Origin of the sequence: Mycobacterium sp. 852002-51152_SCH6134967, from assembly GCF_001667105.1 — a bacterium.
In the GTDB taxonomy this organism is placed as follows: Bacteria; Actinomycetota; Actinomycetes; order Mycobacteriales; family Mycobacteriaceae; genus Mycobacterium; species Mycobacterium neumannii_A.
Map to the genome: position 1 here is coordinate 115,344 of NZ_LZIK01000016.1, position 56,706 is coordinate 172,049.

A 56,706-nucleotide genomic window follows, 5' to 3' on the forward strand; every position below is an offset into this window, starting at 1 on the left:
CATGATGGACGACAACTTCTTTCGCGGCGAGTTGATCTACGTTTTCGACGGCGATGCCGCGGGCCGCGCGGCGGCGATCAAGGCGTTCGAGGGTGAGCAGAACCTGGCCGGGCAGTCGTTCGTGGCGGTGGCTTCAGAAGACAAGTTGGCTGGGATGGATCCGTGCGACATCCGCCTTCATTTCGGCGACGGCGCGCTACGCGACCTGGTAGCCCGTCGAACACCGTTGTTCGAGTTCGCAATTCGCACCGCGCTGGCCGAACACGACCTCGACAGCGCCGAGGGACGGGTCTCCGCGCTGCGCAGGTGCGTGCCGATGGTGGCCCGCATCAAGGAACCGATGCTGCGCGACGAGTACGCGCGGCGGCTGACGGGCTGGGTGGGCTGGGCCGACGAGGCGCAGGTACTGGCCCGGGTGCGCGAGGAAGCGCAGAAGCGGGGGATGCCCGAACGCGGCGCTCGCAGGCGCGCCGCGAGCGAGCAGGCGCAGCCACGCAGGTCGCGTACCCCTGACCCGGGCTCGCGACCCGACCCGGCGGATCCGACGCTGTGGCCGCAGCGCGAGGCGCTAAAGGCCGCGCTGCAGTATCCGGCGCTGGCGGGGCCGGTGTTCGATTCGCTGACGGTCGAAAGTTTCACGCACCCGGGTTACGCCGCGGTCCGCTCGGCCATCGACGCGGCCGGTGGCACGTCCACCGGCCAGTCCGGCGCGGAGTGGATCGAGACAATTCGAACGCACACCGCGACACCCGCCGCGGCAAGCCTGGTCAACGAACTCGGGGTGGAAGCCATCAACGTCGACGACGACGAGCGGTTACCTCGCTACATCGGTGGAGTGTTGGCCCGGTTGCAGGAAGTCTGGGTTGGTCGCCAGATCGCCGAAGTCAAGTCCAAGCTTCAGCGCATGTCACCGGTCGAGCAGGGTGACGAGTACCACGCATTGTTCGGGGACTTGGTCGCGATGGAGGCGTATCGGCGCAGCCTGCTCGAGCAGGCCAGCGGAGACGACATCTCTGCGTAGCCCCCGGTAACGCGATATGGTGGGCGCGCTATACAACCGTGGGAACGGTCAGGAAGGCGTGCACGTGACATCGACCAACAACCGGACGCGACGGTTCGTCGCCGCAGGCGCGATTGCGATGGCCGCTGTCGCTGCGCCGCTCGCAGCCTCCGCACTATCTGAATCCAATGCGGATCCGCAGCCGCTCAGCCAGTGCCTGGCGTGGTTCGGGAACAAGGAGGATGGTCGCTGCCTGAGCGTCTCCAACGGCAACGGCATCAACGTCGGCACTCCCGACTTCGGGCTCAACCAGAGTCAGACCGGCGTCAACACGGGTCCGCTGGTCCCGGGCCAGACGATCACCGACCCGTACCGCTAACGGACCCTTCTCGCCTGCGCGGTCTCGGGGCCGATGATCTCGGTTCCGTTGTCGATCTCGGTCAACTTGATCATCGGTGGATCCGGTGACACCCGGTCGGCGATCTTGCGTCGCCCGGCGTCGAGCACGGCTTTCGCCGCGGGGCTCTCGGTGACCGCTTTGTAGGTGCCGGCGATCTGCTCATATCGGCGGCGGCCGGCCTTCGAGCCGAGTACATAGCCGACACCCAATACGACGAAATACCCGATCACAGGGTCCCTTCCAGACGACGGTGCGTTACGTTCCATCCTGCCTCACGTACCTGAGAGCGCGAGCGGTGGCGGCGTATTGGCGGCGCCGCCGACACGTAAGCTAGAGTCAACCCCCGTCCCGCACACAGCGCGATGGCGGGAGAGCAGTCCCCTGTAGCTCAATTGGCAGAGCATTCGGCTGTTAACCGAAGGGTTGCTGGTTCGAGTCCAGCCGGGGGAGCAACACCACCACTTTCGGCTTCGCAACCGTGTCGGGCCAACCCATCTCACCCCGCGCAGCGCATGATGGGCGGATGGCTGATGCAGGCATCTGGGTCGCGTGGGGTATTCCCACCCGCGGACGCGAAGTGCAAGCACTCGAACTTTTCCGGGAGTCCCTCGAGGGTTACGGCGCCCAGCTTCTGCGCGACGGGGCGATCGAGCGCTATGACGTCGCCGTGCTGCGCCCACAGAGCATGCAGCTCGGCGGGTTCGTGTTGATCCAAGGCTCGCAGGAGCAGATCGACACGCTGCGTCGAGACGAGGACTTTCAGCGGTTCGTGACTCAGGTCCAGCTGGTGGCCGACAGCGTCGGAATGGTCGACGCGTGGGTCAACGACGGCCTCGGTGACGCGTTCGATCTGTATGAGAAGGCGCTACGCAAGGGCGGCCTTCTGGCCCCATAGGCGATAGCTGCTCCATGAGCCCGTAACGCAAAACCCCTACACGGCGATGACTGCACTGACAGTTGTTGCGAATGGGACATCTGCCGATTTTGCTGTACACCCCCCGTAACTGCTATTACATTGCTTCGACGGGGCGGGGGATTCTTTTCGGAGGGCAAACATGGGCGCAGCAAGGTACGTCGGTCGTGTCGGGGGGCTGGCCGTCGCGATGGGAGTGGGTACCGCGATCGCCGTGGGACACGGCTACGCAGTGGCCGACACCACCGACTCGCAATCGGACAAGTCCTCTAAATCGGAGTCCGCGAGCAGCGCGACCGGCGTCAGCGGCGGCACGGGGACCGCGACCGGGTCCGCGACGTCAGGCAACGGTGCGACCGCCTCCACGACGGGGTCGACGTCCACGACGGGGTCGACTTCGACGTCGACCTCGACCTCGGCTGGAACCGACAAGGACGACAACGACGACGACGACGACAAAGACGACGGGGCGTCCGACTCGACGACGCGGACCCGCACGGTCACCGGCGGGGTGACGGTCAGCGCCCAGACCAATACGGGGTCGTCGCGCAAGACCGCCGACGTCGCCGACGAAGAGCAAAAAAAGGAGGAAGAAGGCTCGACTGCGACCGCGGAAGCACCGAAGGCCACGTCGACGCCGACCGCCGAGCCCACGGCAACACCGAGCCCCGAGCCGACGGCCACCCCGACGGCCGAACCCACCCCGACAGCCGAGCCCACAGCGACGCCGACCGCCGAGCCGTCCGCGACTCCCTCCGCCGAGCCGAAGCCGACCGCCGAGCCGGGTAAGGACTCCGATACCCGCGAGGCTGACCCGTCTTCACAACCGAAGCCCGACGGAACCTCGAACACTTCCACCCAACAAGCCCGCACCACGACCGACACGGCTGAAACGCAGTCGCTTTCCGACCCCGCCTCGACACTCCAGGAACCGACGAAGTACGTGGTGTTCGCCGACGCACGGTCTTTGGCGACGACGACGATGAACAACGCCTCGCCGTTGATGCTCGCTTACCAGCCGACGACCGTGACGCCGGCGGCTCCTGCGAACCTGTTCACCGCCGTGACGAATCTGGTCACCAACACGATCAACTGGATCCTCAACCCGCTGGCAGGCACGGTGCCGTCGTCACCGGCGCAGCCGCCGCTGATCTGGGGCCTGCTGGCGTTCGCGCGTCGGGAGTTCGAGAACTTCTTCGCGGCGCTGTCGGGACGGCCCTCCACCACGCCGACGGTGATGACCCCGACGTTGATGGTCGAAGACGCCCCGATGGCCAGGATGGCGCTGACGGCCGCCGAACCCTTCACTCCGCTGTACTCACCGTTCCCCAACCCGCAGGTGAGCCCGTCGACGCAGTTCGTCTCCTGGGTCACGGGTCCTTGGTCGTACCCCGGCAATCCGCTGATGGCCAACACCGTCGACCGGTTCTCGGTCGGTGGCACCGACCTCGGCATCATGTGGGACAACGGAATTGAGGACGACCCCACCACTCCGGAAAACGAACATCAGGTCCTGATCGCGTTCGGCGACACGTTCTTCGACGGCAACATGTCGCAGGACTGGCGGTCCAACACCATCATGCGGACCTCTGACTGGTACCTCGCCAACGGGATGGAGATCCCCGACGGGGAGTGGTACAACGGCAACATGTTCGGCGGCGCGCCGCTGGGCCCCGACGGATTCCCCACCCGAGCCAGGCAGGTCATCTTCCCCGAAGGTCTGCCCGCCGGGATAACCCTGATACCCACAGCGGGAATCTCGGTGCCCGTGGAAGGCTCCAAATACGGCGCGATCCAATACGTGAGTTTCATGTCGGTGACGCAGTGGGGCGCACCCGGTACCTGGACGACGAACTACTCGGCGATCGCCTGGTCCGACGACAACGGCGAAACCTTCCATGTCGCACCGGAAACCGTTCGCTACAACCAGCCGTGGACCGGCAACCAGAACTTCCAGCAGATGGCGTTCGTTCGGCCCGGCGACGGATATGTCTACGCATATGGCACCCCCAACGGCCGTCAGGGCGCGGCTTACCTGGCACGGGTGCCCGAGCAAGACATTCTGGACCTGAGCAAGTACGAGTACTGGAACGGCAGCAGTGCCTGGGGCGGAGCCCCGGCCGGTTGGGTGAAGAACAACCCAGCCGCGGCTACGGTCGTCTTCGGGGTCGAGCAGGGTGCTTGTGGTGCCGCCGCCGAAGGAAACCAGGTCAGCGAGATGTCTGTGCAGTACAACAAGCAGCTGAACAAGTACGTCGCCATGCACGGTGACCAGTTCAACAACATCGTGATGCGGACGTCCGACACCCCGCAGGGCACCTGGTCGAAACCGAAGGTGCTGATGAAGCAACAGCCGGGTGGGATCTATGCCCCGATGATGCATCCCTGGTCGCCGTCGACCCAGGGGACCGGTACGGATTTGTATTGGAACCTGTCGGAGTGGAACTCCTACAACGTGATGATGATGAAGACCGACCTGAGCAAGGTGTGACGTGTTGAGAGCGGGACTCGTCGGCTTGCTGGTCGCACTGATCAGTGCGCCGGTCGCATGCGCAGACCCCGGTCAACCGCCAGGCCCGCCGCCGCAGACCGGTCAGTGCACCGCCGATCTCGAGGGCGCCATGACGCAGTTGCCGGGCACAGACACCCTGTCGGTGTGCCGGGGCAGCGCGTGGCAGGACGTGACCGGTCCCCAGCCGCCCGCCGACCGCTGGGTGGGCCAGGCGTCTCCGCTGACACTGCACGGACAGGGCATGCGCAATCCGGACATGGCCGCAGGCAGATGGGTTGGCACACCGCGGGATTCGAGCACGGCCTGCCGGGCACAGCAGCAGGTCGTCGTCAGCCCCGGCGAGCTCAGCACGCCGACCGCCGTCGAAGGCAACCCGGGCCAACCATTGCAGTTCGACGTACCCCCGAGGATGTTCTTGATCGAACTGAGCGGCGACTGCGTGTGGACGCGGAGCTGAGCCCGGTCAGTGCCCGCAGTAGATGGGCATCCCGGTGAACAGGTCCCTACCGCAGATCGCACCGGGCGCCGGCGGGGGCGCCGGATGAAGGCGACCGCTCTCGTCGATGAGGTCGTTGCCCTGATACCGATACTGGTGGCAGACATTCCAATCCCAGTCAAGCGGGCGGTTCGATGCCGCCGACGGGGGAGTCTGACCGGGACACCAGCTGAACCAGTAGTAGTCGGCCCCGGCGGCGCTTGCCAAACCCAGCCCGGCGAGCGCCATGCCGCTGGAAACCGCTGCCGTGGCGGCGAATCGCGAAAAGGCCTTCATGATCGCATCCTTTGCCTCACGGCACCGCCGCGTCGGCGGTGCCTATGCGATCAAGTACACGGCCGTCCCGCTGCTACCGATCCCAAGAACCCCGCTACTTCGGCTCGATCGTGCCCGAGCTGATCGCATTCTGCTCGGTGTGCTCGTCGGCGTCGGGAATGCGCTCGGGATGCAGCATCTCCGCATAACGCAACTGTTCGGGTATGCCGAAGCCGTCGACGAGCAGTTCGGCGTAGGGGCGTAGCGTCCGGCAGCGTTCGTTGATGCCCCGGGTGACGGCCTTCGCGCGTTCGGTCGAGATGAACCTGTGCTCGATGAACCACGCCCGGTCCTTTTCGATCACCGACAGCGCGTACAGATCGCACACCATGTTCAGGATCTTGCGGGCCTCCTCGTCCTCGCAGGCATCGATGCCGGCGACGAACGCTTCGAGGATCACCCGGTCGATGTGGGCCTGGGCGCAGTGCAGCACATGGTCCTGCACTGCGTTGAACGCGTCGAACTCGCTCATCTCCTTCGACTTGCCCTGCAACCGGCGCGCCACCGTGGAGAGCATGTATTCCTCGCGGTCCTCGAACATCTGGACCTGGGTGCCGCGGTTGAACAGGCTGCCCTCCTCCTCGTTGTCCTGCCGAGTGTCGAGGATGGTCTGCATGATCGTCTCGGCCGCAGTGCGTTTGAGCACCCGTTCACCGGCGAAGTTCGCGGCGAAGCGCACCCATTCGACCGGGCTCATGCTCTTGACGTCGTCGGCGTAGGCGGTGAGCAGTTGCTTGGCCACCAATTGCGTCAGGACGTGGTTGTCGCCTTCGAACGTGGTGAACACGTCGGTGTCGGCCTTCAGCGCGATCAACCGGTTCTCGGCCATGTAACCCGCGCCGCCGCAGGCCTCGCGCGCCTCCTGGATCGCGCGGGTGGCGTGCCAGGTGTTGGCGGCCTTGAGCCCGGCTGCGCGGCCCTCGAGCTCACGCTGTTCTTCCGGGTCGGGATCTTCGGCGCTCTGCAGGTCATGGCACTTGGCGACGAGTTCGTTCTGCGCGAACTGCAGCGCATACGATTCGGCGATCAGCGGCAGCAGCCGCCGCTGGTGCACCAGGTAGTCCATGATGACTACTTCGTGGTCCTCGCCCGGTGCCTCGAACTGCCTGCGCAGCAACCCATATCGCGTCGCGATGTCGAGGGCGACGCGGGCTGCGGCCGCGGCGCTGCCGCCCACCGTGACCCGGCCCCGAACCAGGGTGCCGAGCATCGTGAAGAACCGGCGGCCGGGGCTCTCGATCGGTGAGGTGTAGGTACCGTCCGCTGCCACGTCGCCGTATTTGTTGAGCAGGTTCTCCCGCGGGACGCGGACCTTGTCGAACTGGATCCGGCCGTTGTCGACGCCGGGCAGTCCGCCCTTGTAGTGACAGTCCGACGTCGTCACCCCGGGCAGGTCGTTGCCATCCTCGTCGCGGATCGGCACCAGCACGCAGTGCACACCGTGCCCTTCGCCGTCGGGGGTGATCAGCTGGGCGAAAACAGCGGCGATGCGGGCGGTCTCGGCGGCCCCGCCGATGTAGTCCTTGCGCGCGGTCGGTGTTGGGGAGTCGATGACGAACTCCTCGGTGGCCGGATCGTAGGTGGCGGTGGTCTCCAACGCCTGCACATTGCTGCCGTGACCGGTCTCGGTCATCGCGTAGCAGCCCAGGAGCTCGCAGTCGATGATCGGCTTGACGTACTTCTCGTGGTGTCGCTCGGTGCCGAGGTTCTCGATGGCCCCGCCGAACAGCCCCCACTGCACACCGGCTTTCACCATCAGCGACAAATCGCTCATCGCCAGCATCTCGATCTGGGTGACGGCCGCACCGACGTCGCCGTTGCCGCCGTGCTCCTTCTTGAAGCCGTCCTCGGCGGCCCCCATGGCCGCCATGATCTTGAGCTGTTCCGCCACTTTCGTACGGGCGATGACGGTGTTGGGGGTGTAGTGCGGTCGGAAGACCTCGCTGGAGAGCTCCTCGCGCATCCGGTTCTTCACGTCGCGCCAACGTCCGTCGAGCGCATTGCGCAGATGTTCGGCAGTGGTGGTCATGACTCGACCGTAGCCGTCCGCGGGTTCGCGCAAACTGTGATGTGGTAAACCCAGGCAATCCTCACTGGACCAGGCGAAATCCGTGGCGTTGAATCGTCGGTATGACCGCCCCGACCGGAGTGCCGCACACCTCGACGCACCGGCACGCCGACGTCACCGGCGGCTGGCTGCGCGCCGCGACCTTCGGCGCCATGGACGGCCTCGTCAGCAACACCGCCCTCATCGCCGGTGTCGCGGCAGCGGCCGACGCGGACACCGTTGTCATCAGCGGCGTTGCCGGGCTGTTGGCCGGTGCGTTTTCGATGGCGCTGGGGGAGTACACCTCGGTGACCACCGCCAACGAACAAATCGAATCCGAGGTCCTGGTCGAGCGGAGGGCTTTCCGCAAGCACCCACAGGCCGAGAAGGCGGAGCTGGTGGCGATGTTGATGGACATGGGCATGACCCGTGAAACCGCGGTCAAGGCCACCGATGAGGTGCATCGCGACGAGGACCGGGCCCTGAACTTCCACCTCGTCCAGGAGTTGGGCGTCGACCCCCGGGAGAAGCCGTCGCCGTCGGTCGCGGCCGGGTCGTCATTCCTGATGTTCACGCTTGGCGCGATCATCCCGCTGATCCCGTATCTGCTCGGCTTCCATTCGCTGTGGGCAGGGCTGGCGTGTGGTGGCGTGGGCCTGCTCGTCGCGGGCGGTGTGGCCGCGCGGTTCACCGGGCGACCCATCTGGTTCGCCTCTCTACGTCAGTTGGCATTCGGGAGTGTGGCCATCGCGGCGACCTACGTCGTCGGACTGCTGGTCGGCACGTCCGTCACGTGAGCGAAGCGGTTCGCACCGCTACTCGTCTCGCAGAATCGGCGCGAGCGTCGCAAGGCCCTTGATCCTCCCAGACGTTTCAACCGGTGTCCGCGACCGCTGTCCTCGTTGACTGACCGGGCGGTCCAGGATCTGCATCCGCTGTGAGTGAAGCAGCTGATGAACCCCTCGGGGATCACACCCGCCGGCCGAATGGCCCGCTGCCAGGCGACCCAAGTGCTGCTGAACATGTTCGGAGACTGCGATATTCGCAGATGCGGCAGTCGCGGGTCACCGCTTGAGTTCAAACCGCGAGATTGTATTCCGGCGGGCTCCCACTCGTCGAACTTCTGCTGCTCGAATGCGGCTTCGCGACGAAGCAGGCATCAGCTGTCGCCGACGGTGACCTCTCCTTTGGTGGTCACTTGGCGACGGTGTTGGACGTCGACGCCTCGTCCAGCAGCCGTCGCAATACGCGCACCGCGTCGGTGAGCGTCTTCCGGTCGGCGCCGCCGAGCCGTTCGAGGTACGGATCGATCACCGCGCCGCGGATCACGCGCACCTGCCGCAGCGTGTCCACCCCTTTGGGAGTGATGCGGATCAGCACCGCGCGTGCGTCCTCGGGGTCGACGGTTCGCGACACCATGCCGGCCTCCTCGAGACGGCGGACCTGGGTCGTCATCGTCGGCTGTGAGCAGTGGTCGAGTGCGGCCAGATCGGAGATGCGGGCCTCGCCCTGGTCCTCGATCGTGGACAGCAGTCGCGCCTGGGCATACCCGAGGGGCAGGCGGGCCCGCTGCGTGGCCAGTCGGTTGATCCGGGCGACCACGGACAACAGATCGGCTCCGAGCGTCTGGGTCATGCCGCCAGATTAGGTGTTCCAGACGCCGAATCCGCCCCGATCGATCCCAGCGCGGTGTGGCCGCCCCGATCGCGACTGGCAGAATCGTGCAATGACCGCGACCGGGGCCCGAACTCGACATACCGGTCGTTTGCGTCCCGTCGAACTCGCGCAGGCCTCCGTCATGGCGGCGCTGTGCGCGGCCACCGCGATCATCTCCGTGGTCGTCCCGTTCGCGGCGGGGCTTTCTCTGCTGGGCACGGTGCCGATGGGGCTGCTGGCCTACCGCTACCGGTTGCGGGTGCTGCTCACCGCAACCATCGCCGGCGGCATCATCGCGTTCCTGATCGCGGGCATGGGCGGGTTCATGACCGTCGTCAACTGCGCCTATATCGGCGGACTGACCGGCATCGTCAAGCGCCGCGGGCGCGGCACCCCGACCGTGCTGTTCGCGGCGCTGATCGCCGGAGCGGTGTTCGGGACGGCGGTGGTGGTGGCGCTGTCGATCCTGTCGCGGCTGCGTCACCTCATCTTCGAGTCCGTCACCGCCAACATCAACGGCCTCGCCGCGGTGATCGCCCGCATCCCCGATATGGAGGGCGCGGCCGAGCGCCTCAAGCGCGACTTCGCCACGGCGCTCGATTACTGGCCGCTGTTGTTCTTCAGCGCCGGCGTGATATCGATCACCTTCGTCAGCCTCGTCGGGTGGTGGGCTTTGTCGCGGGTGATGGAGCGGCTCTCGGGCATCCCCGACGTCCACAAACTGGAGTCGTCCAAAGACGTCGGCGCTATCGCCCCGGTGCCCGCGCGGCTGCGCGACGTCCGGTTCCGCTACCCAACCGCCGACCACGACGCGCTCGGGCCGGTCTCGCTGCGCGTGGAGCCAGGTGAACACCTCGCGGTGACGGGTGCCAACGGCTCGGGCAAGACGACGCTGATGCTGATGCTGGCCGGGCGGGAGCCGACTGCGGGCGCCATCGAACGGCCGGGCGCCGTCGGGCTGGGCCGCATCGGCGGCACGGCGGTCGTCATGCAGCACCCGGAGAGCCAGGTGCTCGGCACCCGCGTCGCCGACGACGTGGTGTGGGGGCTGCCGCCCGGCAAGGCCACCGACGTCGGCCAGCTGCTCGCCGAGGTGGGCCTCGACGGGTTGGCCGAACGCAACACCGGCGGGTTGTCGGGTGGCGAACTGCAGCGGCTCGCCGTCGCGGCGGCGCTGGCGCGCGAACCGTCGCTGTTGATCGCCGACGAGGTCACCAGCATGGTCGACCAGGAGGGCCGTGAGGGGCTGATGTCGGTGCTGTCCGGGCTGACGCGGCGCCACCAGATGTCGCTGGTGCACATCACCCACTACAACGACGAGGCCGACGCGGCCGATCGCACGGTCGACCTATCCGGTAACGGCGGCGCAGCCGACAACGCCGACATGGTGGAATCCGCCGATGCTCCGGCCGGGACCGTCGCTGCCGGCGTCGATGCCGCTCCCGTGCTGGAACTCGTGGAGGTCAGCCACGAGTACGGCAGCGGCACACCGTGGGCCGCCACGGCGCTGCGCGACATCACCTTCACGGTCCATGAGGGCGACGGCCTGTTGATCCACGGCCTCAACGGGTCGGGCAAGTCGACGCTGGCCTGGATCATGGCCGGTCTCACCGAGCCGACCGCGGGCGAATGCCTGCTCGACGGGAAGCCGGCATCAGAACAGGTTGGCGCCGTGGCGATCTCGTTCCAGGCGGCGCGGTTGCAGCTGATGCGCAGCCGGGTCGACCTCGAGATCGCGTCCGCCGCCGGGTTCTCTCCGCGTGACCGCGGTCGGGTCAACCAGGCGCTGTCGACCGTCGGCCTCGATTCCACGTTGGCCGACCGGCGCATCGACCAGCTCAGCGGGGGACAGATGCGTCGCGTCGTCCTCGCCGGGCTGCTCGCCCGCTCGCCGCGGGCCCTCATCCTCGACGAACCGCTTGCCGGCCTGGACGGCGCGAGTCAGCGGGGCCTGCTTCGGCTGCTGGTCGACCTGCGCCGCCGCGTCGGGCTCACCGTCGTCGTGATCTCCCACGACTTCGCCGGGCTGGAGGAATTGTGCCCGCGCACTTTGCATCTGGAAGGTGGCGTGCTGGTGCCCGCACCGACGACGGCGGGGGGACTGTCATGACGGCGCCGACGAAGCGTCGGCAGCGCAGGGGCGTCGTGTTGCTGCGGCCCGTGCCCGGCAACAGCGTGGTTCATCAACTCTGGGCCGGTACAAAGCTTCTGCTGGTCGCGGCCATCGGTGTGTTGATGACGTTCTATCCGGGCTGGGTGCCGATCGGTGCCGTCGCGGTGATCGTGCTGATCTCGGCGCGGCTGGCCAACATCCCGCGCGGCGTGCTCCCGTCGATCCCTGGGTGGCTGTGGTTCCTGCTCTTTCTCGGCGGCTTGACGGCGACCTTCGCCGGCGGCAGCCCGATCATCTCCATGGGTTCGGTCGACATCGGGCTGGGTGGCCTGCTGAACTTCCTGCGCATCACCGCGCTGTCGATCGTGCTGCTCGGTCTGGGGGCGATGGTGTCGTGGACGACGAACGTCGCCGAAATCGCGCCCGCGGTCGCGAAGCTGGGCCGACCGCTGCGGCTGTTCCGGATACCGGTCGACGAGTGGGCGGTCGCGCTGGCGCTGGCGCTGCGTGCGTTCCCGATGCTGATCGACGAGTTTCGCGTGCTCTACGCCGCACGCAATCTGCGCCCGAAGCAGGTGCACCCGAGCCGTCGCGGACGGTGGCGTCGTTGGTGGCTCGAGGCGATCGATCTGTTGGCCGCTGCCATCACCGTCGCGCTGCGCCGCGCCGACGAGATGGGCGATGCGATCACCGCACGCGGTGGTGCCGGACAGATCTCGGCCGCACCGTCGGGTCCGAAAGCCATTGACTGGTGGGCGTTCCTCATCGTCGCCGCAGTGTGCGGGACGGCGTTGGCGCTGGAGTTGACGGTGGCGGGCACCAGCGCCGTCACCCGATGATCCTCACCGCGAGTGCTAGCGCTGCGCCGAGGCTGCTGTTTATGACGGAATATCATCGAATCTCGTCAGAAACCGCAGTCTCGGTGAGTGCTAACGCTGCGCGGCGGCGTTCGCGGCTTTCTGAGCCTCGGCCAGCGTCGTCGCCACGTCGCGCCGGCCGAGGAACATCTCGTCGAAATAGGGCTTGAGCGCGTCGAATCCCGCGGCGAAACCGGCGCCCCCGGGTGCCTCGATGCGGGGGCCGTCGAGCACATCGAAGAACGGGCTGACGTCGACGCCACGGGAACGCCAGTACTCGTGGTAGACGGGCTGCGCGTCGAGCACCGCGGGGATCGCCGCGCCGCCGGCGCCGAGATACGCGTTACCGCGGACACTGCCCATCCAGGCCAACACTTCGCGCACCGCCTCGGGGTGCGCGGTGGCCGAATTGCCGGCGGCGGCAATCCCGTTCGTCACGCTGATGCGGCCGGCGGATCCTTCGGGCAGCATCGCGACGCCCCAGCGGAACGGGGCGGCGTCGGCGATGGCTGCCAGGTTGTACGTCCCGGACTGGAACAGCGCGATGTTGCCTTGGAGGAACTGGTTGCGGGAGAAGTCGCCGTTGTCGTTGGTGGCCGATGCGGGCGGGGCGACGTGATCGGTGTTGATCAGCGCCACCAGATACCTGAACGCCTGGGCGGCCTGCGGGTTGTCGAACGCGAACCGGTCGCCGACGGCGAACACCCCGCCCGCCGAACCGATGTAGTTGAGGTAGATGCCCTGAAGGTCGTTGGCGGCGTTGTACCCCCACTGCCGGACCCGCTGCGCGTCGAAGTTCGCTGCGTCGGCCGTGCGGCCCTGGTGGTCGAGCGTGAGTCGGGCCAACAGTGGTCGCATCGTGTCGACGGCCGGATCGAGTGCCCAGCGCAGCGTGGCCAACTCGCTCGGCTCGACTCCTGCCGCCGAGAGCAGGTCGGCGTTGTAGTACAGCCCGATCCCGGCGTCGGTGAGTTGCGGTACACCCCACAGCGTTCCGTCGCGGGTGAACTGGTTGACCACCGACGGCTCCCACGCCCGCGAGGCCGCCATCTCAATGTCCATCAGACGGCCGCTGTCGGCGTATTCGGCGAAGTAGGCGTTGCTGATCCAGAAGATGTCGTCGGCGCCACCGCCCGCGACGTCGGTGCGCAGGCTGTCGAAATACGTCGAGTAGGCGACGACGTTCACGCGCACCTCGATGCCGGGATGCGCACTTTCGAACTCGGAGAACGACGCGCGGTAGGCCGTGGCCACCTGCTCATCCCACAACCGCACGGTCACGACCGTCCGGCCGCCCGCGTCATTCGGTTGCCCGAGCAGCATGGCCACGACCAGCAGCAGCACACCCGTCATCGCCACACCTGTCGCGAAGAGCGTGGAAAACCTCGGCCGCGCGCTCATTTCACCCCCGTCACCACGATCGAGCGCACGATGTGGCGACCCAGCGCGACGAACAACACCAGCAGGGGCACGATCGCGACCGTCGTCGCCGCCATCACCAGCGGCCACTGCGCGTTGTAGCGTGACTGCAGGTCCGCCGTCGCGACCGTCAGCACCTGCCACTTGCCGCCACTGGTGATCACCAGCGGCCACATGAAGCTGTTCCACTGCGAGACAACGGTGATCAGCGCCAGCGTCGCCAGGATCGGTCTGCTCGCGGGCAACACCACATGCACGATCACGTCCAACGTGTTGGCACCGTCGATGCGGGCCGCATTGACCAGATCGCCGGGGATGGTGCGAAAGTACTCGCGCAACAGGAAGATCGCGTACGGCGAACCGAACATGAACGGCAGCACCAACGCCCAGAAGGAGTTACGCAGCCCCGCCTCAGCCATCATCAGGTACAGCGGGACGACGGTGACCGTCGCCGGTACCATCAGCGTCGCGACATACACCCAGAACAGCGCGTCCCGGCCGGGAAACTGCAGACGTGCGAACGCATACGCCGCCAGCACGGAGAACGCCAGCTGGCCGAGCAGAATCACCGCCGTCATCAGCGCGGTCACGACGACGGCCCGGCCGAAGCCGGCGTCGGCCAGGTTCGCGTAGTTCTGCAGGGTCGGCGGCAGAGGCAAGGACAGCGGTGACTCGGTGTCGAAGGTGCGCGGATCCCGCAGTGAGGCCAGGACGCCGAGGATGAACGGCGCCAACGTGATCAGCGCGCCCGCCAGCAGCATGGGGTAGATGACGGCGGCGGACGTGACGCGGCTAGGTGAGGTCATAGCTGATCCGTCGACGGAAGTACAACTGCTGGACGATGGTCACGCCGACCAACAGGACGAACAACACCACCGCCATCACCGCGGCCCGACCCACCGCCGCGGCGCCGAATGCCTCGGCGTAGATGCGGTGCGCCACCAGGTCGGTCCGGTTCTGCGGACCGCCACCGGTCAACGCGTACACGGTATCGAAAACCTGGGCGGCGCTGATGATTCCGGTTACCAGTACGAAGAACAACGTCGGTCGCAACATCGGAAGGGTGATGTGCCGGAACCGTTGCCACGTCGTCGCGCCGTCGGTGCGGGCCGCATTGTGGATGTCCTCGGGAATGTTGAGGATGCCGGCCAGGAAGAACAGCGTCACGTATCCCACGTTGGTCCACACGACCACCGCCGACACCACCGGCAGGGCCAGCGTTGGATCCGTGAGCCATTCGATCTGGCGGCCGAGGACGGTGCTTACCGCTCCGTCGGTGGGTGCCAGGATCCAGCGCCACAGCACCGCGATCGCCAGCGGCGCGCAGATCCACGGCAGCACATACAACGTCCGGAAAAACCCGCTGCCGGGCAGCCCGCGTGCCAGCAGTGAGGCCGCGATCAATCCGAGGAGGGTCTGCGCGGGCACGACCAGCACGACGAACAGCAGGGTGACGACCAGCGAGGTGCCGAACGTCGGGTCGGTCAGCACCGACTGCCAATTGCGCAGGCCCACATACTCCATCGGGCTCAGCAGGTCCCACCGGTGCAACGACAGCCACACCACCACGAGCATCGGCAGCAGCATGAACGCGACGACTCCGAACAGGCTCGGCGCCAGGAGTGCGTACGCGGTCGCGGTCGTGCGGCGGCGTTGTGCCATCCGAGTCATTAAAGCGGCCCGGCGGCGCCACCACTACGGTGGTGTCGTGGCAGCTACTCCAGGCGTGGACGCCGACTTCCTCGACCTGCCGAGGAGCGAGTTGGCTGAGGCGGCGACCTCGGCGGCCGTGGCCGCAGGCGCCAGCTACGCCGACCTTCGCATCCAGGCGGTCACTTCGGAGTTCGTGCAGTTGCGCGACGGTGTGCTGCAGACCGCGGTGGTCGACCGGGAGATCGGCTTGGCGGTCCGGGTGATCGTCGACGGGACGTGGGGCTTCGCGTCGCATGCCGAACTCAGTGCGGACGTCGCGGCCCAGACCGCGCGCCGCGCCGTGGGGGTGGCCAGGACGCTGGCGGCGCTCAACGCCGAGCGCATCGAGTTGGCCTCGGAGCCCGTGTACTCCGAGGCCACTTGGGTTTCGGACTACGACGTCGACCCGTTCACCGTCGCAACCACCGACAAGCTCGGTGTGCTCGGCGAATACTCGGGACGGCTGTTGGCCGCAGACGGCGTGGATCATGTCTCGGCGGGACTGCAGACCGCCAAGGAGCAGACGTTCTATGCCGACACGTTCGGTTCGACGATCACCCAGCAGCGGGTGCGGGTGCAACCGTCGCTGGAGGCGGTCGCCGTCGATGCCGGGGCGGGGACGTTCGAGACCATGCGAACGCTGGCCCCGCCGACCGCGCGGGGCTGGGAGTATGTCGACGGCGACGAGGTGTGGAACTGGACCGAGGAGCTGGCCATGCTGCCGACGTGGCTGGCCGAGAAGGTCAAGGCGCCCAGCGTCACGGCGGGGCCGACGGATCTCGTCATCGATCCGTCGAATCTGTGGCTCACGATCCACGAGTCGGTCGGCCATGCCACCGAATACGACCGGGCGATCGGATACGAGGCCGCGTACGCGGGGACCTCGTTCGCCACGCCCGACAAGCTGGGCACGATGCGCTACGGCTCACCGGCCATGAACGTGACCGCCGACCGGACCGTCGAATACGGTTTGGCGACGGTGGGTTTCGATGACGAAGGAGTGCAGGCGCAGAAGTGGGACCTGGTGCGTGAGGGTATCTTCGTCGGCTACCAACTGGACCGGGTGTTCGCACCGCGCCTCGGGGAGGAGCGCTCCAACGGGTGCGCCTACGCCGATTCGCCGCACCACGTGCCGATCCAGCGGATGGCCAACGTGTCGCTGGAGCCGAGCGCCGACGAGGTGAGCACAGAGGATTTGATCGCCCGCGTCGACGACGGTATCTACATCGTCGGAGACAAGAGCTGGTCAATCGACATGCAGCGCTACAACTTCCAGTTCACCGGGCAACGCTTTTTCCGCATCCGCGACGGCCGGCTCGACGGCCAGCTGCGCGACGTGGCGTACCAGGCGACCACGACCGACTTCTGGGGCTCGCTGGAGGCCGTAGGTGGTCCGTCGACGTGGCGGCTCGGCGGTGCATTCAACTGTGGCAAGGCGCAGCCGGGCCAGGTGGCCGCGGTGAGCCATGGTTGTCCGTCGGCGTTGTTCCGCGGGGTGAACGTGCTCAACACCCGCGCCGAGGGCGGTCGGTAAGCGATGATCGGCGCACAGCAGGTGTTGGAGATCGCGCTGGCGGAGGCGGCCCGGTTGGGTGGGGCCGACGACACGGTCGTGTTGGTGACCGACCAGGCCGACGCGTCGTTGCGGTGGGCGGGCAACTCGATGACCACGAACGGCGAGTCGAGGAGGCGCTACACGACGGTGATTTCGGTGGTGCGCAAGGGAAGCGCAGCGCATGTCGGTTCGGTGCGATCCAGCGAGGTGGACCCATCGACGGTCGGGAGTCTGGTGGCGGCGTCGCAGGAGGCGGCGCGCTCGGCGCCCGAGGCTCGCGACAGCGCACCGCTGCTGGCCGGTGGCGACGCACCGCCGGACTGGGATGCTCCGGTGCCGAGCACAGGAGCGGAGGTGTTCCTGCCGATCGCTGACGGCCTCGCCCGCGCTTTTCGCGGCAGCGACCGGTTGTACGGGTATGCCCGGCACATCCTGGAGACGACGTTCGTCGCGACGTCGGGCGGGCTGCGGCGGCGCTACACGCAGCCGACGGGCTCGGTGGAGATCAATGGCAAACGTGACGGCGCAAGCGCGTGGGTCGGCGTCAATGCCGCCGACTTCGGCGGTGTGCCAATTGATTCCATGCTCGAGGAGTTGTCGATGCGCCTGGGGTGGGCCCGGCGCACGGTGGAGTTGCCCGCCGGCCGTTACGAGACCATCCTGCCGCCGTCGGCGGTGGCCGACCTGATGATCTTCCTGACGTGGGCGATGGACGGCCGAGGTGCGCAGGAGGGTCGTACGGCGTTCTCCGCGCCGGGCGGCGGCACGCGGGTGGGGGAGCGGCTCACCGATCTGCCGTTGACGCTGTACTCCGATCCGTTCGCCGAGGGGCTGGCGTGCACGCCGTTCGTTGTGACGTCGACGTCCTCGGAGCGGATTTCGGTGTTCGACAACGGGATGGACATCGAGCGGGTGGACTGGATCCGCGACGGCGCGATCAACGCGCTGGCGTATTCGCGGGCCGCCGCCGCGGAATTCGACACGGCGCCGGCGGTGCCGGCAGGCAACCTGCTGATGACCGGTGGGGAGTCTGACCTGAGGGACATGATCGCGGCGACCGAGTGTGGTCTGCTGCTGAGCACACTGTGGTACCTGCGGGCGGTCGACCCGTCGGTGCTGCTGCTGACCGGACTGACCCGTGACGGCGTGTATCTGATCGAGGACGGCGAGGTGACGGCGGCGGTCAACAACTTCCGGTTCAACGAAAGCCCGTTGGACCTGCTGCGCCGCGCGACGGAAGCGGGGGTCAGCGAGTTCACGTTGCCGCGCGAGTGGGGTGATTGGGCGACGCGGGCGGCGATGCCGTCGTTGCGGATTCCGGACTTTCACATGTCCTCCGTCAGTCAGGCGCAATAATCGGGGCGTGGGCGCTGATGAGGTTGCCGATCGGATCGCCGGTTTAGTGGCGATGTCGTCGGGTGACAGCCAACGGGACACGCTGATCCGGTTGACGTGCGGCAGGTCGCTGTCGTTGCCGCCGCTGGCGGTGCAAGTCGACCTGCTCGACGAGTCCACCGAAGCGGACCGGGTGGTGGCGGCGTTCGCCGAGCAGTTCGCGACCGACGTGTCGGGTATCGGTGACAACCAGCGTAAGCGGCTATCGGAGACTCTGGGCGACAACGTATTTCGGACTGTCGTCGCGACCTTCATTGCGGACTTCGTGCCGCGGGTGTGGGCGGGCTGTGAAGCGCTGGGGTTAGGGAGACCCGGTTACGTCAGCGTCGTGGAATGGGATCCGGAGTCCGATCCCGTCGACGCGTTGCTCAACGGGTTCGCGCCGGCGGTGGCGCGGTTGCGGGCGCTCGATCCGGTGACCACAGAGATCGTCCGGTTGCGTGGCGCGATGCAGCACAACTGCAGGTTGTGCAAGTCGTTGCGCGACGGCGACGCGTTGGACTCCGGCGGCTCGGAGGAGATGTATGGGCAGATCGAGGATTATGAATCCGCCGAGAGCCTGACCGAGGCGCAGAAGGCGGCGCTGCGGTACGTCGACGCGCTGATCTGGTCGCCGGCGCGCATCGACGCCGAGGTGGCGGCGGAGGTGCGGCGGAATTTCTCGGAGAAGCAGTCGTTGGAGCTGACGCTGGATGTCATGCGCAACGCGTGCAACAAGATCGCGGTATCGCTGGGCGCCGACGCGCCGCGGGTGGCTTCGGGCACCGAGCGGTACTCGATCGGTGACGACGGGCAACCGGTGTACGCCGATATCGCCTGACGGCTCCCGGCCAGTGCTGTAGATACCCACCTCTGAGGGCCAGTGCTGTAGATGCCCACCTCTGAGCGGCCATTGCTGTAGGTGCCCACCTCGCAGCGAAAAATTCGCTGGGAGCGAATTAGTCGCTGCAAGGTGGGCACATCGCGATATGGGACGATGGTGCCGCGCAACGCGCCGGGGCGGTAGCTCAGTCGGTTAGAGCCGCGGACTCATAATCCGTTGGTCGCGGGTTCGAGCCCCGCCCGCCCCACTTCAGAGGGTGTATTAGGTCGGCTGATGCTGGACATATCTGTTTCGGGTGATTCCTGACAGTGTTTCGGCTGATGGTTGACAGTTGCTTCGGCTGATCCTTGACACTCATCTAAGAGCCGGGCGGCCGCTGGGTCCGCCGATCGGTGGACCGCGGTTCCTCCTCCGAACCCTCCAGTCTGCGGACTGTTCGAGCTGTCGTTTGGGGCGATAGTTGGTTCACCGAACGGGCTTCGACCAGTGGGGCCCGGGGAACAGGAAGGTAGCAACATGAACAAGAAGACCACCACGGAGAAGGTCACCGTCGGCAGGCTCACCATCACCAGCCCCGCAGGCCGAGCCGGTCCCGCCTATTGCTCGTGCATTGTGCCCGGCAACTGTGATCCGTCCGGGAGACGGTGATCCGCCGTGGCGCTTGAAGGTCGACTTCAAGAGGCGTTGGCGTTCGAAGCGCCCTACGTGATCGATCGACTTGTCAGGGACCGGGTCGTCGCGACCCGGGCGTCCGCAGAACAGCTCTTCAACGAGGCAAAGAAGTACCTCGTGCTGTCCGCGGCAACCCCTGACAAGTCGTTCGACATGTCTTCGGCGATGGTGGACGAAGCGTGGCACGCGTTCGTGCTCTTCACCGCCGAGTACACCGACTTCAGCCAGCGATACTTTGGAAGCTACGTCCACCACGCGCCCGCCGGCGAGCGCGGCGGGCCCGAAACGACGATCTTGGACGGCGGCTCCCAAGAGATGGCTTCCTTCGACGACTTCTGCCGGCGATATGAGGTGCTGTTCGGGCAGCCGCTCCCAAGAATCTGGTACGACAGCGACAACGTCACCCCGTCAACCCGGGTCATCAACGATATGGCACAGACGTTGACGATCGCCGCCGAAGATCACACCGTCCACGTTGTGGACGGCACCGGGAACACCGTGCTCTCTGTTGATGAGATGGCAATCGAGGCAGTGGAATTCATCGTCAACATGCACGCGTTCTATGTCCGCGAGCTCCCAGGAGACCTCACCGCGGCCGAGAAGGTCGGCTTGATCCAGCCTCTCATCCGCTTGGGTGTGTTGCGTCTGGCGCCCTAGCCAGCCTCAGTGCTCGACATCGACGACCATGCGCGGTGTAAACGCGGGTGGCCGGCTCGTGCGTCGAGGCGGGCTGACGTCGACGTGTTACCACCATGCTCTACCTTTGGGCTTGCGAGAGACGAACGGCCACATCGATTTTCGGTGATCACCGACCGGCACGGGTCTTGGGTATCGGCTAGACTTCGGCAAATCGCGGCGTATCGCTGCATCTCTCAAGCAGTTCGGAGTGCGTTACGTAGTGCCACTCGATGCTCAGGTGACTGCCTATCTAGACGGACCTTCCGACTCCCTGGATCTAGGGTGAGGATTGCGCAGTCGCGGGTCCGCCTTGTCGCTTCACCGAATATTGGTGACCGGTTCCACACCGGGAGCAGCTGCTCGCGGACCTTCGTCGGAACGGCGTCAATTGGCAAGCGGTGGCCATGGGGACCTGGCCGCCTCCGCCTCGAGTCGCAGCTTGGCCGCGCGCTCTCGAGCCTCGGTCGCTCGGGCGTGGGCTTCGGCGGCCTTCGATTCCGCCCACACCTCCGCGGCGCGAGCTTGGGCTTCGGTGGCTTCGGCTTGTTTCCGAGCTGCTGCGGCGCGGGTCTCGGTTTCGGCGGCCTCTCCCCGCGCCCGTGCCCAAGCCTGGGCTTCGGCGGCGCGGGCTTGGGCTTCGGCAGCTTCCGCCTGTGCCCACGCTTCTGCGGCGCGGGCTTGGGCTTCGGTGGCTTCAGCCTGTTTTCTCGCTTCTGCGGCGCGGGCACGGGCTTCTGCGGCTTGCGCCTGAGCCCATACTTCGGCGGCACGGGCCTGGGTTTCGGCGGCTTCCGCTTGCTTCCTTGCCTCGGCGGCACGGGATTCGCTTTGGGCGGCTTCTGCGCGTGCCCGCGCCCAAGCGCGGGCTTCGGCTGCACGGGCCCGAGCCTCGGCGGCTTCCGCCTCTGCTTGCGCCTCGGCTGCCAGCGCTTCGGGTTCCGCGGCCAACGCTTGGGCTTCGGTGGCCTTGGCTTGGGCTCGGGCCTCGGTGGCCAGCGCTTCGGCTTCGGCCGCCAGCGCTTCGGCTTCAGCGGCAAGGGCCTGTGCCTCCGCGGCCTCCGCCCGCGCCCTCGTCTCGGCGGCCTGCGCTTGGGCCTCTGCGGCTTCCGCCCGCGCGCGCGCTTCTAACTCGACATGCGGCAAATTCCGGTTGCGCGGTATCTCTGCTTGCTGGTCTCGCCGCCGGCGGGTCCACTTCCTGCCGGCCGCGAGCCGCGCATCATGTTTACCCCGTTCTTGCTGCTGCAGTGCGTAGTACTCGATCACGACCAAAGTCACGCCAGCCAGTATCAGCAGCGGCACGAACAAGAGTGGAAGCATGATCACACTGACCAAGCAGATCATTGTCAGAGGCACCGCGATCACCCCAGCGGCCCACGGATACCGCTCGTTGAATCCGATGATGGTCGCCCGGGTTGTGAATACGCGCGCAGCCCACAGATCGCGATCAGGCCAATGGATGGCTGTTCTCGAAGACCCCACGATCGGTTCCCTTCGCGGAGGCGGTTGGCAAAGGTATTGTGACACGCCGAGCGCGCATAGACGATCGTATGCAGTGTGCGACAGGGTCGTCGGAAGTATCCGCAACGCACTTGTGGCTCTTTCTGAAGTCAACGACGCCTAACACCCACTGCACCGGGCGCGCTCGCGCTCCCGGGGTCATCGGCTTGCACCTTTCTGCGTCGGTCCGCGCTGTGCGCACCCGCCCAACGGCCGACCTGCCGACGTCGCCCGAAAGCGGTAACGCTGCGCGGTAAGTTGCCAAAGGTGAGCGAAGACAGAGTTCGAGTGGAAATCAGCGGCACCGGCGTGGCAATCGTGACGATGATTCGCGCAGACAAGCACAATGCGCTCGACCACGCCATGTTCGATGGCCTGGTCACCGCCGCTGCGCAGGTGGCCGGTGTCCCTTCGATCCGCGCGGTCGTGCTCCACGGCGACGGTAAGAGCTTCTGCTCAGGCCTCGACGTCGCGAGCTTCGCGGCCCAGCGGGGCGGTACGAACGTTCTGTTGAACCGAGACGCCGATCACCCGGCCAACTTCGCCCAACGCGTGACCTACGACTGGTCGCTGGTGCCGGCGCCCGTCATTGCCGCGATTCACGGCAACTGCTTCGGCGGCGGTCTTCAGATCGCGTTGGGCGCAGACATCCGAATAGCGGCTCCCGACGCGAGGTTGTCCATCATGGAAATCAAGTGGGGCCTCGTTCCCGACATGGGCATCACGCAGACACTGCCCCGGCTGATACCGATCGACGTCGCCAAGGAGTTGACGTTCACCGGTCGCATCGTCTCCGGCAGTGAGGCGTCGGAGCTCGGCTTGGTCACTCACACCGCGGACGATCCGCTCGCCGCCGCGTTGACACTTGCCGGCGAGATCGCGCAGAGATCTCCGGATGCCGTGCGCGCCGCCAAGCGCCTCTACAACGAGACCTGGGTCAGTGATGACGCCGCGGCGGCGCTGTCGCGTGAATCCCAGTTGCAGACCGAACTGCTTGGCAAGCCCAACCAGATCGCCGCTGTCAGCGCCGGGATGTCGGGGGACACGCCCATCTTCACCGATCCCGAGTAGAACCAATTCCGAAGCGGTGTGACGGTCACGATTCGATCTCTCGGAATTTGTTGAGTCAGTTCTCAGTCCACTCTCAGTCGACGCGGGGACCGTGTGCTGAGGCCATGTGGGCTGATCAACGATCCGGAAAGAGAACGAACGCAAATGACCAACACTCCGCGGTATTCCACGGACCAGCCCTCGAATTCGGCTACGGGACAGCCGTATCTGCCGTACCAGGCTCACATCCCGTCACATCTCCGCTACGAATGGCGGCACGGCCAGCCTCCCCTCTATGACCTGAAACATCCTGCACAGCAAGCTGATACCGCTCCGATCCCCAGGATCCAGCTGAAGAAGTCTCGTCGCGGGCTCGTCGTGGCCGGCGCTGTCGTTTGCGCGGTCGTCGGCGGCGGGGTCGGTGCGGCCGTTGTGGGCATCGACGACCGCACGCACCACCCGATCGCCGCGCAGGCACCCATCGGTGCTGCACCTCTCACGCCACGCGCGGCCGCCGCGGCTCCCGCGGGCACCGTCGAGGAGGTGGCGGCCCGGGTGCTGCCGAGCGTCGTCCAGTTGAAGATCGACTTGGGCGGTGAGGGCCCTTCGGGTTCGGGGATCGTGTTGAGCGAGGACGGCCTCATCCTCACCAACAACCACGTCGTGGCTGCCGTGGCCGACGGCGATCGCGGAGTGTTTCCCAGCTCGCGGCGTGGCGGGCCCACGGCAACCGTGGCCTTCTCCGACGGCAGAACCGCACCGTTCAGCGTCGTCGGTGCCGACCCGTCGGGCGATCTTGCCGTCGTTCGCGCCGAGGGGGTTTCCGGCTTGACGCCCATCGCCATCGGATCCTCGGCGGATGTGAAAGTCGGCGAGCAAGTCGTCGCGATCGGCTCGCCCCTCGGCTTACAGGGAACGGTGACGACGGGCATCGTCAGCGCGCTGAACCGGCCGGTGTTCGCCGGCGGCGATGCGGGTGGAGACGTCACAGTGCTCAACGCCATCCAGACAGATGCTGCTGTGAACCCCGGCAACTCCGGCGGCGCACTGGTGAACATGCGCGGCGAGTTGATCGGCGTGAACTCCGCCATCGCGAGCATGGGCAGCGGCTCCGGCGGCCAGAGCGGTTCTATCGGGCTGGGCTTCGCGATCCCCTCGGATCAGGCCAAGCGTGTCGCCCACGAACTGGTCACGACGGGCTCCGCCAGCCATGGTGCGCTCGGTGTGAAGCTCGGTAGGGAAGCCACCAAGGCCGGCGGCGCAACCGTCGCCGTCGTCGACGGTGGCCCCGCATCCGCCGCTGGATTGCCGAGCGAAGCAGTGATCACCAAGGTCGACAACCAGCCGATCGACGGCCCTGATGCGCTCGTGGCGGCGATCCGCTCGCGCGCCCCCGGTGAGAGCGTTTCCGTCACCTATCTCGACGGTTCGGGGGCTGCTCAGACCGCGCAGGTCACGTTGGGCGAAGCGTAGGGGCCGGCTATTGAACCGGTCGCAGAACCACCACTCCAGGAACGGTTCGGACGTAGTCGAACAGTGGGGTGTCGACCACCTTGTTGTCGCCAGGAAGCGAGGACGCGTTGCGTAATACCGGGCCATCCGGCGTATCGACGAAGATTCCGACATGCGTGACGTCGAGGCCGCCGTCCTCGGAATACGCTCCGATGTAGTCACCGGTTCGGAGGCCGCTCACCACGCCGCTGTCGAACTGCGCGCTCGGAACGTAGGACACCGTCCGGGGCACAACCGGCAAGCCGGGCAGGTACACGCCGCCGGAGTCTTTCTGGTTCAAGTTCTTCTGCACCGGAATCGCGTTGGTGCTCAAGCTGGTTGTGATGTCGGTCGCGATCGCCGGTGTGGCCGCCGCCCAGTCGGTGAAGAAGTGCTTGCGGTTCGCGAAGCCCACGACACCGTCCTTATACCGGACATCGACCAGCGCGGCGATGAACTCGTCGCGGTTACCCGCCCGTTTCAGCGCCTCCACGTAATCGGCATAGGTGAAGCAGTCGACCTTCGACAGTTCGACAACCAACTGCTCCGGCTCGCTCATAGAACCGACCAGAGTGTGTGCGCCATAAGGGGTTCCGAGAAACTCGCGTGAGATGACCTCGGCAAGCTCCGGTGGTGCCGCGCCGTTTCTCGCCGTCAGCATCCGTTCGAGGATCTGCGTGTTCTGCGCGGAGATAGCGACGTCGGGCGCCGGCGCTTCCGTGGCGGCAAGGTAATTCACGGCGAGGATGGGATTGGCCTCGGCGTAGCCGACCGGCAGCAACACGTCACCGGCGGTGGACAGGTAGTAGACCTCCCACCGGTAATAGGTGTCGAAGCCGGCAGGGTCGGCGGCCATGACCGCGGCGTAGTCGTGGATCGCCCGCACGTAGTTGTTCGAGTTGTTGTAGCGGTACAGCGCGTAGTCGCGGTCGCGCGTGAAACCGTTGGCAGACAGGTAGCGTCCAGCCGCCATGATGCTGTCGCGAGGCGAGTGAATGTCGCCGCCCGCACCGAAAGCGGCGAACGTCGAGGGCATGAACTGCATCGGCCCCTGCGCGCCCGCCGTGCTCACCCCGGCGACGCGTCCGAAGGCCGTCTCGACGAGATTGATCGCCGCCAGATAATGCCATGGCACGCCGAACTCGGATTCCGCCTCGCGGTAGTGGGTCATCAGCTGATTTACCGGCGTGGGCGCAACGATCCGCCACGCGGGCAGCGTGTCCTTCGGCCGGCTCATCACGCCGAGTTCACGCCGCGCGTGGACGTTGTGGTCGTAGATCTTCCCCAGCTCCGGCGGAATCCGCGGGCGCACGATCGGATCCCACTCGGGGTGTCGTCCGATGGCTCGATACGCCAACTGCTGGCGCTGCGCCGCCGCGTTCTTCAGCGCCTCGGTCGACGAGGGGTCCCGCAGCGCTCGTTCGTCGGCGACCAGGTCGTCGGCGATTTGCACCGGATCGGATGCCAACTCTCGGCGGGGTGGCTCGGCTGCGGGTGGCGGCGACGGAGGAGCTGGCGCGGCGGACGTCGCGGGGGGTGTTTCGGGCTTGTCCGAATCCGAGCATCCGACTAGAGCGAACAAGATCACCGCGGTGCTCGCGGCGGCAGCGATCCTGGCGGCGGCGAGGCGGGCATTCATTGCCGTCGGAGTCTAGCGCCGAAGCCGGACCCGCCGGCGGATCACGCTTGCTTGGGCTCCGGGCAGAGGTACAGCCGAGCCCCGGCCACGATGAAGTTCGACAGCGCCTCGTCCTTGGTCGCGATGTCCAGCTTCTCGGCCACGGCGGTCGAATCGGCACCGCGCGCGAACTGCGTGCACGCATCGCGGGCGAGAGTGGTCAGTGTGGTGCAGTCGCCCGTATAACCCACCGAGGTGATGCTGCGGCAGAGGTCGTCCTCGGGCGAAGCGGCAGCCTGAGGTGCGGCCATCAGCAGGCACACCGCGGCGATGGAAAGCGCTGTGAGCGCACGCGTAGTCATGTCACGTCCTTCCTAGCGCTCGACTACCCGCTTTGGCTCGCCGCACGCAGAATCGGACGCAGATCGAGATTGCGGCGTTACCAAGACCGGGATAGCTGCTTGGCGTCAGCGGCGTGGTGACAGACTGCGCACATGGCGTGGGATTTCAGCACCGAACCCGAATTTCAAGAGAAGCTCGACTGGGTCAAGCAGTTCTGCGAAGAGAAAGTCGAACCGCTCGACCACATCTTCCCGTACGCGGTGCGATCACCCGATCCCGCGGTCAAGGCGTACGTCCGCGAACTGCAGCAGGAGGTCAAGGACCAGGGGTTGTGGGCCATCTTCCTTGACAGAGAGCTCGGCGGACCGGGCTTCGGGCAGCTCAAGCTCGGTCTGCTCAACGAGGTCATCGGCCGCTACCCCGGCGCCCCACACATGTTCGGCGCGTCGGCCCCAGACACGGGCAACATGGAGATGCTGGCCGCTTACGGCACCGAGGAACAAAAGGAGCGGTGGCTCAAACCGCTGCTCAACCAGGACATGTTCTCCGCGTACTCGATGACCGAACCTCAAGGCGGCAGCGACCCCAATCTGTTCAAGACCCACGCGGTGCGCGACGGCGACGAATGGGTGATCAATGGCGAGAAGTGGTTCACCTCGGCAGGCCGCGTCGCCGACATCCTGTTCGTGATGTGCACGAACGGGATGTTCGTCGTCCCGCGCAAGACCCCCGGCGTCGAGATCATGCCCGAACCGCGCAACCACAACCACATCGTCTACCGCGACGTCCGCGTGCCACATGACCATCTGCTCGGGCCGGAAAACGGTGCAAAAGTGTTGGCGCAGAGGCGACTCGGTGGCGGACGAATCCATCACGCCATGCGCACGATCGCGCAGTGCAACCTGGCCTTCGACATGATGTGCGAGCGGGCGCTCAGCCGCGAATCGCACGGCAAGGTGATCTCCGAGCACCAGATGGTGCAGGAGAAGATCGCCGAGTCCTACGCGATGATCAAGATGCTGCGCCTGTTCGTCCTGGAGACGGCGTGGAAGATCGACAACACCTCGACCCAGGAGGCCCGCACCGAGATCGCCGCGGTCAAGTTCACGATGGCCAACGTCCTGCGCGAGGTGTCGTTCAACGCCTTGCACATCCTCGGGTCGCTGGGCACCACCGACCTCACCCCGATCCAGGCGATGTATGCCTCCGCCCCGACGATGGGCATCGCCGACGGCGTGGACGAGGTGCACAAGGCCACGGTCGCGCGCCGCGTGCTGCGCGACTATCAACCGCACGAGGGTGACTTCCCGACGGAGTTCCTGCCCTACAAGCGGGAGCAGGCGCGCCAGAAGATGCAACCCGTCCTCGATGCACGTCCCGAACTGGCGGCCGCCGCCGAGGCGTATCAGAAATATCTGTCGGGGCGCCGCTGAACGTTCGCGCCGCGGGCGCGCTCGCCTAGGGTGAAGGCATGCGGTTCGCCATCGCCCTACTCGGAGTGATCGTCGCGTTGTTCGGCTTGCTGTTCACCCTCCAAGGCTTCGGCGTGGTCGGCGGCAGCCCGATGAGCAACACCACCACGTGGTCGATCCTCGGCCCGATCATCGCTCTGGTCGGTCTCGCGCTGGCCGTTGGTGGTCTTCGCCGTCGCAAGCCGTGACGTTCATACGGGTCTGCGGAACACCGTTTCGATGAGCAGTCGCCGGCACCACAGCCGGTAAGCCTCCACGCTCCAGCCGTCCCGGTGGGTCACCCGGCGAAAGGTCTCGACGCTGCCGAGCACTGCCGCCGTCTCGAGTAGCTCCTCGAACGGGACATCGGTGCGCAGCCAGCCGCGGTCCCCGAAGTGCTTGAGGACCCGCCCGATCTGCCTGGTGACGCTGGCGATCAGGTCGCCGAGATAACGGTCCAACTCCGGGTCCGCGTTCGCGCCCCCGATGAGCGCCGTCGCGAGCTCAGCCGCTCGTTCATGCACGTCGATCTGTGCGGCGATGACGGCGTCGATGGCCTCGTCAAAGTCCTCGATCGCGACGATGCTTCGGCCGACGTCGAGATTGAGGATGTTGTCCTCGCCGGCCACGCCGAACGCCTCGTATTCGATCGCCGCGATCAGGAGCGCCGCTTTGGGTCCCTGCGACTGCACGGTCTCCGTCGACACACCGGCGTCCGAGGCGATCTTGGCCAGCGTTGTGCGCGCATATCCCTGTGCGGCGAACAGCTTCGCAGCGCCCGACACAATCCGCTCCCTGGTCGCCTGCGCCTGCTGCCTGCGCAATTCGGACTGATACGAACGACTGCGGGATATTGACTTGGATGACACAGTAATGAATACTAGCCCACTGGATCGAATTTTCGGACGGGCGGGGGACCGCAATGGCATCGATCGTGATCGCCAGCTTTCCGGCACAGGGTCATATCGCACCGCTTCTGACCGTTGCGAGGAACTTCGTCGAACGCGGCGACCATGTTCGGTTCCTCACCGGCTCGCATTTCGCGGAGAAGGTCGTCGCCACCGGGGCGGAGTTCATTGCGCTTCCTCCGGAGGCCGACTTCGATCAACGGCCCCTTTCCGAGCACTTCCCGGAGCGCGCACGGCTCAAAGGTCTCCGAGCGACTGCCTTCGACGTCGAGCACGTCTTCGCGCGGCCGGCCCGGGGGCAGTACGCATCGCTGACCGCCGCGCTTGCCGAACAACCTGCGGATGTCGTGCTCGCTGAACCCGCCTTCGTCGGCGCGGCGTGTCTGCTCGGGCTTCCACGCTCAGCTCGCCCCGCGGTGGTGATGTGCTGTGTGATCCCACTCTGCATCGAGAGTCGTGACATGGCGCCGTTCGGTCTGGGACTGCCGCCTGCGCGCTTCCTCAATCGGACCCGCAACGCGGCGTTGAGGGGCGTCCACCATCGAATCCTCGAGGGCGCCAACGGAATCATCAACGATCTTCACCGCGAACTGCATGGAATCGACATGCCGGGAACGTTCCCGGACTGGGGCCGGCGGGCGGACGCGCTCCTTCACTTCACGGTGCCGTCCTTCGAATATCCGATTACCGATGCGCCTCCGACGCTCAGCTTTGCGGGGCCGCTCTCGGCCACGGGTTCACAGGCGCCGCTGCCGCCGTGGTGGTCTGACCTCGACGGGACCCGGCCGGTCGTGCACGTCACGCAGGGCACTGTTGCCAACACCGATTACGACCAGGCGATAGCTCCGACTTTGCGTGCTCTCGACGATGAGGACCTTCTCGTCGTGGTGGCGACGGGTGGGCGCCCGGTCGATACCCTGCCGCCGCTCCCCGCGAACGCGCGCGCGGCGGAGTACCTGCCGTACGACGAACTTTTTCCGCGTACGGCAGTCTTCGTCACCAACGGCGGTTACGGCGGTGTGCAGTACGCCTTGCGTTACGGCGTGCCGATCGTCGCCACCGGCGGCAAGGAAGACAAGCCGGAGGTTGGCGCTCGCGTTCAGTGGGCTGGCGTCGGCCGGCGGATTAGAAGCGACCGACCGACCGCACGCGCGCTGCGCCGAGAGATCCTGCGGGTGATCGACGAGCCGCGATACCGACACGCCAGTGCCCGCATTGCGGCTGACATGGCCGCGTCGCCGGGCTTCGCCGAAGTGGCCGCGGTCGTCGACGGTCTGGTGGCCCGGCAGGCGCCGGAAACGGGGGACGTATACCCTCCTGTCGCGCCGACTTCGTGAGGGCGGCGGAGCTATGCCCGGGCCAGGTGGAGAGGCGATCGTTGATGTTCGCTGAAAGCGCACAAGCGGGGGCCGCCGCTCTGTAACGCTCGGGTAGGCGGAGCGATGAATTCTGTGAGGCCGGCAGCGTCGGGGGAGCCCTCAGGGTGCTCGTTTCCGTCTCAGCGACGAACGGTTCGCACGGCGCCGAGCCGCCAACCAGGCAGAGAAGGGAGTGGAGGCACGATGGGTGCTCCGCTGAATGAATTCCGCAGGGATGTCCGGAAACGAGGTATCGCCGTCGTCGCGTCGGGAGCCGTGATCTCCCTGACCGCGCTGACCGCCGGGCTCGCGCCTGCCGTGGCGCAGCCCGATTCCGACGACGTCGTGACGACGGTCGCGCCGGAACCCAGAGTCAGCGCTCCTGAGCCGGAGGTGACCGTCGAGCAGCCGACCTCGGCCCCCGAGCCGCAGGTGCCGGCGACCCAGGTCGCGCCGCAGACGCAGGCGCCGCAGACGCAGGCACCGCAGACGCAGGCACCGGTCGTAGAGCCCGAGCCCGCCGCCGAGCCCGAGCCGGCTCCCGCCCCGCAGCCGGAGCCCGCGCCGCAGACCGTTGCCCCGCCGAAGACCAGCACGGCGGTCCAGTCGGCCGAGCCGTCGACGCCGGCTGCCGAGCCGTCGGCGCCCGCCGAGCGGACCCCGGCGACGTCGGCCGCGCCGCGTACCAGCGCTGCCGCTCCGGCGACCAAGCCCGAGACCAGCGAACCGGCCGAACCGGGTGAGTCCACCGCTTCGTCTGCAGCGATCGCACCCGCGTCGGAGACTGAGACACCGACGTCGAGCGACAAGACGGTGGCGGAGACCACCGGTAACGAGGAGAGCGGTTCGGACTCCGACACCCCGACGGTGTCGATCGAGAACGCCTCCAAGGAGATCGAGACGCTGGCGCCCGAGACGCTCGAAGCGCCGGCCGAAGACGTCGAACTCGCACGCAACGCCAAGCCGGTGTTCGAACCGGAGCCCGCGCCCGCCCCCGAGGAGGACGTGACCGCGTTCAAGCAGTCGGTTGACATGACGCTCGGCTTGAACGGCGCCGAGGCCAGCGCCAGCGCGAAGGTCGAACTCGAGGCCAAGCGTGACCGCGACTTCGAGCTGGTCAGCAATGTGCGTCAGTGGCAACCGGAGTGGATCGAGTACGACGAGTTCTACCGCCCGGTGCTGATGAACCCGTTCCGGGCCCCTGTGCGCATCGTCTACGTCTACGACATGCGCCCGCGCATCGCCTACATCCCGCCGCTGTCGCGGCTGGTGCTCGAGGCAGCCCAGTTCGCCGCCTACAGCTTCACCGCGGCTCTGCTCAGCCCAGTCGTCGCGGCGGCCAACGTCGCGCAGGCGGTGAGCAACATCGCCGTCGGAACCTTCTTCGGTGGCGGCTACTTCCCGGGCGCCGGCCTGCCGTTGCCTCCGCCTCCGCCGCCCGTGCTGCGCTATGACAACGTGCCGGTTCTGGTCAACTACTCCAACGCCCGTTACGAGCCGTTCCGGGTGCGGCAGATCGTCGATGTGGGTGAGGACCGCGTCTACGGCGGGCGCAAGGTGCTGCTCGACGGCGCGACGCCGGTCTGGGGTGAATGGACGCAAACAGCAAGCGGGGAGCGCCAATTCGAGGTCCGCAAGACCCAGCAGTTCCCCGGCTTGAGCGAACCGGCTGAGGCTCCGCTGCCCGGCGACTACCGGCTGCGGCTGGCGTCGGACCAGGCTTCGACCGGCGGTCTGACCGGCCGGGACATCTTCCTGATGGTCTCGGCGGGTGTGATCGGCACGCTCGGCTTCGGCGCCATCGGACTGGCGTTCTTCCTCGGCCGTCGGCGGCCCGAACACTGACGGGTCGCGGGCGCACCGGGAAAGTCGTCACCGCCGTTACGCCGCCGTCAACAAGGGTGCATGATGGTGCGATGCCCGAGGTTCGCGTGGGTCCGCTGCTTCGTCACGTCGGCAAAACCGACGCGACCGTGTGGGTCGAGACGGACAAGCCGTGCGGGGTCGAGGTCCTCGGCAGCCACGCCGACACCTTCGAGGTCGAAGGTCATCACTTCGCGATCGTCTGCGTGACCGACCTCGACCCCGACAGCGAACACCCCTACGAGGTGCATCTCGACGGCGAAAAAGCCTGGCCGCCAACCGGATATGAGTATCCGCAACCGCGGATCCGGTTGATGCCGCGGGATGGCTCATTGCGGCTGCTGTTCGGGTCCTGCCGCGCGTCGGCCCCCCATCACCCGCCCTACACCTATCAGCACTGGTGGCACCCCAAGGGCAAAGGCATCGACGTGCTGCGCACATACGGGATGCGGATGCTGCGCCAGCCGTCGGCGCTGTGGCCCGACGCCCTGCTGATGATGGGGGACCAGCTCTACGCCGACCAGGTGAACGACACGATCAAGGATCTGGTCGCCGATCGCGAAGTGCACGCCGACGGCCCCGTCGAGGTGCTCGAGGACTTCGAGGAGTACTGCATCGGCTACTGGGACGCCTGGTGCGATCCGGTCGTGCGATGGATGCTCTCGACCATTCCGACGTCGATGATGTTCGACGACCACGAGATCAACGACAAGTGGAACACGTCGCAGGCCTGGCTCGACGAGAAGCGCCAGACCGACTGGTACCAGACGCGGATCATCGGCGGGCTGATGGCCTACTGGATCTACCAGCACCTCGGCAACATGTCGCCCGACGAACTGGCCAAGGACCAGACGTTCCAGCGCGTCATCGAGACCAGGCAGGGTTCCGAACTGGTTCGCGAACTCGCTCAGATAGCCGAAAAAGACGACGGTGCATCACATTTCAGCATGTGTCGCGATCTCGGTCCGGCGCGGTTGATCGTCGTCGACGCCCGCACCGGCCGCCAACTCAAACCGGGGCGGCGCCGGATCACCACCGACGAGGAATGGGACTGGATCACCGCCAACGCCGACGGAAACTACCAGCACCTGCTGTTCGCCAGCTCGCTGCCGATCCTGCTGCCCTACGGAATGCACCACATCGAAGCGTGGTCGGAGGCCGTCGGCGACGGCGCCTGGGGACGATGGCTCACTGGTCTGGGGGAGAAGGTCCGCATCACGGCCAACCTCGACCACTGGGCCTGTTTTCAGGAGAGCTTCCGGCGCTTCGAGGACCTGGTCATCGACGTGGCGAGTGGACGACGGGGTCCCGCGCCCGATTCGGTGGTGCTGTTCGGCGGCGATGTGCACCACTGCTGGGTGTCCGAGGTCGAGGTACCCGACGAGGCGACCAGGCTTGGCACCAAGGTCTGGCAGGTGGTGTGTTCGGGACTGCGCAAGGAGCCGTCGGCGGTCGAACGAGTCGTTCTGCGGCTCGGTCACACCGGCTTCGTCGAGACCGTCGGCAAGGCGCTGGCGAAAACCACGAAAGTGCCCAAGCCGCGGCTCCGGTGGCGCCCCGTCTCCGAGCCGCATTTCCGCAACCAGGTCGGGACGCTGGAGATCGCGGGCGGCGAGATGGGCGTACGGATCGAGAAGGTCACCGGCAGCTGGCGCAAGCCGCACCTGACCACCGTCATCGAGCACAAATTGCTCTGAAATCGCTTCAGCCGGCGCCTTTGCCGTTGTCGACCCGGTAGACCGCACCGTGTATCGCCGCGGCGTCGTCGCTGGCCAGAAATGCGATGGTCTTGGCGACGTCGACGGTGTCCATGAACCCGCGCGGCGACGCGATGCGCATGATGAGGTCCCAGTCGGCGTTGTCGGGTGCGGAGAACTCGGTGGTCTGCGCGGTCGGCATGCCGCCAGGGCAGACCGCGTTCACCCGGACCTTCTCCTTGGTGTACTCGACGGCCAGCGCCCGGGTCAGCCCGACGAGACCGTGCTTGGCCGCGCAGTATCCGGCCGAGTACACCTCGCCTTCCACACCCGCGATCGACGAGACGTTGACGATGTTGCCGCCGCTCTTCGACAGATGCGGCAGCGCGGCACGACAGAGGTAGAACGGCCCGTGCAGATTCACCGCGAGGTCGCGTTCCCACTCGGCGTCGGTCACCGCGGTGGTGTGGCGCATCTGGTGAAAGCCCGCCACATTCACGAGGACGTCGAGTCGCCCGAAATCCGCCACGCACCGCGCGACGGCCTCACGACACGCCGCCGACGACGTCACGTCCACCGACGCGAAGCGGCCGCCGGGCACCGCCTCGAACACCGACGCCATCCGTTCCGTGTCGCGCGCGATCCCGAAGACGGTGGCACCGCGTTGGGCGAACAGTTGCGCGACCGCGGCGCCCAATCCCGCCGAGGCGCCCGTCACCAATGCGACCTTGCCGCTGAGTTGAGTCATGGTTGAAGACTTTGTCACGGGCAAGCGCGCGGGCCGACGACCGGAGTCGCCGCAACAGGTGATCCTGGTTTCTGTGGTCGAGAGTGCATCCAGGTTGTTCAGCCAATCACAGCCCTGAATGCAATCTCGCCGCTAGGAAGCTGACAGCGCTACTGGGCCGAAACCCGGGGACGCTCCGGGGGTACGGCGGCCAACAGCGCGCGGGTGTAGTCGTCGCGGGGTGAGGTGAACAAAGCGGCGGCCGGCCGGTACTCGACCGACGCACCGTCGCGCATCACCAGCACGTCATGGCTGACCTGCTGGACGATCGCGAGGTCGTGCGCAATGAACAGGTAGGTCAGCCCCAGGTCACGTTGCAGACCGGCCAGCAGATCGAGCACTTTGGCCTGTACCGAAACATCCAGGGCCGCAGTCGCTTCATCGAGGATCAGCAACTCGGGTTCACCGGCCAGCGCGCGGGCGATGCTCACCCGTTGGCGTTCACCGCCCGACAGCTCATGCGGGTAGCGCGACGCGAACGACGTCGGCAGACCGACGAGGTCGAGCAGTTCATCCACCCGGGCGGCGCGGGCGCGCCGACCCTTCGCGAGCCGGTGCACGATCAGCGGTTCGGCGATCGTGGCGCTGACGCGGGCGCGCGGGTTCACCGACGAGAACGGGTCCTGGAACACCAGGCCGATCCGCCTGCGCAACGCCTTCTCCGCCTTCCCGCGCACCCCGAACACGTCGGCATCACCGAGTTTCGCGGTGCCGTCGTCGGGCCGCAGCAGGCCGGTGAGCGCGGACGCCACGGTCGACTTGCCCGAACCTGACTCGCCGACGAGGCCCAGGGTGCTGCCCCGACGAATCTGAAACGACAGGTCTTTGACGGCGTGCACGGTCGACTTGCCGACCGGTGTGCTGACTTCGAACCGCACGTCAAGACCGGCGACGTCCAGCAGCACCGGCGCATCCGGCACGGGTGGTGGACCCGGGCGCCCGACGAGTGGCCGCGCGGCGAGCAGTTCCTGGGTGTACTCGTGGCGAGGCCGGTCGAAAACGTCGGTGACCGAGGCCTGTTCGACCGCTTCGCCGCCACGCAACACCGTCACGTCCTCGGCGACCTGGCCGATCACGCCGAGGTCATGGCTGATCCACACCACCGCCGTGCCGAAATCGCGTTGCAGTTCAGCGACCAGTTCCACGATCTGCGCCTGCGTGGTCACATCGAGGGCGGTGGTCGGTTCGTCGGCGATCAGCAGAGCCGGATCGCACGCCATCGCTATCGCGATCATCACGCGCTGCTTCTGCCCACCGGACAGCTGGTGGGGATAGGCGCGCAGCCGCGACTGCGGGTCCGGCAGCCCGACCGCCTCGAGCAGTTCGAGCGCCCGGCTGCGGGCCTGCTGGCGGGTCATCCGCCGGTGCGCCTCAAGTGATTCGGTGATCTGCCGCTCCAGCGGCAACAACGGGTTCAGCGACGTACCCGGATCCTGGAACACGAACCCGATCTGGCCGCCGTGCACGCTGCGCAACACTCGGTTCGAGGCTCCGACGAGCTCGGTACGGCCGGCTTCTGTTGTCAGCGTGCTCGTTCCGGAGATTCCCGCACCCGGCGCGTCGAGAAGGCCCGTCGCGGCGAGGACGGTCATCGACTTGCCCGAACCGGACTCACCCACGATCCCGAGGGTCTGTCCGCGGTGCACGTCGAACGACACTCCCTGCACGATTTCCCGCCTGCCGATGCTGACCCGCAGGTCGCGCACGCTCAACACCGGATCGCTCACTGCTGCGTCCCTGTGCGGCGGGTTTCGGCGAGCGTGCGCTGCCGGGGATCGAGGACGTCGCGCAGACCGTCACCGAGCAGATTGAACGCGAGCACGGTGACGAAGATGGCGGCACCGGGGAACACCGCCATCCACCACGCCATCGTCACGAAGCCCTGCGAATCGAAGATCATCCGCCCCAGCGACGGCTGCGGCGGCTGAATGCCCAACCCCAGGAACGACAATGCGGCCTCGGACAGGATGGCGAAGGCCAGCGACAGCGACGTCTGCACCACCAGCGGTCCGGCGATGTTGGGCAGGATGTGGCGGCCCAGGATGTAGCGATGCCCGGTGCCCATGCTGCGCGACACCGACACGAACGGTTCGACGCGCACGCTCATGGTGCTGGCGCGGGCCACCCTGGCGAAGATCGGCGTGTAGACGATGCCGATCGCCAGGATCGTCGTTGTCACACCGGGTCCTAGGATCGCGACCACGGCGAGCGCGAGCAGCAGCACCGGAAACGCGAACATCACGTCGACCACGCGCATGAACACGGTGTCCAGCCATCCGCCGCGATAGCCAGACACCACACCGATCGTCACGCCCACCACCACCGCGAACGCCACACTGACCACCGCCACCCGCATCGACGCCTGCGTGGCCACCAGCACCCGCGACAACACGTCGCGTCCCAGTTCGTCGGTGCCGAACCAGTGCACCCCGCTGGGCGGTTGCAGCGCGTTCGGGACGTCGACGTCGTTGATGCCGTACGGCGCAATCCAATTGGCGGTGACGGCGACGAACGCGATCAGCACGAGCAGGGCCGCGCTGACCACAGTGACGGGATTGCCCATGAGCAGCCGCAGCGACGACACCCTGCTGCTCGACTCGGCGCGAGCTGTCATGACAACCGGATCCTCGGGTCGACGACGGCGTAGAGCACGTCCACGATCAGGTTGATCAACAGGAACAGTGCCGCGATCAACAACACCGTGCCCTGGATGACCGCGTAGTCACGCCCGGCCACCGCGTTGTAGACGAGCCGGCCCAGCCCCGGCCAGGCGAACACCACCTCCACGACGATCACGCCGGACATGATCGTGGCCAGCTGGATACCGGTGATGGTCAGGATCGGGATCAGAGCGTTGCGCACGGTGTGGCGCAGCGTGACCACCTGCGGTGCAAGCCCTTTCGAGCGCGCGGTTCGCACGTAACCCATCGCGGCAACCTCGAGCACCGCAGAGCGCACGTAGCGCGTCAGGATCGCGCCCGCCACCAGTCCGACGGTGAGCGCGGGCAGGATCAGATGGCGCAACCAGCCCTCGGGGTCGTCGAACAGCGGCCGGTAGCCCGAGGTGGGCAGCCAGTGCAGCGTCGAGGCGAACAGCCCGATGAGCAGTATGCCCATCCAGAAGTCGGGGATCGATACGCCGAACTGGCTGCCCACCCGCACGAGCGCGTCGCTGACCCGGCCCTCGTGCAGCGCCGACCAGATGCCGGCCGGGATGGCGATCAGCAGCGCGATGACGATTCCGGCCGCCGCCAGGGACACTGTGGCAGGCAGTCTTTCGAGCAGGATCACCGTCACCGGATCGCCGTTGCGAAAACTCACCCCGAGATTGCCGGTCAACGCGTTCCCGATGTAGGACAGGAACTGCTCGACGATCGGTTTGTCGAGGCCGCTCGCCGCCCGTAGCGCCTCGTAAGCCTGCGGTGTGTAGCGGGTTCCCAGCGCGATGCGCACCGGATCGCCGGGCACCAGATGCACCAGCGCGAAGCTGACGACCAGCACGCCGAGCAGCACCACCGCCGAGTACGCCAACCGGCGCGCCAGAAACCGCATGATCGGGTGAGTGAGCAAGCCCTTCATCAGGTTTCGCTCCCGTTCAGGCTCGCCGTGCGAAAGCGCACGGCACCGTCACGGCGGGCTTCGTAACCGGACAGATTGGTCGCCCACGCCTGGATCACCGAGGGGTTGTACAGGTAGATGTAGCTCACCTCGTCGGCGATGATCGTCGCGGCGCGCTGATAGAGCTCGAAGCGCGCTTGGCGGTCCGCCTCGACGCGGCCCGCGTCGAGCAGGCGGTCGACCTCGGGATTGGAATACTTCTGGGCGTTGCTCGTTCCGTTCGTATGGTGCTGGGCGTAGTAGAAGTCGTCCGGGTCGATGTTGCCGAGCCAGCCCATCATGAGCATGTCGAAGTTGCCGTTGTTCTGCTCGTCGAGCCAGGTGGCGAAGTCGACGGTGCGGATGTTGACCGAGATGCCAAGTGGGGCAAGGTTATCCGCGACGACCTGCGCCGCGGTCACGGTTTCGGGATACTCACTGGTGACCAGCATGTCGAGATCGACGTCATCCACGCCGGCCTCGTCGAGCAGCCGTTGGGCGGTCTCCGTGTCGTAGCGGTAGCGGTCGTATGCGGTGTACCAGGGGTTGCCTTCGGGGATGGCGAGTTGGTTGGCGGCCGCGGTGCCGTAGCTGGTGGCCTGCACGATCGCGGCGCGGTCTATGCCGTAGGCGACGGCTTGGCGTGCCCGCACGTCGTCCCACGGTTTGTGCGCCTCGTTGAGCGCGAGGTACCAGTAGTCGTTGCTGGCGGCCACCTGCAGATGCAGCGAGTCGTCGTCACGAAGCTGCGCCACCCGCTGCGTCGGGACGGAGTCGGTCCAGTCGACCTCACCGGCCTGCAGCGCCGACAGCGCGGTCGACGGTTCCGAGATGAACCGGAACGTCACACCGCCCACCTTCGGAACGCCACCCCAATACGTCTTGTTCGCCGACAAGACGATGGAGTCGCCGCTCTTCTGCGACTGGAACGCGAACGGTCCGGTACCCACCGGGTGAGTGGCGATCTGACCGCTTTCGACGTTGCGACGCTGCACGATCGCCATTCCCTTGAATCCGCCGATGTTGGTCAACAGGTTGGGCGTCGGATGTTTGACCCGGATCACCACGGTCATCGGGTCGACGGCCCGCACGTCGGCCACGGCGCTGAACTTGTCGACGTTGGCCAACTGCTCGTCGATGATGCGCCGATACGAGAACACGACGTCGTCGGCGGTGAACGGGCTGCCGTCGTGAAACGTCACCCCGGGGCGCAGATGGAACGTCCACCACAACTCGTCGGGGCTGACTTCCCACGACTCGGCGAGAGCGGGCCGCATCTCGAGGTTGACGTCCGGTTCGACGAGCGTGTCGAAGACGTTCTCGAGCACCTCGAAGGAGAAGTACGCGCTGGTCTTGTGCGGGTCGAGCTGATCGGGTTCACCGGCGATGGCCGCCACGAGGTTGTTCGAGGACTCCCCGAGATCCACGCCCTGGCCGGTGGAGCACCCGGCCAGCGCCGTCACGACGGCGGTGACGACCACGGTGGCGAGTACTTCCACCAGTCGTTTCATGCCTTCACCCCGCCGGTCGTGTGCATCGTTTCTACCTCCCGCCACGGAGCCGCGAAACCCGGAGCCGGGGAAAGCCGTGACGACGCTGCGTGCACACTGAGATACTCGACACCAACCGTAGACGGCTGAAGGGGCACAACGTGACCAAGACGATCGCACGGGCGTTGGGCGTCGCGGCGTGTGCGCTCGGGCTGATGTTCGGCGCCGCAGGGACCGCGGCCGGCCAGGGTGACGTGAAATCCCCCGACACCCCCGAAGGGGTCTACACGGTCAAGATCGCCGGACAGGCCGAGACCACCTGGGAGATCTTCCCGATCTGCGTCCCGACCGTCGGCGATCTGCGCGAGCCGCTGATCCTGCCCGTCGGGTGCCGGCTCAAGGTCACGCCGGCGGGCCGCGGTGGCGCCGAGGCCGACATGGTCGGCGGCGAGTGGACGTTCAAGGCGAACACGTTCGACTCGGTCCGCAACTGCCCCGACGGAAGCACCGCGCTGCAGAAGGAGATCTACTCCTTCAACGGGGCCACGCTCACCGGGCGCGCGAGGATCATTCACGGTGCGGTGTGTGGGGAACAGCCCGGGATGGTCGAACTGCCGTTGACCCTGACGTTCAAAGAACCGCTGGCGATTCCCATCACCCCGTATCCGCTGATCTGCGAGCCCGGCGGTCTGCGCCGCTGCTTCTAGGTGCCTGGCGATCCGTCGATCGGAGGAGCGGCCGGGCGCGGGCTGGACCCCGCCGGGCGGGCCCGTCTGCCACTCCTCAACGGCAAGGCCCTCGACCTGACCGGTCCCGGCCTGACCGATCGATGGGGTGTCACGTGCACCGACCTCGGCGCGTCGGCGGTCGCGCCGAACGGAAAGCTGGTGTCGGTGTTCGGCGACACCTTCTCGGGTCTGCGGGTCGGCGAGGGGGACTGGCGATCTCCGGTCGTCCTGATCGGCACCGGCGACGCCGACCACCCGATCGTCTATGAACACGCCGGCGGCAGCGATCCCGACTACGCGCGCCAACTGTGGCACTACGAGCACGACGACGCCGGCACCGGCTGGCGTCGCGGCGGTATCAGCACGGTGATCCCGTCGGACCTGCTGACCGTCGACGGGTCGATGTATCTGCACGCGATCGTCAACCGCGGCTTCGGCAACGTCGTCTGGACCGAGATCTGGCACTCGCACGACAACGGGGTGAGCTGGACACATCTGGGGGACAAGGCCAAGTTTCCCGCCGACCTGCACGACGGTCATGCACAGTGCTGGGCTTGGGATCACGACCCCGACGACGGCTGGGTGTACGTGGCCGCGACCGGCTTCCAACGCGACAAGGGCATCATTCTCATGCGGGTGCGCCCAGAGCACATCGGCGACAGAACCCGTTATCTCAGTTGGTATTACGACGGGACGAGATGGTCGTGGGGGACGAGACCGGCGACGCCGATCACGCCCGCCGGTGAGCGATGGGGCGAGCTCGCGTTGCGTCGTATCGGGCCGGGAAAGTGGGTGCTCGGCGGCTTTCTCGCGTCGAGGTACGCGCTCGGCTACCGGGTGGTGGCCTCACCGGTCGCCAACATGCACACCACGCCGGTTCAGACACCCATCCTCGGATCGGCGTGGCAGGACGAAGACCATGTCGGCAGCCGGGTCGCCCAACTCTACGGTGGCTACCTGTTGCCGGGGTCGCGCTTCGACATCGACGGTGGGATCGGACTGATTGTCTCGCAGTGGAATACGACGTCCGGCTGGCCGTACCGAGCGATGCAGTTCAAGACCGCGCTCAAAGACAGCACCAAGACGGTGCCGCCGCCCGACCCGATCAATTTGTAGCGTCCGATCCGTCGGGGCCTCGACGCCCCTATGGTGTTAGAGCGGGGTCGAAGGGAAGGCGAGCAGTGGCTGGGAGATCTGGGGATTCTGGCGCCAAACGTGTAGTGGTCTGGGGCACCGGATTCGTGGGCAAGATGGTGATCCCCGAGATCGTCGAACACCCCCTGTTCGAGCTGGTCGGCGTCGGCGTGAACGACCCTGACAAGGTCGGCCGCGACGTCGGTGAGATCTGCGGGCTGGTCACGGAGTTGGGGCTGGCCGCGACCGACGACGTCGATGCGCTGATCGCGCTGAAACCCGATGCGCTGGTGCATTACGGACCGACAGCCAATCACGCCGACGACAACATCGCACTGATCACCCGCTTCCTTCGGGCCGGCATCGACGTCTGTTCGACCGCGATGACGCCCTGGATCTGGCCCACGATGCATCTGAACCCGCCGAACTGGATCGAACCCATCACCGAAGCCTGCGAACTCGGCGAATCGTCGTGCCTGACCACCGGCATCGACCCCGGGTTCGCCAACGATCTGTTTCCGATGACGCTGATGGGCCTGTGTTCGGAGGTGCGCAAGGTTCGTGCCTCCGAACTGCTCGACTACACCAACTACGAAGGCGACTACGACCGCGAGATGGGCATCGGCAAGCCACCCGAGTACCGTCCGCTTCTCGAGAATCCCGACATCCTGATATTCGCCTGGGGCGCAACCGTTCCGATGATTGCCCATGCCGCAGGCATCATGCTCGACGAGATGACCACCACATGGGACAAGTGGGTGACGCCGACCGAACGCAAGACCGCCAAGGGCATCATCGCCCCGGGTAACGTCGCGGCCGTGCGCTTTACGATCAACGGGGTGTACCAGGGCGAGACCCGCATCCAGCTCGAACACGTCAACCGGATCGGTCACGACGCGGCGCCCGACTGGCCGTCGGGCAACGAGAACGACGTCTACCGCGTCGACATCGAGGGCACACCCAGCATCTTCCAGGAGACCGCGTTCCGTTTCACCGACGGTTCCGGGCGCGACGCCGCCGCGGCCGGATGCCTGGCGACCGGCCTGCGCGCGCTCAACGCGGTGCCCGCGGTCAACGACCTCTCGCCCGGCTGGGTGACGGCATTGGATTTGCCATTGATTCCGGGCGCAGGCACCATCCGCTGATGGCCGATGGGATAGGGCTGTCGGTTGGCGCGACCAACCTGGCGGCCGTCGTCGTGGGCAGATCGGCCCTGACCCGGTCGCCGGTGTTGACGCGGTTCCCGCACCGGCCGCCCGAGGTCGGCGTGCCCAGCGAAAACCCCAACCTCGACGAACGCGGCCTGATCCTGACCGATTTCGTCGACCGGGTCGGCGACCATGTCGGCATCGTTGCCGCCGACGGTTCCACTCACAAGGCAGAAGTCGTGCTCGCCGACGCCCTGCGGGCGATGCTTCACGCGGTCGGGGGCGGCCGAAGCCCTGGCGGCAACATCGCGGTGACGCACCCGGCGCACTGGCGGCCCGCATCCGTCGACGCGCTGCGCGGCGCGCTGGCCGCCATTCCCGAGTTTTCGCGGCCCCGGACGGCGCCCGTGGTCTCCGACGCGGTGGCGGCGCTGACCTCGCTGCAGGACGAACCGGGGGTGCCCAACCGCGGCGTCATCGCGCTCTGCGACTTCGGCGGGACCGGAACGAGCGTCAGCCTGTTCGATGCCGGTAACGGTTACGCGCAGATCGGCGAGACCGTCCGCCACCACGACCTGTCCGGTGACCTGGTCGACCAGGCGCTGCTGACCCACGTCCTCGAGGATCTGTCGGCGGCCGGGGCCGTCGATCTGTCCAGCACCTCGGCGATCGGCTCGCTGTCGCGGTTGCGAGCGCAGTGCCGCAGCGCCAAGGAGCGGCTGTCCACGGCGACGTTCACCTCGCTGGTGGCCGAATTGCCCGGGCACCGCAGCGACGTGCGGCTGACCCGCACCGAACTCGACGAAGCGCTGAGCGGACCCCTCACGGGCTTCGCGAACACCCTGCAGGAGACCCTGGAGCGCAACGGAATTCGTGAACTTGCGGCCGTCGCGTCGGTCGGCGGCGGGGCGCGGATCCCGATCGTCACCACCACGCTCTCGGAGCGGTTCCGGGCGCCGGTCATCACCTCGGCCCACCCCGAATTGGCAGCGGCCGTAGGCGCCGGATTGGCCGCCGTGCGAGGCACCGTGGAAGAGGGGATGACCGCGATGTCCGCGGCGCCCGGGGCTGCGGCTGCCGCCGCCGCGGCGACGGCGATGGCCCCCGAGGTCGGCTCCCCGGGCGACGAGGGGGCACCACAGTCGGGTTCCTTCGGGGCGTTGGCCTGGTCGGACGCCGAGGAGTTGCCTGACGTCCCCGAGGGCATGGCAACGGATCCCTACGACTACGGACCGCCCGCGGGAGCCGGCGAGGTGCGGCCGCAGATGCAGTTCGGAGACGACGAGTCCTGGGATGACCTGCCGCCGCGACCGGTGCCGTGGTACCGCAATCCGGCGGTCCCGCTGGCAGGCGGTGTCCTCGTGGTGCTGGCGGCGCTGGTGGCCGCGGTGCTGTGGGTGATGTCCGGCGACGAGTCCGCACCCGATCCCGCGTCGACCACCCCACCGCCGATGACGGTCACCCCGCGGCCCACGACACCGACCACCGCCGAGCCGCCGCCACCACCGCCCGCCACCCAGGCGCCGCAGACCGTCTACCGGCCGCCTCCGCCGGTGACCCGGACGGTCACCGAACCGCCCCCGTCGCCCGAACCGCCACCTCCCCCTCCGCCGTCGCCGGAGCCCCCGCCGCCGACGACGGAGCCGCCGCCGACGACCGAGCCGCCGCCGACCACCCAGCCACCGCCGTGGAGCCCGACGGCGCCGTATCCGACCATCCCAGGTCTTCCGTGGGTGCCCGCTCCGCAACTACCCGGTCAGCCGGGACCGTAGGGTAGTTCGGACGGCTGGCAAGATTTCGGCGGTACTGCCAATTATTGCCACCAATTGGTAGGGTGCCGGCATGCATACGGTCGCGGTTGTCGCGCTGCCGAACACGATCGCGTTCGACCTGGCGACGGCGGTCGAGGTGTTCGGCCGCGTTCGACTGCCCTCAGGGGAGCCGGGATACCGGGTCATGGTGTGTGCGACGGCTCCGGTGGTGACCGCAGGTCCACTCGCCATCGCGAGCGACCGCGGAATCGCAGATCTGCGGCGCGCCGACACCATCGTGGTGCCCGGCTGCGACGACCTGGACACCCCGCCGCCCGATGAGCTCGTCGACGCGCTGCGATCGGCCCACCGCGGGGGAGCGCGGGTCGCATCCATCTGCACGGGCGCGTTCACGCTCGCGGAGGCGGGACTGCTCGACGGTAGGCGGGCCACCACCCATTGGGTGGCCGCCGACCTGTTCCGTGCGCGGTATCCCGATGTGCACCTCGATCCCGACGTCCTCTACGTCGACGAGGGCGACATCTTGTCGTCGGCCGGCGCGTCGGCCGGGCTCGACCTGTGTCTGCACATGGTGGCGCTCGATCACGGCAGCGCGATGGCCGCCGATGCCGCCCGCATGGCGGTCGCGCCATTGCACCGCAGCGGAGGCCAGGCCCAGTTCATCGTGCGAAACCGCCCGGCGGTCAACAGCATTGCCGAGCAGACCACGCTCGACGACCTGCTGGCATGGCTCGAACACAACGCGCACCGCGACCTCACACTGCACGACCTGGCCGCGCAAGCGGCGCTCAGTGTGCGAACCCTCAACCGTCGCTTCCAGGCCGAGACGGGGCAGACGCCAATGCAGTGGCTGACGGGCGTGCGCATCCGCCATGCGCAGCAGTTGTTGGAGAGCACCGACCACGGTGTCGAACGCATCGGCCGCGAGGTGGGCTTCACGTCCGCGGCGAACTTCCGTGAGCAGTTCCGGCGACTGACCGGTGTGTCGCCGCAGAGCTACCGCAACACGTTTCGCGATCGCATCGCCGGCTGACGGCTCAGGGGTTCCTCGGCTTCTTGGTCAATACCAGGTGTGCCATCGGGATCTGACTCTTCTCGGGGGCCGCGGCGAGCCGGGCGGCCAGGCCTGCCTCCAGGCGATCGAAGAACTGGGCCGTCCGCGGATCGGCGGCGCCGCCCTCGAGTGCGGTCGCCAGCATCGGGAACACCGCCGCCCTGGCGAACGACGCCCATTGCGCCCCGAAAGTGGTTGCGTTGCCGTCGACTTGGTACTGCTGCCAGAAGCGGTCCCCGGCGTCGAAGATCTCGAGATGTTCGATCTCGAGTTGTTCGAAGCGGCCCTTCGGGGCGAACGGCGCCAGGAAATCCTGTTCCCGTCGGCCGACGATCGGGATACCCATTCGGTGCACCTCGTCGGCCGTCAGCAAGCCGTCGGCGGCCAACTCGTCGATCGCATCGACCAGCGCGCCGAGCACCTTGCGGTACCCCACCTCACCGTTGTCGTCGACCGCCGTCGTCATCACGACGAGACGACCACCGCGGCGCAGCTCCCGACCGCGGAAGGCGATGAACTCGTGCCAGTCGGTGGCGGCCTGCCTGGCGTACGCCGCGCGCACGGTCTCGTCGCGGCTGTAGGCCACATGGACATGGTCGGGGATCGGCGCGGGGACACGGCTGAGCCAATGGATGGCCCACGAACTCCAGCCGAGGATCACGCTGCTCGACGGCATGATCTGCGAGTAGAACGACCGCCCGATCGCGGAGGCGAAGGCCGCCGAGTCCTTGCTCAGATAGGTGTCCGGATCCTCGGCCAGGGTGCGGAACAGCGCGGTGAAGTCGTTATCCGGTACGTCGGTGTGCACGACCAAGGTGGGGTGATCAGTGCGGGTCCGCTTGCGCACCACCGCGATTGCCGCGCAGATGGGCAGAAGCGAGTTGTGGCCGGTCGACGCGCCGTAGTCGGCGATGACGAACGGCTGCGGAGGCCTCGGGATCGGAACGGCCGCGGCCGCTTCCTCGAAGAGCTTGATGGCTCCCTGCAGTCCCGCGGCCTGCAGACGCGAACCGGCGGTGTACGACCCGCTCTCCATCGGCTCGGGCCGCACGACGATGCTGGACTCGGGCATCGCGACCTCCGTGACGTGCGGACAACAGGTTCGGTCCCATCCGACCGTAGTCCCCGTGGGCCGTCGCCGCCGACGGAGGTCGACGTATCCAGTGCAACACCGCGCCGCGCGCAGCCTGCCGTGCCAAACTCTGCCCATGAGCGGAAGGGTCGGACCGCGCGTCGCCGTCGTCGTGTCCGTGTTGACCCTCGTGACCGCCGTCGTCGGTTTCATCGTCACCTTGGTGCTCAACACGTTCGTCCTCGACGATTTCGACGCATACGGCGAGGTGCCGATTCCGGGATCCGGAAACATCGAGTTGCCCGCGGGCGAGGTAACCGTCAGCTTCCACACCGTGACCACCGGACAACCCGCCAGTGGCTTCCCGATCCCCGCGCTCAGCATCAACATCGATGCGCCCGAGGGTGCGGCGGATCCCGAGGTGACCGAAAGTATCGGCGGGACAACCACCGTGAACAGCGACACCCACGTGCGGATCTGGGTGGTCCAGGTCGCCGAGCCCGGCACCTATCGAGTCTCGGCCGACGGCAGCGTGAACGGATACATCAACCCCCGCCTGTCCTTCGGCCACGGCAGTTCGTACGGCTGGCTGGCGTGGCTGTGCGGTGGGTTGGCCGCACTGGGGGTAATCGCGCTCATCGGCGCCCTGATCTGGTCGGGCCGCGCGGCCAAGGCGGCGCGCCCGCTGGCGCCGCACGAGATCATCAACGCCGAAGCACCGCCGACGCTTCGGGCGGTCTCGACGCCCGCGTCGGCGTATCAACCCGACGACCGGGGCGCACGCCTCGAACAGCTCAAGCAGTTGGCCGCTCTTCGGGATTCGGGTGCGCTGACCGAGGCCGAGTTCGAGGCGGAGAAACGACGCATCCTGGGGGACTAGCCGCAGTTCAACTGCCGCGGGCCACCCACTCGTCGTAGTTGACGAGTTCGTCGCCGATGGTCGTGGAGTCGCCATGCCCGGTGTAGACGACCGTGTGGTCGGGCAGCTTCCCCAGCCGGCCGGAGATCGACTCGAGGATGGTGGGGAAGTCAGAGAACGACCGCCCTGTCGCCCCAGGCCCGCCCTGGAAGAGGGTGTCGCCGGAGAACACCGCGTTCAACTCGGGCGCGTGCCAGCACACCGAACCCGGCGAGTGGCCGGGCGTGTGCAAGGCGCGAAGCTCGGTCCCGGCGACCCGCAGGGTGTCGCCGTCGGCGACGGTGCGGAAGTCGCTGTCCGGGTGCGTCATTCGCCACAGCATGTCGTCGGCCGGGTGCATCAGCACCGGAGCGTCGAGCGCCTGACCCAGTTCGGGCGCCACCGTCACATGGTCGTTGTGCCCGTGAGTGCACACGACTGCGACCACATGCCGACCGCCGACCGCGTTGACGATCGGTCCCGCGTCATGGGCCGCGTCGAACACCACCACCTCGGAGTCGTCGCCGACGATCCAGATGTTGTTGTCGACTTCCCAACTGCCGCCGTCGAGTTCGAAGGTGCCGTGGGTGACCACCCGGCCGATCGGTCCGCCGTTCATGATTCTCCGTTCTTCGCGCGAGCATTCCTCACAAGATCACCACCGAGCGCAGCACCTCGGAGCCGCCGTGCATCTTGTGGAAGGCCTCTTCGACGTCGTCGATGCCGATGCGTTCGGTGACGAACTTGTCCAGCGGTAGCCGCCCCTGCAGGTACAGGCTGATCAGGGTGGGGAAGTCGCGTTCGGGCAGGCAGTCGCCGTACCACGAGGACTTCAGTGCGCCCCCGCGCGAGAAGAAGTCGATCAGCGGCATCTCCAGCGTCATGTCCGGGGTCGGAACCCCGACCAGGACAACGGTTCCCGCCAGGTCGCGCGCGTAGAACGCCTGCTTCCAGGTCTCCGGTCGCCCGACCGCGTCGATCACCACGTCGGCGCCAAAGCCGTCGGTGAGGTCGGCGATGGTCTCCACGGGGTCCAGTTCGCGGGCGTTGATGGTGTGGGTGGCGCCGAAGTCGCGTGCCCACTCGAGCTTCTTGTTGTCGGTGTCGACGGCGATGATGCGCTTGGCGCCGACCAGGGCGGCCCCGGCGATGGCGGCGTCGCCGACCCCGCCGCAGCCGATCACCGCCACGGTGTCGTCGCGGCTGACCGCGCCGGTGTTGACCGCGGCGCCCAGGCCGGCCATCACGCCGCAGCCGAGCAGGCCGGCCGCGGCGGGGTCGGCGGCCGGATCGACCTTGGTGCACTGCCCCTCGTGCACGAGGGTCTTGTCCGCGAATGCGCCGATGCCCAGCGCCGGGGTCAACTCGGTGCCGTCGGTCAGCGTCATCTTCTGCGCGGCGTTGTGGGTGTCGAAGCACAGGTGCGGGCGGCCGCGCTTGCAGGCCCGGCACTGGCCGCACACCGCGCGCCAGTTCAGGATCACGAAGTCACCGGGTTCGACGTTGGTGACGCCTTCGCCGACGGATTCGACGGTGCCGGCGGCCTCGTGGCCCAGCAGGAACGGGAATTCGTCGTTGATGCCGCCCTCCCGATACGTCAGGTCGGTGTGGCAGACCCCGCACGCGGTGACGTCGACCACCACCTCACCCGGACCCGGGTCGGGAATCACGATGTCCACGACCTCGACTGGTTCGTCCTTCTTTCGTGAGATCACTCCGCGCACCGTTTGACTCATGAGTACAACCTATCGGCTGCGGGCAACACTGGGCATATGGCTGATTCGCTTCCCGCGCTGTTCCTCTCCCACGGTGCGCCCCCGCTCGTCGATGACGAGCTGTGGGTGCGTCAGCTGGCGGCATGGGCGGGTGAATTGCCGCGTCCGGCGGCCATCCTCGTCGTGTCGGCGCACTGGGAATCCGCACCCTTGACGATCGGCTCCACGTCGACCGAGACGCCACTGACCTACGATTTCTGGGGCTTTCCACAGCGCTACTACCGGACGACCTACGACGCCCCCGGCGCCGTCGACCTCGCCGCGCGGGTCGAGTCTCTGCTAACAGGCGACGGCCCGGTGCGCCATCACCCCGACCGCCGGCTCGACCACGGCGCCTACGTCCCGCTGACGGTGATGTACCCCGACGCCGACATCCCGGTGCTGCAGATCTCGATGCCGACCCTGGACCCCCGCGCGCTGCTGCGTCTCGGCGAGCGGTTGCGCCCGCTGCGCGACGAGGGTGTGCTGATTATCGGTTCCGGATTCACCACCCACGGGCTGCCATTCCTCGACGATTGGACGCCGAACGCGACGCCGCCGGACTGGTCGGTGGAGTTCGACATGTGGGCGGCCGAGAGGTTCGCCGCAGGCGACGTCGACGCCTTGATCGACTTCCGGCACCGGGCGCCGGGCATGCCGTACGCGCATCCCACCATCGAGCACTGGGCGCCGCTGTTCGTCGCGCTCGGCGCCGCCGGCGATCCCTCGCAGCCGGCACGGCAGGTGATCGACGGCTACTGGATGGGGTTGGCCAAGAGATCGATCGAATTGATTTAGCCGTTGAACCGCCCGGCGCGGGACTCCGTTGTGCAATGGACATCAGTTCAACACGCCGGAGGGAAACCGCTATGACCGATATCGACCACAGCCCAGCCCCGGACACGACCGAGGATTTCGCCGCGCGGATGGTGTCCGCGATCGACAACGCCAGCCTCGTCCTGCTGTTGTCGATCGGCCACCAGACCGGGTTGTGGGACACCATGGCCGGTTCGGCCCCGGCCACCAGCGCTCAGCTGGCCGCGGCCGCGGGACTCAACGAACGCTATGTGCGGGAGTGGCTGGGCGGTGTGGTCACGGCGGGGGTGGTCGACTATGACCCCGCGACGGGCGCCTACTGGCTGCCGCAGCACCGGGGCGCAGTGCTCACCCGGGCCGCCGGCCCGGACAACGTCGCGCGGTTGGCGCAGTTCATCTCGCTGCTCGGCGAGGTCGAGCAGAAGATCATCGGCTGCTTCCGCTCCGGCGGAGGGTTGTCCTACAGCGAGTACCCGCGGTTCCACACGGTGATGGCCGAGCAGAGCGGAGAGGTGTTCGACGCCGCGCTCGTCGACGTCATCCTGCCGTTGGCAGAGGGATTGCCGCAGCTGTTGCGCGACGGGGCCGATGTCGCCGACATCGGTTGCGGCAGCGGGCACGCGATCAACGTGATGGCCCAGGCGTTCCCGGCCAGCCGGTTCACCGGAATCGACTTCAGCGACGAGGGTCTCGGCGTGGGGCGCGCCGAGGCCGCCCGGCTGGGCCTGGCCAACGCCAACTTCGTCGCAGCAGACGTCGCGGCACTCGATATGTCCGAAAGTTACGATGTGATAACGGTTTTCGATGCCATTCATGACCAAGCCGCACCGGCGGCCGTGCTGGCGAACATCTATCGTGCACTGCGCCCGGGCGGCTGCCTGCTCATGGTCGACGTCAAGGCCTCGAGCCGGCTGGAGGACAACGTCGGCGTTCCGCTGTCCACGTATCTCTACACGGTCTCAACGATGCACTGCATGACGGTGTCGCTCGGCCTCGACGGCGCGGGGTTGGGTACCTGCTGGGGCCATCAACTCGCCGCGTCGATGCTCGCCGACGCGGGCTTCAGCGACGTCCAGGTGCGCGAGATCGAGACCGATCCGATCAACAACTACTACATCGCGCGCAAGTAGGCTCGGCGCGATGAGCGCGCTGGATCTTATGGACGACTGGCCGGTGCCCAACGCCGCGGCCGCCGTGGTCGGACCGTCCGGGGTGGTGGCCGAGCAGGGCGAGCAGCGGCGGCGATTCGAGTTGGCGTCGGTGACCAAGCCGCTGGCCGCACGAGCGGTGCAGGTCGGTATCGAGGAGGGCGCCGTCGAACTCGACACCGAGGCGGGCCCGCCTGGGGCGACCGTGCGTCACCTGTTGGCGCACGCGTCTGGTTACTCGATGCGCTCGTCGGAGACGATGGCCGAGCCGGGGACGCGGCGCGTCTACTCGAACTACGGGTTCGGGGTGCTCGCCGAGACGCTCGAGAAGGCGACGGGCATCGCGTTCGACCGGTATCTGACCGAGGCGGTGTTCGAACCGCTGGGCATGACCGACAGCGTGCTCGACGGCGGTGCGGCAGCCGCGGGGTACGGCGCGACGTCGACGGTCGCCGATCTGGCGGCCTTCGCCGCGGACTTGCTGCGGCCGGCGACGGTCTCCGCGCAACTGCATAGCGAGGCGATCTCGGTGCAGTTTCCTGGCCTGGACGGGGTGCTGCCTGGGTTCGGTGTGCAGCGGCCCAACGACTGGGGGCTGGGCTTCGAGATCCGCGGCGGCAAGTCGCCGCATTGGACGGGCGAGGCGAACTCCGAGCGCTCGTTCGGGCATTTTGGCCAGTCAGGGACGTTTTTGTGGGTCGATCCGGACGCCGATCTGGCGCTCGTCGTGCTCACCGACCGCAATTTCGGCGAGTGGGCGTACAAGCTGTGGCGGGCCTTGTCTGACGAAGTCCTGAGAGAATTTGCCGCAGACTAGCGCAACAGGCGCCTCACAAGGCACAATAGACACGCACGACACAGCTGTAATTTTTCGGTTTCAGAGGCCGCTTGGGGAAGACGTCCCTCGTGGAGCCGAAGGAGTGGCAAATGCGTGCGTCGAACCAGTTCGCCGAAGCGACGACGGGCGTGGTCTACATCCACGCGTCACCCGCTGCGGTGTGCCCGCATGTCGAGTGGGCGTTGTCGTCGACCCTTCAGTCGAGGGCGAACCTCAAGTGGACCCCGCAACCGGCCATGCCGGGACAGCTGCGTGCCGTCACCAACTGGGTCGGCCCGGTCGGGACGGGTGGCGCGTTGGCCAGTGCGCTGCGCTCGTGGTCGGTGCTGCGCTTCGAGGTGACCGAGGACCCCAGCCCCGGGGTCGACGGCCATCGCTGGTGCCACACGCCGCAGCTCGGACTGTGGAGCGGGTCGATGAGCGCCAACGGCGATGTGATCGTCGGCGAGATGCGGCTGCGGGCGATGATGGCCGCCGGCGCCGACACGCTGGCCGCCGAACTGGACTCCGTGCTGGGCACGGCATGGGACGAGGCCCTGGAGCCGTACCGCGACGGTGGTGCGGGCGCGGAGGTCAGCTGGCTTAGCCGCGGAGTCGGGTAGCCGACGACATCAGGCAGGGAGTCGGGTAGCCGACGACATCAGGCAGGGAGTCGGGTAGCCGACGACGCCGATTGTGCATCCGGCGACGCTTTTCGCCGGTTTTCCGTCGTAGTTTTCACTTTCGGCGCGGCGTCAGGATCTTGAGCGCGCCGGGCACCGCCGACACCTCGACCGGTAACGGGCACATGTACTCGCCGTCGGCGTAGGCGTTGATGCCGGGGGAGTCCACCGTGATCGTCTTGGCCCGTGCGGTGCTGACCTCGTCGAGGTCGACGTGGGTGCCCTTGAACACGGTGGGGAACAACCGGATCAGCCGGCTGCGCGACGCCGAGGCCACCATCGTGACGTCGAGCAGGCCGTCGGTCGGGTCGGCGCCGGGGCAGATCCGCATGCCGCCGCCGTAGCTGCGGGTGTTACCGAATGCGGCGAGCGTCAACTCCGTTGTCACCTCCTCGCCGTCGAACGACATCCGAAACGGCAGCAGTCGCAGCTTCGACAGTTCGGCGATCATCGCGAGGTTGTATCGCATGCGGCCGTGGGGCCAGCGCATCCGGTTGGTCCGGTCGGTCACCAGCGAGTCGAAACCCGCGGCCATCACGGTGCCGAACCACTTGTCGGTGCCGTCGGCCCCGCGGATCCGTCCGAGGTCGATGGTCCGGGCGACCCCGCCGGTCAGGCCGTCGACAACGACGTCGGCGGCGGCTTCGGGATTACGGGTGGGAATGTCGAATTCGCGTGCGTGGTCGTTGCCGGTGCCCGCCGGAATGATGCCCAACGGGATGTCGGTCTGCGCAAGAACTTGCAGCGCAAGGGAAATGATGCCGTCGCCACCGACGACGACGAGCGCGTCCATCCCGCGTTCAAGCGCGCCCTCGACGAGTTTGCGTGCATGCTCGGCGCTGGTGCCCGCGATCGCGACGACGTCCATGCCGCGCCGATGGAATTGCGCGACAGCGCGTTCGGCCGCGTGTGGTGCGCTGCCGTGCCCCGACGCGGGGTTCGTCAGCATCGTGACGCGACCGTCGATCGTCATGGGATCAACTTGCCCGGGTTGAGGATTCCCGCCGGGTCGAGCGTGTCCTTGACCGCGCGCAGGATCGCGACGCCGAGATCGCCGACCTCGTCACGCATCCACGGCAGGTGGTCGGCGCCGACGGCGTGGTGGTGGGTGATGGTGGCCCCGGTGCGCATCATTGCCTCCGACGCCGCGGCTTTCGCCTTGCGCCACTGCTCGATCGGGTTGCCCCGCTGCCCGGCGACGACCGTGAAGTACAGCGACGCGCCGGTGGGATACACATGCGAAATGTGGCACAGCACCAGCGACGGCGTGCCGGTTTCGGTCAGCGCGTTCGTCAGCGCCTCGGTGACGGCGGCCTTGAGCGCAGGTACGTTCGACCAGTTCGTCGCCGTTTCGAGCGTCTCGCACAGCGCGCCTGCTGAGAGCAGCGAGTCACGCAGATACGGCGCGTTGAACCGGCCGTGCTCCCATGCGCGTGCGGGTTCTTCACCCAGCGAGGTGCCGCCCGCGGCCTCGAGCACCGCGCGCGTCTCGGAATGTCTGCTGGCGACATGGGCTTCGGTGCCCTCGAACATCGTGATCGCCAGGCAGCCTCCGGTGATCTGCTTTTCGCCGATGCTGTCGGTGGTCGCCAGGTTCACTCCGGTCTCGGCCTCGTCGGACAGCCGGATCACCGTCGGTCCTGTCCCGGTCTGCACGACTGTGCGCAGCGCGTCGGCACCCGTGGCGAAGTCGGGGAACGACCACGCCTCGTAGCGGGTGGCTGTCGGGACCGGATGCACCCGTACCCGCACGCGGGTGATGACCCCGAGCACGCCCTCCGATCCGATCAGCAGTTGTCGCAGGTCAGGTCCGGCCGCCGACTCCGGTGCGCGGCCGAGGTCCAACACGCCGACCGGTGTAACCGCGCGCAGACCGCGCACCATGTCGTTGAACCGGCCGTAGCCCGCCGAGTCCTGGCCCGACGACCGCGTCGCGGCGAACCCGCCGATGGTCGCGAACTGGAAACTCTGCGGGAAGTGGCCGAGCGAGAAGCCGCGCGCGCCCAGCAGGCGTTCGGCGTCCGGTCCGGTCACTCCTGCGCCGAGTTCGGCTTCTCCGGACACCTCGTCGAGGAAGTGCAGTTCGTCGAATCGGCGCAGGTCCAGGGAGATCGCCGCGCGGAAGTCGCCGCGAATCGGATCCAGGCCGCCGACGACGCTGGTGCCGCCGCCGAATGGGACGACGGCGATGCGACGCTCTCCGCACAGGTGCAGGATCGCGGCGATCTCCTCTTCGGTGCCCGGCAGCACCACCGCGTCCGGCGCGTCCTGCTCACCGGGATCGCGGCGACGCAGCAGGTCCAGCGTCGACTTGCCGCCGGCCCGGAGCAGACGGCCCTGATCGTCGACGCGGCAGTAGTCCCGTCCGACGATGCCGGTGAGTGCGTCGCGGTCCTCGTCGGTCAGCGCCGACGGGCGCAGTCGCACCTGTTCGGGTTCGAGTTCTTGGGTGGTCGACGTCTCTACGCCGAGCGCCTGTTCGAGCAGCGTCCGGATGCCGTCTGACAACGGTTTCGCCTCGGCGGGGTCACCCCAGGCGTTCCACTTCATCGGGGGCAGGAGAGCGGTCGAGTGAGCATCCGGACGCGTCATGCGTTACAGTATTACACATGTCGTCAATCCGTAACGATGACTCGACGGTCGAGGCGCGCATCATCGATGCCGCGGCGGCCTGCGTGCTCGCGGTGGGGGTCAAGCGGGTCACGCTGACCGACATCGCCCGGCGTGCGCGCATGAGCCGCCCGACCATCTATCGCAGGTGGTCCGATACGAACGGGGTCCTCGCGGCGCTGATGACCGAGCGCATCGCAGGTGTGCTGGACAAAGTGCCCGACAGCGGTTCTGACCGCAGAGCGCTGGTGCAGCGGGTCGTCGACGTGGCCCGGCATCTGCGGAACGACGAGATCATCATGTCGGTGCTGCGGGATGCACCGGAATTCGCGATGGTCTACATCGCCAACCGGCTCGGGACCAGCCAGATGATCCTCATCGACGCGTTGACCCACGCCATCAAGCTCGCCCAGGACGACGGCAGCGTACGTGCCGGTGATGCGCGCCAGCTGGCCGCGATGTGCCTGCTGATCACCCAGTCGGCGATCCAGTCCGCGCAGATGGTCGAGAAGCTGTTGGACACCGATGCGCTCGACGCCGAGTTGGCGCACGCCCTCGACGGGTATCTGGCACTGTGACCGGCTCGACGGCTCTGAATTCCGCGCGCCGCAGCGCCGAACTGGCGGCGCTGGCCGACGGCGAGCGCGTCGACGTCATCGTCATCGGCGGCGGCATCACCGGAACGGGCATCGCGCTGGACGCGGCGACCCGCGGTCTGAGCGTCGTGCTGGTGGAGAAGCACGACCTGGCGTTCGGCACCAGCCGGTGGAGCTCCAAGCTGGTTCACGGCGGGCTGCGATATCTGGCGACAGGCAACGTCGGCATCGCCCGTCGCAGCGCGGTCGAACGCGGAATCCTGATGACGCGCAACGCACCTCACTTGGTCTCGGCGATGGCGCAGCTGGTTCCGCTGCTTCCGTCCATGAACACCGCGTCGCGGGCGCTGGTGCGTTTCGGCTTCGCCGCGGGCGATGGCCTCCGCAAGCTGGCGGGCACGCCGGCCTCGGTGCTGCCCCGCTCCCGGCGGGTCGACGCGCGCCGGGCCGTTGAGCTGGCGCCGACCGTGCGCCGCGACGGTCTCGACGGCGCGTTCCTGGCGTATGACGGACAGTTGATCGACGACGCCCGCCTGGTCACCGCGGTGGCGCGAACGGCGGCCCAGCACGGTGCCCGGGTGTTGACGCGGGTGGCGGCGTCGCACGCGACCGGCACCTCGGTGCGGCTGACCGATCAGCTCACCGGCGAGTCGTTCGACGTCGCCGCGCGGGCGGTGATCAACGCCTCCGGGGTGTGGGCGGGCGAGGTGGATTCCTCGATCAAGCTGCGGCCCAGCCGCGGAACGCATCTGGTGTTCGACGCTGCGGTATTCGGCAATCC

At 67.2% G+C, this 56,706-nt stretch carries 53 protein-coding genes, 2 tRNA genes and 1 pseudogene (2 of these 56 running past the window's edge); 34 read left to right on the top strand and 22 right to left on the bottom strand.

All coding sequences use genetic code 11. The annotated features are described in order from the left end of the window. Nucleotides 1-1,021, top strand: the 3' portion of a protein-coding gene (gene dnaG / locus A5790_RS05165) for a DNA primase (RefSeq protein ID WP_066841706.1). It extends 911 nt beyond the left edge of the window; the window shows 1,021 of its 1,932 coding nt (coding positions 912-1,932); its start codon lies off the left edge, out of view; its stop codon occupies nt 1,019-1,021. Between the two features lie 64 nt (nt 1,022-1,085). Then, complete coding sequence (locus A5790_RS05170) at nt 1,086-1,379, top strand: hypothetical protein (RefSeq protein WP_369829764.1); 294 nt, start codon at nt 1,086-1,088, stop codon at nt 1,377-1,379. On the opposite strand, the gene A5790_RS05175 is transcribed toward A5790_RS05170, so the two are convergent. Continuing rightward, entirely contained in the window at nt 1,376-1,630 is a 255-nt protein-coding gene (locus A5790_RS05175) for a hypothetical protein (protein WP_066841707.1), read from the bottom strand. The genes A5790_RS05170 and A5790_RS05175 overlap by 4 nt on opposite strands. 147 nt (nt 1,631-1,777) lie before the next feature. Here A5790_RS05175 and A5790_RS05180 point away from each other — a divergent pair. The 4 genes from A5790_RS05180 to A5790_RS05195 all read left to right on the top strand — a co-directional run bounded on the left by A5790_RS05180 (nt 1,778) and on the right by A5790_RS05195 (nt 5,282). Next, a tRNA-Asn gene (locus A5790_RS05180) sits at nt 1,778-1,850 on the top strand. 73 nt (nt 1,851-1,923) lie between these two features. Then, nucleotides 1,924-2,295 (top strand): hypothetical protein, encoded by a 372-nt coding sequence (locus A5790_RS05185; protein WP_066841708.1) that lies wholly within the window; start codon nt 1,924-1,926, stop codon nt 2,293-2,295. Between the two features lie 160 nt (nt 2,296-2,455). Continuing rightward, on the top strand, nt 2,456-4,804 hold the full coding sequence (locus A5790_RS05190) for a DUF4185 domain-containing protein (RefSeq protein ID WP_066841709.1): 2,349 nt from the start codon (nt 2,456-2,458) through the stop codon (nt 4,802-4,804). A gap of 1 nt (nt 4,805) precedes the next feature. Beyond that, entirely contained in the window at nt 4,806-5,282 is a 477-nt protein-coding gene (locus A5790_RS05195) for a hypothetical protein (RefSeq protein ID WP_066841710.1), read from the top strand. A 6-nt stretch (nt 5,283-5,288) separates the two neighbouring features. Here the strand turns inward: A5790_RS05195 and A5790_RS05200 are convergent, their stop codons facing one another. Further along, nucleotides 5,289-5,597 (bottom strand): hypothetical protein, encoded by a 309-nt coding sequence (locus tag A5790_RS05200; protein ID WP_066841711.1) that lies wholly within the window; start codon nt 5,595-5,597, stop codon nt 5,289-5,291. Nucleotides 5,598-5,691: 94 nt separating this feature from the next. Beyond that, nucleotides 5,692-7,665: an acyl-CoA dehydrogenase gene (locus A5790_RS05205; RefSeq protein WP_066841712.1), complete on the bottom strand. Its 1,974-nt coding sequence runs from the start codon at nt 7,663-7,665 to the stop codon at nt 5,692-5,694. A 101-nt stretch (nt 7,666-7,766) separates the two neighbouring features. Between A5790_RS05205 and A5790_RS05210 the strand changes: the two genes are divergently transcribed. Next, complete coding sequence (locus tag A5790_RS05210) at nt 7,767-8,480, top strand: VIT1/CCC1 transporter family protein (RefSeq protein WP_066841713.1); 714 nt, start codon at nt 7,767-7,769, stop codon at nt 8,478-8,480. A 397-nt stretch (nt 8,481-8,877) separates the two neighbouring features. Here the strand turns inward: A5790_RS05210 and A5790_RS05215 are convergent, their stop codons facing one another. Further along, nucleotides 8,878-9,318, bottom strand: coding sequence for a MarR family winged helix-turn-helix transcriptional regulator (locus A5790_RS05215; protein WP_066841714.1), 441 nt, complete (start codon nt 9,316-9,318; stop codon nt 8,878-8,880). A 91-nt stretch (nt 9,319-9,409) separates the two neighbouring features. Here A5790_RS05215 and A5790_RS05220 point away from each other — a divergent pair, with 91 nt between their 5' ends. Both A5790_RS05220 and A5790_RS05225 read left to right on the top strand, forming a co-directional pair. Further along, a complete protein-coding gene (locus A5790_RS05220) occupies nt 9,410-11,449 on the top strand; it encodes a DUF2232 domain-containing protein (RefSeq protein WP_066841715.1) in 2,040 nt (679 codons plus the stop codon). Further along, on the top strand, nt 11,446-12,291 hold the full coding sequence (locus A5790_RS05225; RefSeq protein ID WP_066841716.1) for an energy-coupling factor transporter transmembrane protein EcfT: 846 nt from the start codon (nt 11,446-11,448) through the stop codon (nt 12,289-12,291). The genes A5790_RS05220 and A5790_RS05225 overlap by 4 nt, the downstream gene beginning before the upstream one ends. Before the next feature lie 90 nt (nt 12,292-12,381). Here the strand turns inward: A5790_RS05225 and A5790_RS05230 are convergent, their stop codons facing one another. The 3 genes from A5790_RS05230 to A5790_RS05240 are packed head-to-tail and all read right to left on the bottom strand — an operon-like array spanning nt 12,382 to nt 15,390. After that, nucleotides 12,382-13,710, bottom strand: coding sequence for a sugar ABC transporter substrate-binding protein (locus A5790_RS05230; protein ID WP_066841717.1), 1,329 nt, complete (start codon nt 13,708-13,710; stop codon nt 12,382-12,384). Then, nucleotides 13,707-14,534 (bottom strand): carbohydrate ABC transporter permease, encoded by an 828-nt coding sequence (locus A5790_RS05235; protein WP_066841718.1) that lies wholly within the window; start codon nt 14,532-14,534, stop codon nt 13,707-13,709. The genes A5790_RS05230 and A5790_RS05235 overlap by 4 nt, the downstream gene beginning before the upstream one ends. Next, a complete protein-coding gene (locus A5790_RS05240) occupies nt 14,521-15,390 on the bottom strand; it encodes a carbohydrate ABC transporter permease (protein WP_082961596.1) in 870 nt (289 codons plus the stop codon). The genes A5790_RS05235 and A5790_RS05240 overlap by 14 nt, the downstream gene beginning before the upstream one ends. Nucleotides 15,391-15,436: 46 nt before the next feature. Between A5790_RS05240 and A5790_RS05245 the strand changes: the two genes are divergently transcribed. From A5790_RS05245 to A5790_RS05265, 6 genes are all read left to right on the top strand, one after another. Then, nucleotides 15,437-16,954 (top strand): TldD/PmbA family protein, encoded by a 1,518-nt coding sequence (locus A5790_RS05245; RefSeq protein WP_066841720.1) that lies wholly within the window; start codon nt 15,437-15,439, stop codon nt 16,952-16,954. Nucleotides 16,955-16,957: 3 nt separating this feature from the next. Beyond that, the gene (locus A5790_RS05250) at nt 16,958-18,331 is read left to right on the top strand and encodes a metallopeptidase TldD-related protein (RefSeq protein ID WP_066841721.1); all 1,374 of its coding nucleotides are present in this window, start codon (nt 16,958-16,960) and stop codon (nt 18,329-18,331) included. 52 nt (nt 18,332-18,383) lie between these two features. Continuing rightward, nucleotides 18,384-19,190, top strand: coding sequence for a carboxymuconolactone decarboxylase family protein (locus tag A5790_RS05255; protein ID WP_066841815.1), 807 nt, complete (start codon nt 18,384-18,386; stop codon nt 19,188-19,190). A gap of 176 nt (nt 19,191-19,366) precedes the next feature. Continuing rightward, nucleotides 19,367-19,440 (top strand) — tRNA-Ile (locus tag A5790_RS05260). Between the two features lie 269 nt (nt 19,441-19,709). Then, nucleotides 19,710-19,841 (top strand): hypothetical protein, encoded by a 132-nt coding sequence (locus A5790_RS26370; RefSeq protein ID WP_255361506.1) that lies wholly within the window; start codon nt 19,710-19,712, stop codon nt 19,839-19,841. Nucleotides 19,842-19,847: 6 nt separating this feature from the next. Next, nucleotides 19,848-20,522: a hypothetical protein gene (locus tag A5790_RS05265; protein ID WP_156656307.1), complete on the top strand. Its 675-nt coding sequence runs from the start codon at nt 19,848-19,850 to the stop codon at nt 20,520-20,522. 405 nt (nt 20,523-20,927) lie between these two features. Here the strand turns inward: A5790_RS05265 and A5790_RS05270 are convergent, their stop codons facing one another. Further along, nucleotides 20,928-21,821 (bottom strand): hypothetical protein, encoded by an 894-nt coding sequence (locus A5790_RS05270; protein ID WP_156656308.1) that lies wholly within the window; start codon nt 21,819-21,821, stop codon nt 20,928-20,930. Nucleotides 21,822-22,310: 489 nt separating this feature from the next. Between A5790_RS05270 and A5790_RS05275 the strand changes: the two genes are divergently transcribed. Both A5790_RS05275 and A5790_RS05280 read left to right on the top strand, forming a co-directional pair. Continuing rightward, nucleotides 22,311-23,114 (top strand): crotonase/enoyl-CoA hydratase family protein, encoded by an 804-nt coding sequence (locus A5790_RS05275; protein WP_066841724.1) that lies wholly within the window; start codon nt 22,311-22,313, stop codon nt 23,112-23,114. A gap of 144 nt (nt 23,115-23,258) precedes the next feature. Further along, complete coding sequence (locus A5790_RS05280) at nt 23,259-24,566, top strand: S1C family serine protease (RefSeq protein ID WP_066841725.1); 1,308 nt, start codon at nt 23,259-23,261, stop codon at nt 24,564-24,566. 7 nt (nt 24,567-24,573) lie between these two features. On the opposite strand, the gene A5790_RS26130 is transcribed toward A5790_RS05280, so the two are convergent. The 3 genes and pseudogenes from A5790_RS26130 to A5790_RS05290 all read right to left on the bottom strand — a co-directional run bounded on the left by A5790_RS26130 (nt 24,574) and on the right by A5790_RS05290 (nt 26,564). Next, nucleotides 24,574-25,245: a DUF1460 domain-containing protein gene (locus A5790_RS26130; protein WP_369829766.1), complete on the bottom strand. Its 672-nt coding sequence runs from the start codon at nt 25,243-25,245 to the stop codon at nt 24,574-24,576. 60 nt (nt 25,246-25,305) lie between these two features. Then, nucleotides 25,306-26,223: pseudogene (locus A5790_RS26135) on the bottom strand (lytic murein transglycosylase); the annotation flags it as partial. 41 nt (nt 26,224-26,264) lie between these two features. After that, on the bottom strand, nt 26,265-26,564 hold the full coding sequence (locus A5790_RS05290) for a DUF732 domain-containing protein (protein ID WP_066841727.1): 300 nt from the start codon (nt 26,562-26,564) through the stop codon (nt 26,265-26,267). 132 nt (nt 26,565-26,696) lie between these two features. On the opposite strand from A5790_RS05290, the gene A5790_RS05295 reads away from it, so the two are divergent. Next, a complete protein-coding gene (locus A5790_RS05295; protein WP_066841728.1) occupies nt 26,697-27,977 on the top strand; it encodes an acyl-CoA dehydrogenase family protein in 1,281 nt (426 codons plus the stop codon). A gap of 38 nt (nt 27,978-28,015) precedes the next feature. After that, nucleotides 28,016-28,204: a hypothetical protein gene (locus tag A5790_RS05300; protein ID WP_066841729.1), complete on the top strand. Its 189-nt coding sequence runs from the start codon at nt 28,016-28,018 to the stop codon at nt 28,202-28,204. Between the two features lie 3 nt (nt 28,205-28,207). Here the strand turns inward: A5790_RS05300 and A5790_RS05305 are convergent, their stop codons facing one another. Further along, entirely contained in the window at nt 28,208-28,780 is a 573-nt protein-coding gene (locus A5790_RS05305) for a TetR/AcrR family transcriptional regulator (RefSeq protein ID WP_197696713.1), read from the bottom strand. Between the two features lie 137 nt (nt 28,781-28,917). Between A5790_RS05305 and A5790_RS05310 the strand changes: the two genes are divergently transcribed. The 3 genes from A5790_RS05310 (at nt 28,918) to A5790_RS05320 (ending at nt 33,821) form a co-directional block, all read left to right on the top strand. Next, entirely contained in the window at nt 28,918-30,240 is a 1,323-nt protein-coding gene (locus tag A5790_RS05310) for a glycosyltransferase (RefSeq protein ID WP_066841731.1), read from the top strand. Nucleotides 30,241-30,465: 225 nt separating this feature from the next. Continuing rightward, nucleotides 30,466-32,106, top strand: a complete 1,641-nt coding sequence (locus A5790_RS05315; RefSeq protein WP_066841732.1) for a hypothetical protein — start codon at nt 30,466-30,468, stop codon at nt 32,104-32,106. Nucleotides 32,107-32,177: 71 nt separating this feature from the next. Next, a complete protein-coding gene (locus A5790_RS05320; protein WP_066841816.1) occupies nt 32,178-33,821 on the top strand; it encodes an alkaline phosphatase D family protein in 1,644 nt (547 codons plus the stop codon). Between the two features lie 7 nt (nt 33,822-33,828). Here A5790_RS05320 and A5790_RS05325 read toward each other — a convergent pair whose 3' ends face one another. The 5 genes from A5790_RS05325 to A5790_RS05345 all read right to left on the bottom strand — a co-directional run bounded on the left by A5790_RS05325 (nt 33,829) and on the right by A5790_RS05345 (nt 39,716). Then, complete coding sequence (locus tag A5790_RS05325) at nt 33,829-34,569, bottom strand: SDR family NAD(P)-dependent oxidoreductase (protein ID WP_066841733.1); 741 nt, start codon at nt 34,567-34,569, stop codon at nt 33,829-33,831. A gap of 149 nt (nt 34,570-34,718) precedes the next feature. Next, nucleotides 34,719-36,335 carry an ABC transporter ATP-binding protein gene (locus A5790_RS05330; RefSeq protein WP_066841734.1) on the bottom strand — a complete coding sequence of 539 codons (1,617 nt, stop codon included), beginning with the start codon at nt 36,333-36,335 and terminating at the stop codon, nt 34,719-34,721. Further along, nucleotides 36,332-37,222, bottom strand: a complete 891-nt coding sequence (locus A5790_RS05335) for an ABC transporter permease (RefSeq protein WP_066841735.1) — start codon at nt 37,220-37,222, stop codon at nt 36,332-36,334. The genes A5790_RS05330 and A5790_RS05335 overlap by 4 nt, the downstream gene beginning before the upstream one ends. Then, on the bottom strand, nt 37,219-38,187 hold the full coding sequence (locus A5790_RS05340) for an ABC transporter permease (RefSeq protein ID WP_066841736.1): 969 nt from the start codon (nt 38,185-38,187) through the stop codon (nt 37,219-37,221). The genes A5790_RS05335 and A5790_RS05340 overlap by 4 nt, the downstream gene beginning before the upstream one ends. Next, the gene (locus A5790_RS05345; RefSeq protein ID WP_066841737.1) at nt 38,187-39,716 is read right to left on the bottom strand and encodes an ABC transporter substrate-binding protein; all 1,530 of its coding nucleotides are present in this window, start codon (nt 39,714-39,716) and stop codon (nt 38,187-38,189) included. The genes A5790_RS05340 and A5790_RS05345 overlap by 1 nt, the downstream gene beginning before the upstream one ends. Before the next feature lie 140 nt (nt 39,717-39,856). Between A5790_RS05345 and A5790_RS05350 the strand changes: the two genes are divergently transcribed. The 5 genes from A5790_RS05350 (at nt 39,857) to A5790_RS05370 (ending at nt 45,510) form a co-directional block, all read left to right on the top strand. Further along, a complete protein-coding gene (locus A5790_RS05350; protein WP_231987603.1) occupies nt 39,857-40,402 on the top strand; it encodes a hypothetical protein in 546 nt (181 codons plus the stop codon). Between the two features lie 42 nt (nt 40,403-40,444). Next, a complete protein-coding gene (locus A5790_RS05355; RefSeq protein ID WP_231987612.1) occupies nt 40,445-41,539 on the top strand; it encodes a DUF4185 domain-containing protein in 1,095 nt (364 codons plus the stop codon). Nucleotides 41,540-41,673: 134 nt separating this feature from the next. Further along, nucleotides 41,674-42,702, top strand: coding sequence for a dihydrodipicolinate reductase (locus A5790_RS05360; RefSeq protein ID WP_066841819.1), 1,029 nt, complete (start codon nt 41,674-41,676; stop codon nt 42,700-42,702). Further along, on the top strand, nt 42,702-44,477 hold the full coding sequence (locus A5790_RS05365) for an Hsp70 family protein (protein WP_066841738.1): 1,776 nt from the start codon (nt 42,702-42,704) through the stop codon (nt 44,475-44,477). Before A5790_RS05360 ends, A5790_RS05365 begins: the two co-directional genes overlap by 1 nt. Nucleotides 44,478-44,547: 70 nt before the next feature. Then, the gene (locus A5790_RS05370) at nt 44,548-45,510 is read left to right on the top strand and encodes a GlxA family transcriptional regulator (protein ID WP_066841739.1); all 963 of its coding nucleotides are present in this window, start codon (nt 44,548-44,550) and stop codon (nt 45,508-45,510) included. A gap of 4 nt (nt 45,511-45,514) precedes the next feature. Here A5790_RS05370 and A5790_RS05375 read toward each other — a convergent pair whose 3' ends face one another. Next, nucleotides 45,515-46,603, bottom strand: a complete 1,089-nt coding sequence (locus A5790_RS05375) for an SAM-dependent methyltransferase (protein WP_066841740.1) — start codon at nt 46,601-46,603, stop codon at nt 45,515-45,517. Between the two features lie 136 nt (nt 46,604-46,739). Here A5790_RS05375 and A5790_RS05380 point away from each other — a divergent pair, with 136 nt between their 5' ends. Continuing rightward, nucleotides 46,740-47,483 carry an SHOCT domain-containing protein gene (locus A5790_RS05380; protein ID WP_066841820.1) on the top strand — a complete coding sequence of 248 codons (744 nt, stop codon included), beginning with the start codon at nt 46,740-46,742 and terminating at the stop codon, nt 47,481-47,483. 7 nt (nt 47,484-47,490) lie between these two features. On the opposite strand, the gene A5790_RS05385 is transcribed toward A5790_RS05380, so the two are convergent. Both A5790_RS05385 and A5790_RS05390 read right to left on the bottom strand, forming a co-directional pair. Beyond that, on the bottom strand, nt 47,491-48,120 hold the full coding sequence (locus A5790_RS05385; protein ID WP_064418369.1) for an MBL fold metallo-hydrolase: 630 nt from the start codon (nt 48,118-48,120) through the stop codon (nt 47,491-47,493). A 28-nt stretch (nt 48,121-48,148) separates the two neighbouring features. Then, nucleotides 48,149-49,237 (bottom strand): S-(hydroxymethyl)mycothiol dehydrogenase, encoded by a 1,089-nt coding sequence (locus A5790_RS05390; RefSeq protein WP_066841741.1) that lies wholly within the window; start codon nt 49,235-49,237, stop codon nt 48,149-48,151. Between the two features lie 36 nt (nt 49,238-49,273). On the opposite strand from A5790_RS05390, the gene A5790_RS05395 reads away from it, so the two are divergent. From A5790_RS05395 to A5790_RS05410, 4 genes are all read left to right on the top strand, one after another. Next, nucleotides 49,274-50,053 carry a dioxygenase gene (locus A5790_RS05395; RefSeq protein WP_066841742.1) on the top strand — a complete coding sequence of 260 codons (780 nt, stop codon included), beginning with the start codon at nt 49,274-49,276 and terminating at the stop codon, nt 50,051-50,053. A gap of 71 nt (nt 50,054-50,124) precedes the next feature. Continuing rightward, on the top strand, nt 50,125-51,201 hold the full coding sequence (locus A5790_RS05400; protein WP_066841743.1) for a class I SAM-dependent methyltransferase: 1,077 nt from the start codon (nt 50,125-50,127) through the stop codon (nt 51,199-51,201). Nucleotides 51,202-51,211: 10 nt separating this feature from the next. Next, entirely contained in the window at nt 51,212-52,036 is an 825-nt protein-coding gene (locus tag A5790_RS05405) for a serine hydrolase (protein WP_066841744.1), read from the top strand. Between the two features lie 110 nt (nt 52,037-52,146). Continuing rightward, nucleotides 52,147-52,659, top strand: a complete 513-nt coding sequence (locus tag A5790_RS05410) for a DUF3145 domain-containing protein (RefSeq protein WP_066841821.1) — start codon at nt 52,147-52,149, stop codon at nt 52,657-52,659. 115 nt (nt 52,660-52,774) lie between these two features. Here the strand turns inward: A5790_RS05410 and A5790_RS05415 are convergent, their stop codons facing one another. After that, nucleotides 52,775-53,692, bottom strand: a complete 918-nt coding sequence (locus tag A5790_RS05415; RefSeq protein ID WP_066841745.1) for a diacylglycerol kinase — start codon at nt 53,690-53,692, stop codon at nt 52,775-52,777. Further along, the gene (locus A5790_RS05420; RefSeq protein ID WP_066841746.1) at nt 53,689-55,269 is read right to left on the bottom strand and encodes an FAD-binding oxidoreductase; all 1,581 of its coding nucleotides are present in this window, start codon (nt 55,267-55,269) and stop codon (nt 53,689-53,691) included. Before A5790_RS05420 ends, A5790_RS05415 begins: the two co-directional genes overlap by 4 nt. 59 nt (nt 55,270-55,328) lie before the next feature. Here A5790_RS05420 and A5790_RS05425 point away from each other — a divergent pair, with 59 nt between their 5' ends. Both A5790_RS05425 and A5790_RS05430 read left to right on the top strand, forming a co-directional pair. Continuing rightward, a complete protein-coding gene (locus tag A5790_RS05425; protein WP_066841747.1) occupies nt 55,329-55,907 on the top strand; it encodes a TetR/AcrR family transcriptional regulator in 579 nt (192 codons plus the stop codon). Further along, nucleotides 55,904-56,706: the 5' portion of a glycerol-3-phosphate dehydrogenase/oxidase gene (locus tag A5790_RS05430; RefSeq protein WP_066841748.1), read on the top strand. The gene runs 742 nt beyond the window's last position; only the first 803 of its 1,545 coding nucleotides appear in the window; the start codon lies at nt 55,904-55,906; its stop codon lies beyond the right edge, outside the window. Before A5790_RS05425 ends, A5790_RS05430 begins: the two co-directional genes overlap by 4 nt.

Coding starts and splice junctions, on each gene's coding strand:
- A5790_RS05185 (WP_066841708.1), top strand. CDS start 1,924: ATGGCTGATGCAGGCATCTGGGTCGCGTGGGGTATTCCCACCCGCGGA.
- A5790_RS05190 (WP_066841709.1), top strand. CDS start 2,456: ATGGGCGCAGCAAGGTACGTCGGTCGTGTCGGGGGGCTGGCCGTCGCG.
- A5790_RS05200 (WP_066841711.1), bottom strand. CDS start 5,597: ATGAAGGCCTTTTCGCGATTCGCCGCCACGGCAGCGGTTTCCAGCGGC.
- A5790_RS05205 (WP_066841712.1), bottom strand. CDS start 7,665: ATGACCACCACTGCCGAACATCTGCGCAATGCGCTCGACGGACGTTGG.
- A5790_RS05210 (WP_066841713.1), top strand. CDS start 7,767: ATGACCGCCCCGACCGGAGTGCCGCACACCTCGACGCACCGGCACGCC.
- A5790_RS05215 (WP_066841714.1), bottom strand. CDS start 9,318: ATGACCCAGACGCTCGGAGCCGATCTGTTGTCCGTGGTCGCCCGGATC.
- A5790_RS05220 (WP_066841715.1), top strand. CDS start 9,410: ATGACCGCGACCGGGGCCCGAACTCGACATACCGGTCGTTTGCGTCCC.
- A5790_RS05225 (WP_066841716.1), top strand. CDS start 11,446: ATGACGGCGCCGACGAAGCGTCGGCAGCGCAGGGGCGTCGTGTTGCTG.
- A5790_RS05230 (WP_066841717.1), bottom strand. CDS start 13,710: ATGAGCGCGCGGCCGAGGTTTTCCACGCTCTTCGCGACAGGTGTGGCG.
- A5790_RS05235 (WP_066841718.1), bottom strand. CDS start 14,534: ATGACCTCACCTAGCCGCGTCACGTCCGCCGCCGTCATCTACCCCATG.
- A5790_RS05240 (WP_082961596.1), bottom strand. CDS start 15,390: ATGGCACAACGCCGCCGCACGACCGCGACCGCGTACGCACTCCTGGCG.
- A5790_RS05250 (WP_066841721.1), top strand. CDS start 16,958: ATGATCGGCGCACAGCAGGTGTTGGAGATCGCGCTGGCGGAGGCGGCC.
- A5790_RS05255 (WP_066841815.1), top strand. CDS start 18,384: ATGTCGTCGGGTGACAGCCAACGGGACACGCTGATCCGGTTGACGTGC.
- A5790_RS26370 (WP_255361506.1), top strand. CDS start 19,710: ATGAACAAGAAGACCACCACGGAGAAGGTCACCGTCGGCAGGCTCACC.
- A5790_RS05280 (WP_066841725.1), top strand. CDS start 23,259: ATGACCAACACTCCGCGGTATTCCACGGACCAGCCCTCGAATTCGGCT.
- A5790_RS26130 (WP_369829766.1), bottom strand. CDS start 25,245: ATGCTGACGGCGAGAAACGGCGCGGCACCACCGGAGCTTGCCGAGGTC.
- A5790_RS05290 (WP_066841727.1), bottom strand. CDS start 26,564: ATGACTACGCGTGCGCTCACAGCGCTTTCCATCGCCGCGGTGTGCCTG.
- A5790_RS05295 (WP_066841728.1), top strand. CDS start 26,697: ATGGCGTGGGATTTCAGCACCGAACCCGAATTTCAAGAGAAGCTCGAC.
- A5790_RS05300 (WP_066841729.1), top strand. CDS start 28,016: ATGCGGTTCGCCATCGCCCTACTCGGAGTGATCGTCGCGTTGTTCGGC.
- A5790_RS05310 (WP_066841731.1), top strand. CDS start 28,918: ATGGCATCGATCGTGATCGCCAGCTTTCCGGCACAGGGTCATATCGCA.
- A5790_RS05315 (WP_066841732.1), top strand. CDS start 30,466: ATGGGTGCTCCGCTGAATGAATTCCGCAGGGATGTCCGGAAACGAGGT.
- A5790_RS05320 (WP_066841816.1), top strand. CDS start 32,178: ATGCCCGAGGTTCGCGTGGGTCCGCTGCTTCGTCACGTCGGCAAAACC.
- A5790_RS05325 (WP_066841733.1), bottom strand. CDS start 34,569: ATGACTCAACTCAGCGGCAAGGTCGCATTGGTGACGGGCGCCTCGGCG.
- A5790_RS05335 (WP_066841735.1), bottom strand. CDS start 37,222: ATGACAGCTCGCGCCGAGTCGAGCAGCAGGGTGTCGTCGCTGCGGCTG.
- A5790_RS05340 (WP_066841736.1), bottom strand. CDS start 38,187: ATGAAGGGCTTGCTCACTCACCCGATCATGCGGTTTCTGGCGCGCCGG.
- A5790_RS05345 (WP_066841737.1), bottom strand. CDS start 39,716: ATGAAACGACTGGTGGAAGTACTCGCCACCGTGGTCGTCACCGCCGTC.
- A5790_RS05360 (WP_066841819.1), top strand. CDS start 41,674: ATGGTGATCCCCGAGATCGTCGAACACCCCCTGTTCGAGCTGGTCGGC.
- A5790_RS05365 (WP_066841738.1), top strand. CDS start 42,702: ATGGCCGATGGGATAGGGCTGTCGGTTGGCGCGACCAACCTGGCGGCC.
- A5790_RS05370 (WP_066841739.1), top strand. CDS start 44,548: ATGCATACGGTCGCGGTTGTCGCGCTGCCGAACACGATCGCGTTCGAC.
- A5790_RS05375 (WP_066841740.1), bottom strand. CDS start 46,603: ATGCCCGAGTCCAGCATCGTCGTGCGGCCCGAGCCGATGGAGAGCGGG.
- A5790_RS05380 (WP_066841820.1), top strand. CDS start 46,740: ATGAGCGGAAGGGTCGGACCGCGCGTCGCCGTCGTCGTGTCCGTGTTG.
- A5790_RS05385 (WP_064418369.1), bottom strand. CDS start 48,120: ATGAACGGCGGACCGATCGGCCGGGTGGTCACCCACGGCACCTTCGAA.
- A5790_RS05390 (WP_066841741.1), bottom strand. CDS start 49,237: ATGAGTCAAACGGTGCGCGGAGTGATCTCACGAAAGAAGGACGAACCA.
- A5790_RS05395 (WP_066841742.1), top strand. CDS start 49,274: ATGGCTGATTCGCTTCCCGCGCTGTTCCTCTCCCACGGTGCGCCCCCG.
- A5790_RS05400 (WP_066841743.1), top strand. CDS start 50,125: ATGACCGATATCGACCACAGCCCAGCCCCGGACACGACCGAGGATTTC.
- A5790_RS05405 (WP_066841744.1), top strand. CDS start 51,212: ATGAGCGCGCTGGATCTTATGGACGACTGGCCGGTGCCCAACGCCGCG.
- A5790_RS05410 (WP_066841821.1), top strand. CDS start 52,147: ATGCGTGCGTCGAACCAGTTCGCCGAAGCGACGACGGGCGTGGTCTAC.
- A5790_RS05415 (WP_066841745.1), bottom strand. CDS start 53,692: ATGACGATCGACGGTCGCGTCACGATGCTGACGAACCCCGCGTCGGGG.
- A5790_RS05420 (WP_066841746.1), bottom strand. CDS start 55,269: ATGAAGTGGAACGCCTGGGGTGACCCCGCCGAGGCGAAACCGTTGTCA.
- A5790_RS05425 (WP_066841747.1), top strand. CDS start 55,329: ATGTCGTCAATCCGTAACGATGACTCGACGGTCGAGGCGCGCATCATC.